At 51.2% G+C, this 57,671-nt stretch carries 47 protein-coding genes (1 of these 47 running past the window's edge); 23 read left to right on the top strand and 24 right to left on the bottom strand.

Annotated elements, in window-relative coordinates; translation table 11 throughout:
- Positions 1-173, top strand: the end of a protein-coding gene (locus NP603_RS14530; RefSeq protein WP_256611634.1) for an ABC transporter permease. It extends 592 nt beyond the left edge of the window; 173 of the gene's 765 nt are visible here — the last part of the coding sequence; its start codon lies off the left edge, out of view; it ends in the stop codon at positions 171-173.
- 1 nt (position 174) lies between these two features.
- Here NP603_RS14530 and NP603_RS14525 read toward each other — a convergent pair whose 3' ends face one another.
- The 4 genes from NP603_RS14525 to NP603_RS14510 all read right to left on the bottom strand — a co-directional run bounded on the left by NP603_RS14525 (position 175) and on the right by NP603_RS14510 (position 4,067).
- Positions 175-882, bottom strand: coding sequence for a helix-turn-helix domain-containing protein (locus NP603_RS14525; protein WP_256611633.1), 708 nt, complete (start codon positions 880-882; stop codon positions 175-177).
- Between the two features lie 89 nt (positions 883-971).
- Positions 972-1,979, bottom strand: a complete 1,008-nt coding sequence (locus NP603_RS14520; protein ID WP_256611632.1) for a class 1 fructose-bisphosphatase — start codon at positions 1,977-1,979, stop codon at positions 972-974.
- A 104-nt stretch (positions 1,980-2,083) separates the two neighbouring features.
- Positions 2,084-3,580 (bottom strand): flagellar hook-length control protein FliK, encoded by a 1,497-nt coding sequence (fliK, locus tag NP603_RS14515; protein ID WP_256611631.1) that lies wholly within the window; start codon positions 3,578-3,580, stop codon positions 2,084-2,086.
- 28 nt (positions 3,581-3,608) lie between these two features.
- Positions 3,609-4,067, bottom strand: a complete 459-nt coding sequence (locus NP603_RS14510) for an EVE domain-containing protein (protein WP_256611630.1) — start codon at positions 4,065-4,067, stop codon at positions 3,609-3,611.
- A gap of 263 nt (positions 4,068-4,330) precedes the next feature.
- Between NP603_RS14510 and NP603_RS14505 the strand changes: the two genes are divergently transcribed.
- Genes NP603_RS14505 through NP603_RS22040 form a run of 4 tightly spaced genes read left to right on the top strand, consistent with a single transcriptional unit; the run spans position 4,331 to position 8,732 of the window.
- On the top strand, positions 4,331-5,170 hold the full coding sequence (locus NP603_RS14505; protein WP_256611629.1) for a hypothetical protein: 840 nt from the start codon (positions 4,331-4,333) through the stop codon (positions 5,168-5,170).
- Positions 5,171-5,189: 19 nt separating this feature from the next.
- Positions 5,190-6,116 (top strand): AAA family ATPase, encoded by a 927-nt coding sequence (locus NP603_RS14500; RefSeq protein ID WP_256611628.1) that lies wholly within the window; start codon positions 5,190-5,192, stop codon positions 6,114-6,116.
- Positions 6,117-6,120: 4 nt separating this feature from the next.
- The gene (locus NP603_RS14495) at positions 6,121-7,377 is read left to right on the top strand and encodes a DUF58 domain-containing protein (protein ID WP_256611627.1); all 1,257 of its coding nucleotides are present in this window, start codon (positions 6,121-6,123) and stop codon (positions 7,375-7,377) included.
- Positions 7,374-8,732 (top strand): DUF4129 domain-containing protein, encoded by a 1,359-nt coding sequence (locus NP603_RS22040; RefSeq protein WP_256611626.1) that lies wholly within the window; start codon positions 7,374-7,376, stop codon positions 8,730-8,732. The genes NP603_RS14495 and NP603_RS22040 overlap by 4 nt, the downstream gene beginning before the upstream one ends.
- Positions 8,733-8,767: 35 nt before the next feature.
- On the opposite strand, the gene NP603_RS14485 is transcribed toward NP603_RS22040, so the two are convergent.
- Together NP603_RS14485 and NP603_RS14480 are read right to left on the bottom strand one after the other, a co-directional pair.
- Positions 8,768-9,841: a class I SAM-dependent methyltransferase gene (locus tag NP603_RS14485; protein WP_256611624.1), complete on the bottom strand. Its 1,074-nt coding sequence runs from the start codon at positions 9,839-9,841 to the stop codon at positions 8,768-8,770.
- A gap of 126 nt (positions 9,842-9,967) precedes the next feature.
- The gene (locus tag NP603_RS14480) at positions 9,968-10,279 is read right to left on the bottom strand and encodes a YdhR family protein (RefSeq protein WP_256611623.1); all 312 of its coding nucleotides are present in this window, start codon (positions 10,277-10,279) and stop codon (positions 9,968-9,970) included.
- A gap of 348 nt (positions 10,280-10,627) precedes the next feature.
- Here NP603_RS14480 and NP603_RS14475 point away from each other — a divergent pair, with 348 nt between their 5' ends.
- From NP603_RS14475 to NP603_RS14430, 10 genes are all read left to right on the top strand, one after another.
- Positions 10,628-10,780 carry a hypothetical protein gene (locus NP603_RS14475; protein ID WP_256611621.1) on the top strand — a complete coding sequence of 51 codons (153 nt, stop codon included), beginning with the start codon at positions 10,628-10,630 and terminating at the stop codon, positions 10,778-10,780.
- Between the two features lie 346 nt (positions 10,781-11,126).
- Positions 11,127-12,761 (top strand): class I SAM-dependent DNA methyltransferase, encoded by a 1,635-nt coding sequence (locus NP603_RS14470; RefSeq protein WP_256611619.1) that lies wholly within the window; start codon positions 11,127-11,129, stop codon positions 12,759-12,761.
- A gap of 56 nt (positions 12,762-12,817) precedes the next feature.
- Positions 12,818-13,048: a hypothetical protein gene (locus NP603_RS14465; protein WP_256611617.1), complete on the top strand. Its 231-nt coding sequence runs from the start codon at positions 12,818-12,820 to the stop codon at positions 13,046-13,048.
- Positions 13,049-13,159: 111 nt separating this feature from the next.
- Positions 13,160-13,696, top strand: a complete 537-nt coding sequence (locus NP603_RS14460; RefSeq protein WP_305891436.1) for an REP-associated tyrosine transposase — start codon at positions 13,160-13,162, stop codon at positions 13,694-13,696.
- Positions 13,689-14,081, top strand: coding sequence for an N-6 DNA methylase (locus tag NP603_RS14455; protein ID WP_256611615.1), 393 nt, complete (start codon positions 13,689-13,691; stop codon positions 14,079-14,081). The genes NP603_RS14460 and NP603_RS14455 overlap by 8 nt, the downstream gene beginning before the upstream one ends.
- Positions 14,071-15,336: a restriction endonuclease subunit S gene (locus NP603_RS14450; protein ID WP_256611613.1), complete on the top strand. Its 1,266-nt coding sequence runs from the start codon at positions 14,071-14,073 to the stop codon at positions 15,334-15,336. The genes NP603_RS14455 and NP603_RS14450 overlap by 11 nt, the downstream gene beginning before the upstream one ends.
- Positions 15,337-15,437: 101 nt before the next feature.
- Positions 15,438-16,586, top strand: a complete 1,149-nt coding sequence (locus NP603_RS14445) for a Fic family protein (protein ID WP_256611611.1) — start codon at positions 15,438-15,440, stop codon at positions 16,584-16,586.
- A gap of 43 nt (positions 16,587-16,629) precedes the next feature.
- A complete protein-coding gene (locus tag NP603_RS14440; protein ID WP_256611609.1) occupies positions 16,630-19,815 on the top strand; it encodes a type I restriction endonuclease subunit R in 3,186 nt (1,061 codons plus the stop codon).
- Between the two features lie 637 nt (positions 19,816-20,452).
- Positions 20,453-20,686 (top strand): helix-turn-helix transcriptional regulator, encoded by a 234-nt coding sequence (locus tag NP603_RS14435; protein WP_256611607.1) that lies wholly within the window; start codon positions 20,453-20,455, stop codon positions 20,684-20,686.
- Positions 20,683-21,945 (top strand): type II toxin-antitoxin system HipA family toxin, encoded by a 1,263-nt coding sequence (locus tag NP603_RS14430; protein ID WP_256611605.1) that lies wholly within the window; start codon positions 20,683-20,685, stop codon positions 21,943-21,945. The genes NP603_RS14435 and NP603_RS14430 overlap by 4 nt, the downstream gene beginning before the upstream one ends.
- A 31-nt stretch (positions 21,946-21,976) precedes the next feature.
- Here NP603_RS14430 and NP603_RS14425 read toward each other — a convergent pair whose 3' ends face one another.
- Genes NP603_RS14425 through NP603_RS14415 form a run of 3 tightly spaced genes read right to left on the bottom strand, consistent with a single transcriptional unit; the run spans position 21,977 to position 23,875 of the window.
- A complete protein-coding gene (locus tag NP603_RS14425) occupies positions 21,977-22,882 on the bottom strand; it encodes a CE1 family esterase (RefSeq protein ID WP_256611603.1) in 906 nt (301 codons plus the stop codon).
- Between the two features lie 34 nt (positions 22,883-22,916).
- Positions 22,917-23,504: a hypothetical protein gene (locus tag NP603_RS14420; protein WP_256611602.1), complete on the bottom strand. Its 588-nt coding sequence runs from the start codon at positions 23,502-23,504 to the stop codon at positions 22,917-22,919.
- Between the two features lie 44 nt (positions 23,505-23,548).
- The gene (locus NP603_RS14415) at positions 23,549-23,875 is read right to left on the bottom strand and encodes an EthD family reductase (protein ID WP_256611601.1); all 327 of its coding nucleotides are present in this window, start codon (positions 23,873-23,875) and stop codon (positions 23,549-23,551) included.
- 115 nt (positions 23,876-23,990) lie between these two features.
- On the opposite strand from NP603_RS14415, the gene NP603_RS14410 reads away from it, so the two are divergent.
- Both NP603_RS14410 and NP603_RS14405 read left to right on the top strand, forming a co-directional pair.
- Positions 23,991-24,866 carry a LysR family transcriptional regulator gene (locus NP603_RS14410; RefSeq protein ID WP_256611600.1) on the top strand — a complete coding sequence of 292 codons (876 nt, stop codon included), beginning with the start codon at positions 23,991-23,993 and terminating at the stop codon, positions 24,864-24,866.
- Between the two features lie 145 nt (positions 24,867-25,011).
- A complete protein-coding gene (locus NP603_RS14405) occupies positions 25,012-25,557 on the top strand; it encodes an REP-associated tyrosine transposase (protein WP_443192645.1) in 546 nt (181 codons plus the stop codon).
- Positions 25,558-25,670: 113 nt separating this feature from the next.
- Here NP603_RS14405 and NP603_RS14400 read toward each other — a convergent pair whose 3' ends face one another.
- The 4 genes from NP603_RS14400 to NP603_RS14385 form a co-directional block, all read right to left on the bottom strand.
- On the bottom strand, positions 25,671-29,273 hold the full coding sequence (locus tag NP603_RS14400) for a YobI family P-loop NTPase (RefSeq protein ID WP_256611598.1): 3,603 nt from the start codon (positions 29,271-29,273) through the stop codon (positions 25,671-25,673).
- A gap of 387 nt (positions 29,274-29,660) precedes the next feature.
- Complete coding sequence (locus tag NP603_RS14395) at positions 29,661-32,600, bottom strand: UvrD-helicase domain-containing protein (RefSeq protein ID WP_256611597.1); 2,940 nt, start codon at positions 32,598-32,600, stop codon at positions 29,661-29,663.
- Positions 32,601-32,926: 326 nt separating this feature from the next.
- Positions 32,927-35,293, bottom strand: a complete 2,367-nt coding sequence (locus tag NP603_RS14390; protein ID WP_256611595.1) for a TOTE conflict system archaeo-eukaryotic primase domain-containing protein — start codon at positions 35,291-35,293, stop codon at positions 32,927-32,929.
- A complete protein-coding gene (locus NP603_RS14385; protein WP_256611594.1) occupies positions 35,277-35,828 on the bottom strand; it encodes a hypothetical protein in 552 nt (183 codons plus the stop codon). Before NP603_RS14385 ends, NP603_RS14390 begins: the two co-directional genes overlap by 17 nt.
- A gap of 231 nt (positions 35,829-36,059) precedes the next feature.
- On the opposite strand from NP603_RS14385, the gene NP603_RS14380 reads away from it, so the two are divergent.
- Entirely contained in the window at positions 36,060-36,293 is a 234-nt protein-coding gene (locus tag NP603_RS14380) for a helix-turn-helix transcriptional regulator (protein WP_256611593.1), read from the top strand.
- Complete coding sequence (locus NP603_RS14375) at positions 36,290-37,552, top strand: type II toxin-antitoxin system HipA family toxin (RefSeq protein WP_256611592.1); 1,263 nt, start codon at positions 36,290-36,292, stop codon at positions 37,550-37,552. The genes NP603_RS14380 and NP603_RS14375 overlap by 4 nt, the downstream gene beginning before the upstream one ends.
- A gap of 50 nt (positions 37,553-37,602) precedes the next feature.
- On the opposite strand, the gene NP603_RS14370 is transcribed toward NP603_RS14375, so the two are convergent.
- The 4 genes from NP603_RS14370 to NP603_RS14355 are packed head-to-tail and all read right to left on the bottom strand — an operon-like array spanning position 37,603 to position 40,668.
- The gene (locus NP603_RS14370; protein WP_256611591.1) at positions 37,603-38,133 is read right to left on the bottom strand and encodes a hypothetical protein; all 531 of its coding nucleotides are present in this window, start codon (positions 38,131-38,133) and stop codon (positions 37,603-37,605) included.
- Complete coding sequence (locus tag NP603_RS14365) at positions 38,114-40,000, bottom strand: DUF927 domain-containing protein (RefSeq protein ID WP_256611590.1); 1,887 nt, start codon at positions 39,998-40,000, stop codon at positions 38,114-38,116. The genes NP603_RS14370 and NP603_RS14365 overlap by 20 nt, the downstream gene beginning before the upstream one ends.
- Positions 39,993-40,433 carry a hypothetical protein gene (locus NP603_RS14360; protein WP_256611589.1) on the bottom strand — a complete coding sequence of 147 codons (441 nt, stop codon included), beginning with the start codon at positions 40,431-40,433 and terminating at the stop codon, positions 39,993-39,995. The genes NP603_RS14365 and NP603_RS14360 overlap by 8 nt, the downstream gene beginning before the upstream one ends.
- Positions 40,426-40,668: a helix-turn-helix transcriptional regulator gene (locus NP603_RS14355; RefSeq protein WP_026604319.1), complete on the bottom strand. Its 243-nt coding sequence runs from the start codon at positions 40,666-40,668 to the stop codon at positions 40,426-40,428. The genes NP603_RS14360 and NP603_RS14355 overlap by 8 nt, the downstream gene beginning before the upstream one ends.
- 561 nt (positions 40,669-41,229) lie before the next feature.
- Between NP603_RS14355 and NP603_RS14350 the strand changes: the two genes are divergently transcribed.
- From NP603_RS14350 to NP603_RS14340, 3 genes are all read left to right on the top strand, one after another.
- Complete coding sequence (locus NP603_RS14350; RefSeq protein ID WP_256611588.1) at positions 41,230-42,282, top strand: IS630 family transposase; 1,053 nt, start codon at positions 41,230-41,232, stop codon at positions 42,280-42,282.
- Positions 42,283-42,365: 83 nt separating this feature from the next.
- Positions 42,366-42,698 (top strand): helix-turn-helix domain-containing protein, encoded by a 333-nt coding sequence (locus NP603_RS14345; protein WP_371928867.1) that lies wholly within the window; start codon positions 42,366-42,368, stop codon positions 42,696-42,698.
- A gap of 3 nt (positions 42,699-42,701) precedes the next feature.
- Positions 42,702-44,252 (top strand): DNA cytosine methyltransferase, encoded by a 1,551-nt coding sequence (locus tag NP603_RS14340; RefSeq protein ID WP_256611586.1) that lies wholly within the window; start codon positions 42,702-42,704, stop codon positions 44,250-44,252.
- A 2-nt stretch (positions 44,253-44,254) separates the two neighbouring features.
- On the opposite strand, the gene NP603_RS14335 is transcribed toward NP603_RS14340, so the two are convergent.
- The 7 genes from NP603_RS14335 to NP603_RS14305 are packed head-to-tail and all read right to left on the bottom strand — an operon-like array spanning position 44,255 to position 54,998.
- Positions 44,255-44,710 (bottom strand): very short patch repair endonuclease, encoded by a 456-nt coding sequence (locus NP603_RS14335; RefSeq protein ID WP_256611585.1) that lies wholly within the window; start codon positions 44,708-44,710, stop codon positions 44,255-44,257.
- A gap of 15 nt (positions 44,711-44,725) precedes the next feature.
- The gene (gene mzaE, locus NP603_RS14330) at positions 44,726-46,513 is read right to left on the bottom strand and encodes an MZA anti-phage system associated AIPR family protein MzaE (RefSeq protein WP_256611584.1); all 1,788 of its coding nucleotides are present in this window, start codon (positions 46,511-46,513) and stop codon (positions 44,726-44,728) included.
- Positions 46,513-47,535, bottom strand: a complete 1,023-nt coding sequence (locus tag NP603_RS14325; protein WP_256611583.1) for a PD-(D/E)XK motif protein — start codon at positions 47,533-47,535, stop codon at positions 46,513-46,515. The genes mzaE and NP603_RS14325 overlap by 1 nt, the downstream gene beginning before the upstream one ends.
- Positions 47,519-50,434, bottom strand: coding sequence for a Z1 domain-containing protein (locus NP603_RS14320; RefSeq protein ID WP_256611582.1), 2,916 nt, complete (start codon positions 50,432-50,434; stop codon positions 47,519-47,521). Before NP603_RS14320 ends, NP603_RS14325 begins: the two co-directional genes overlap by 17 nt.
- 5 nt (positions 50,435-50,439) lie before the next feature.
- Positions 50,440-51,897 carry an ATP-binding protein gene (locus NP603_RS14315; protein ID WP_256611655.1) on the bottom strand — a complete coding sequence of 486 codons (1,458 nt, stop codon included), beginning with the start codon at positions 51,895-51,897 and terminating at the stop codon, positions 50,440-50,442.
- Positions 51,898-51,928: 31 nt separating this feature from the next.
- Positions 51,929-54,058, bottom strand: a complete 2,130-nt coding sequence (locus tag NP603_RS14310) for a sigma-70 family RNA polymerase sigma factor (RefSeq protein ID WP_256611581.1) — start codon at positions 54,056-54,058, stop codon at positions 51,929-51,931.
- A gap of 43 nt (positions 54,059-54,101) precedes the next feature.
- Positions 54,102-54,998, bottom strand: coding sequence for a WYL domain-containing protein (locus NP603_RS14305; protein ID WP_256611580.1), 897 nt, complete (start codon positions 54,996-54,998; stop codon positions 54,102-54,104).
- A 624-nt stretch (positions 54,999-55,622) separates the two neighbouring features.
- Between NP603_RS14305 and NP603_RS14300 the strand changes: the two genes are divergently transcribed.
- On the top strand, positions 55,623-57,671 hold a 2,049-nt coding region (locus NP603_RS14300; protein ID WP_256611579.1), incomplete at its 3' end, for a P-loop NTPase family protein.

Genomic DNA, 57,671 nt, shown 5'->3' with positions numbered 1-57,671 from the left:
AGGTCGCCCAGGGCAATCCGATTTTGTATATGATCAACGCCTTCCGTTACGGCATGATCGGCGTCAGCGACGTGCAAATTCAGATTGCATTTGCCATGACGGCCGGTTTTATTCTGCTGTTGGCTAGTCTGAGCCTGTATTTATTGCACAAAGGCATCGGCATCAAAAACTGATTTATTCCAAAGGCAACAGCATGTTGCGCAGGCCGATCGGGTTTTTGATCGCGATAAAACGGTTCTGCACCACGATCAGTTCGTCGTCCTGAAACTTTTTCAGCAGGCGGCTGACGGTTTCCAATGCCAAACCGAGATGGTTGCCGATTTCCTGGCGGGTCAACGACAACTTGAATTCGGACGAGGAAAATCCGCGCCGTTTCAAACGTTCGGACAGGCTGATTAAGAAGTAGGCCAGGCGCTCGTCGGCCGGACGCTTGCTTAGCACCAACTGGTTTTTGTCCTCCAGCATTTTTTCGCCGGTATGGCGAAACAATTCCCTGGTCAGACTCGGCACGTTTTTGAACAAGTCGTCCATGTTGTCGGCCGGCAATATACAAAAACTCATGGTTTCCAGGGCTATCGCCGCACAGCTGTGTTTATCCTCGGACAGGCCGTCGAATCCCAGCAGTTCTCCAGGCAGCAGAATGTTTAGAATATGTTCGTTGCCGTGGCTGTCGTTGGCCACCAGTTTGGCGCTGCCGGATTTGATCGCCAGAATGCCGCGAAAATTGTCGCCTTCCCGGTAAATGAAATCGCCGCGTTGCAAGGTCTTGCGGGCTCTGACCACCTGGCTGATATTGTTGATCTCGCTCTGCGACAGACCGCGCGGCAAACAAATATTGTCCAGGCCGCAGTTGGCGCAATTGACTTGGTTTTTAATCGTCACGTTAAATTAAATTTCCGATAAATAAGATAGACGGGCCGGCCAAGGCCGGCTATCGACTCATCCCGAGTCCGTTTTTGTTCTAAAAAAAATCAATCCTGTTGATGGTAGGCAATGATGCGTTCGACTTCGTTCTTCGAGCCCAAAATCAGCGGCACCCGCTGATGGATGCTATTCGGTTTTAAATCCAAAATCCGTTCCCGACCGGTCGTGCATAAGCCGCCGGCTTGCTCGATGATAAATGCCATCGGATTTGCTTCGTACATCAGGCGCAGCTTGCCCGGTTTGCTCGGGTCGCGCAAGTCGTGCGGATACAGAAACACCCCGCCCCGATTCAATATCCGGTACACCTCGGCTACCAACGAGGCTACCCAGCGCATGTTGAAATTTTTACCGCGCGGGCCGTCTTCGCCGGCCACGCATTCGTCGATATAGCGTTTTACCGGCGGCTCCCAAAAGCGCTGGTTGGACATGTTGATGGCAAACTCGCTGCTTTCTTCCGGAATTTTCATGTTGCAATGGGTCAGGATGAACTCGCCGACGTCCTGGTCCAAAGTAAAGCCGTTGACGCCGTTGCCGGTGGTCAGCACCAGCATCGTCGACGGCCCGTACAACACGAAACCGGCGCAGACCTGTTCGGTGCCGCGGCGCAGAAAGTCCTCGGTTTCCGGTTCGATACCCTCGCGGCAACGCAAAATCGAGAAGATGGTGCCGACGGTCATGTTGATGTCGATATTGGACGAACCGTCCAGCGGATCGAACAACACCAGGTATTTGCCTTTCGGATATTGCTTCGGAATCTTGATCGGATCGTTGATCTCTTCGGAGGCCATACCGCCCAAAGAACCGCTCCAATCAAGGGCTTTGACCATGATGTCGTTGGTGATGATGTCCAGTTTTTTCTGGACCTCGCCCTGGACGTTTTCCGATTCGGCGCTGCCTAACACGCCGATCAAGGCTCCGCAGTTCACCCGATGCGAGATTTGTTTGCAGGCGGTGACGATGTTGTTCAGCAACAGGGTAAAGGTCCCCGAAGCGTCCGGCAGACCGCGCTGCTGTTCGATGATGAACTGGGTAAGGGTGACTTGCTGGTTAGACATGAATCTGTATCTCCAATGGATAAACGGCACGCGCCGCGGCCGTAGGGCCGAAGCGGAAATGGGTGTAAAGGTTGGATGTGAGCGGGCTATTCAAGGTTAGGCAGCTAAACTTTTTCGCTTAACAAGCTTTGCGGCGACGCTATCGGCGAGTGTTCTTGGGCAGGTTTGCCTTGTTGGGCATCCATAAAACCGGGCTTCAATCCTTTTTCTTCGAATTGCCGTCTCAGGTGGTCGAGACGCGCGTTAATTTTTTCGACCGTATCGGCCGATTCGCTCCAGAAACGAGTGTTGACGCTACCGTCGTAACAGGAGAGCTTGCAATGTATTGTAGCAAGTTCCGGCGGGGTAATGGTAATGCTCACTACCCAGTTGTTCTGTCCATTCGGGTTGCCGCTGCCGTCTCGATCGTGCTCCACGACCAGTTCCAGCAGGTCCGGCTTACCGTTTTGCAGGAAAGGCAGCTCCAACACCCAAACCTGGCGCGGCGCATCGTCTTTCGGCAACGAATGCAACTGGTCCAAGGTCAATTTCGCCAAACTACCCTCGGCTTGCTGCAACAGTTCTCTCAGCAGCGGTTCGCTGGCTGCGGCGGTGCGTTCTGCCGCGGCCGGTTTCAATTCCAGCGCCAGTTGCGCAATAAACTTGCCCAGTCTGAGCTTGAAGTCGTCCGCCAACGTAGGCGGCGTCTGCTGCCGGCCGGCTTGCGCCAATTGCGCTTCCAGGAACAGCCCTGAGCGGGTCACGGCAGTTTTTAGATCGCCTGGCTGGAACAGTGCCGATTTATCCGGAATCGCGCGCAAAATCTCCAACGCCAAATGTTTCAAGGTTTCGCCGACGGTTTTATCGGCGATCAATTCGCCAAAGGCATGGTCCAGCCGATTCAGCAACAGCAGCGGCGAACTTTGCTGCGGCAGGGCTTGTTTGAAAGCGGCGGCGACCAGCTCGGCTGCCGAATCCGCCGGCGCCAGGCTGACGCTGAACAACGGCGGCGCTCCGGCCTTCACAAGTTGCAATTCGATGCGGCTACCTGGCACCAACGCCGGTTTGGCCGGATCGGCTTCGATCAATTGCCGGCTATCCAGTGTGATCGGCGGAGCTGGCGAACGGCCAGCGGCGTTATCGGTTGCTGGTTGGACGGATGCCGGCAATGGCATAGCGAGTTGCAGCGTCATGCCTTGTTTGCCGACGCTGACCACCTGGGCCGGCACGGCCTGGCCGAGTTGCAGGTTTGGTAACGGATTGCCGGCTGCCGCCACTGGTGCCGGCGCGGCGGCGGTTGCCAGTTTCAGCAGCGGCGTTTCGCCGCTGGCCGTTGGCTTGGCGTTGGCCGGTAGCGGCGGAGCGATCAATTTGAATTCCGGTGTCGGCAATAATTTGACCACTTGCAGTTGCAAGCTTTGGCCGGCAGCGAGCGGCAAGGGCAGGGGCGTTTGCAGCGTCAAGGTCTTGCCGGCCATATTCACCGTCAGCAGATTCAATTGCGTTTGATTGACGACGATCTTGGCTTCCAGAACCTGATTCAGTTTCAGCTCCGGAAAGGCGGCACTGACTTTGTTCAGGGCGGCTTGCAGATTCGCATCCAGCGGCAGTTTGATTTCCACGTGCGTCACCTTGCCGCCGGCACGACGGCTATTCCAGCGCCAGGATAAACGCCCACTGCTCGACGCTGACCGGCATGATCGACAGCCGATTGCCGCGGCGCAACAAAGCCAGCTCGCTCAGCTCGGATTTGGTTTTCAGCTCGCGCAAGCTGATCGTGCGCGACAGTTTCCGCACGAATTTGACGTCGACCATAAACCAGGTCGGCTTATCCGGATTGCTTTTCGGATCGAAATGCTTGTCGTCCGGATCGAACGCCGTGAAATCCGGATAACTTTCCCTGACCACCTCGGCAATGCCGACGATGCCGGGCTCGTCGCAATTGGAGTGGTAAAACAATATTTGGTCGCCGATTTTCATCTCGTCGCGCATCATGTTGCGCGCCTGGTAATTGCGCACGCCGTCCCAATGTTCGGTTTGCTGCGGCCGCGCATATAAATCGTCGATACCGAAGGTTTCCGGTTCCGATTTCATCAGCCAATAACGCATAAATTCTCCTTGATATTCGAATCGGTCCGCTGTCGGCCAAAACCGGCCGGCGGCGGAAACCGGGGGCGGGCTTAGTTTATCAAGTTATAGCCCTAACCATAGCCAAACTGCCGCGATTGCCGACCGGCGGCCATGTCGCAAGTCAGGGCAACGCAATCCAAAACTTGGACTAAGTTTACGCTACCCAGCAACAACGCTAGAGCCGACCAGCCAGTCGCGGCGCTTGGCTGGCCCCTTTGCAATTGACCCCAACCAGGAGTTTCATGCTTACCAGCCTAAGAATTTGGCCGAATCTGTTATGCCTGTTGGCCGGCATCGTTTTCGGATTTCCGTTAATCCACGCGCCGTTGAACCATCCTGTCAGCCGCATGGCGTCCGCCAATCCGGCTTATCGCGAACTGAGTCAAAATGCATTCATGGTGATGTCGAATCGGATTGAATTGAGCCGGGGGCGTTTGGTCCGCTATACCGACGCTGCCGGGCAACTGCAAATCACTCGGGTACAGGGCATGCCGGGCGACCAAATCGGTTTTGCCGGGCAAACCCTGGCGGTGAACGCCCAGCCGGTGGCCGACTATCCGCAACTGCGGATGGCGCAAGGCTCGTTAATCGTGCCGCAGGACGCGGTGTTCTGTTTTCCGGATATCGCCGCGGACATTGGCGGCAACGAACGCAATCTGCAGCAATATCTGATTCCGGCCAATGTGTTGAACGGCAGCGTGCTCTACGTGTTGAATAACGATTCGACCGCTGCGGCAAATCCGGAGTTTTTCGGTTATGGCTACGGATTGTTATTGGCTTATCTGATCGTGTTTCTGGCCTTGGCCAGAAATAAGGACCGGCTGCATCCGGCGGTTTACTATCCGGTGCGCTGGGTCGTAGGCCTGAATCTGCTGGTCTGGGTTTTACTTGCCGGTTACGGGATTCACGGCGGTTTATCCGGAATCGTGCCGTCGATCTACTTCATTTTTCTGTCGGCGTTGGCGTATTTGGGCTTGTCGGCGGCCGCGGCGAGTAGCTCTGCTTTGGCCGTGGGGCTATTCGCCTTGCTGGCCATTTTTGCCGATAAGCCGATCTTGGGCCAAGCCGGTCCGAATTCCTGATTCAACTCAATCGCTCGCTATGGAAAACATTCACACCCTGATCGAAAACGTCGAACGCGTCATCGTCGGCAAACGGCCGGTCATCGAACTGGCTTGCGTCGCCATCCTTTGCAAAGGCCACATTCTGCTGGAAGACGTGCCCGGAACCGGCAAAACCATGTTGGCGCGGGCATTGGCGCGGTCGATCCAAGTCGACATGAAGCGCCTGCAATGCACGCCCGATTTATTGCCGTCGGACATCACCGGCGTGGCTGTATACAACCAGAAAAGCGCGGATTTCGAATTTCGTCCCGGCCCGGTATTCACCCAATTGCTATTGGCCGACGAAATCAATCGGGCGACGCCGCGGGCCCAGTCGGCATTGTTGGAATGCATGGAAGAGTTCCACGTCAGCGTCGACGGCCAAAGCTACGAATTGCCGAAATTATTCACGGTTATGGCTACGCAAAACCCGATCGACATGGCCGGCACCCATGCGCTGCCGGAGGCGCAGTTGGACCGTTTTTTCATACGGCTGCATATGGGCTACCCCAACATCGACCAGGAAATCAAAATCCTGGCGGCACAGGCTCAGAACCATCCGATCGAGACCCTGCAACCGGTTGCGACCGAAGCCCAAATCCTGGCGGCGCGCGCCGAGGTGAAAAATGTCTATATCAGCCCGGACGTCGCCGCCTACATCGTCGGTATCGGCGCTGCCAGTCGCAAACACACCGATTTGCGTTTGGGCGCCAGCCCACGCGCAACCTTGGCGCTGGCGCGCGCCGCGCAAGGTTTGGCCTATTTACGCGGCCAAGCCTTCGTCACTCCGGATTTGGTGAAACTAATCGCGCCGGCGGTACTTGAGCACCGGTTGTTGGTGCGGCCGCAGGCGGCGGTGCTGGGCCGCAGCGCCGGCGAAATTCTGGCCGAGATTCTCGGCCAATTGCCGCCGCCGGTGGTGTAGCCCGATGTCGGTTCAACGCCGGTTTTGGATACTGGCCGGTTTTGCGTTGGCGGCTTATGCCGGCGCCATCGCCCGCGAGCAAAGTCTGCCTTGGCTATTGGCGGCCTTGATCGGCGGCGGTTTACTCAGCGGTTTGCTCTGGCCTTACCTGTTGTTGAAGCGCGTGGCAATCCGCCGGATCGCGCCGCAACGGGCTTTGGAAGGCGATATGGTTAGATTCGAATTCGAAGTGCATAACCGCGGCCGGCTGCCGCGCTTTATGCTGGAATTGGCCGATCATCTGCCTTTTGTCGGCGCCGCCGAATCGCTGCCTGCCGCCGGCGCTCGCTTGTTGGGCGGGATTTCGTATATCCCCGGCGGCGCTAGCCGCCGCTTCGAGTTGACGTTGCAATGCGAAAAACGCGGCTTTTACCAGCTGGGGCCGGTCGGTCTGGCTTCGTCGTTTCCGTTAGGTTTGGCGGAAGTGCGTATCGCCGGAGAACAGACGACGCAAGGATTTACGATCTACCCGAAATTGTTTCCGATCCAGGCCTTGGCCTTGCTCGGTGCGCCCAGCCAGATTCACCGCGGCGCCTACTGTTTGCCGGAGGGCGCCGGAGCGGCCGAGTTCGCCGGCCTGCGCGAATACCGCAGCGGCGACAACCCGCGCCACGTGCACTGGCCGACCACCGCGCGGATGAACGAATTGATGGTAAAAGAATTCGAACCGTTGGCTTCGGCTTGCCTTTACATTGCACTGGATTTGGCCAAGGACGCCAATGTCGGCCGCGGCCGCCACAGCACCCTGGAGTATGCGATACGGATTGCCGCTTCCGTCGCCGGATATGCCTGCCGGCAAAACATCCATAGCCGCTTGCTGGCTTACGGGGCTCAAACCGTGCGCTTTGCTTCCGGCAAAGGCGACTTGCACTTTCAGCATATGTTGGACGCCTTGGCCGTGGCGGACAGCGACGGCCGCACCCCGTACGCCGAACTGTTGACCGACATTGCCTTGCATTGCCAGCGCGGCGAAACCGTGGTGTTGCTGCTCAGCGAACCGCCGCACCGGGACACGGCGACGCTGCAAGCGCTGGCCTTGCTGCGCGCCAGAGGCGCCAATTTGCTGGCGGTAACCTTCGACCGCGACAGTTTTTTTCCGAGCGGCGCCGGCATGGCCGCCGCACCGCGGCGAAGGGATTTGACCCTGGGTCTGCTGGAGATGGGCGTACCGAGCCTGACCGTGCGCAAAGGCGACGATTTGACCGAGGTATTCAATTCGTGAACGAAACCAAGCTTGCCGGATCGCTGTATGCCGGGTTGTTCGCCGCGCAACTGTTGGCGCTGGCCTGCAACGCGTATTTGGATATCGGCTACGGCAGCTTCGGCAGGGAAATGCTGTTTTGGTCGGTGGTGTTCGGCGGCACCCTGGCCGTCGGTTGGCGCCAAGGTCGAAAAGCCGGCGGCTGGGGCGGCATTGCCCAAAAATTCGTGTTGTTTTTCGGTTTGGTGTTGTTCGTGTTCGCGTTTTTGCCGTTGTGGGGCATGCCGCGCGCCGGCCTGTACCTGCTGGCGATGTTGCAAGCTGCTTACAATTGCGCGACTGCCGGCCGCCGCCAGTTGCACCTGGGGTTGTTGACCTCGTTGGCCTTGGTGCTGTTTGCCGCTTCCCACTACCGGGCGGACTGGACCATGCTGTTTTATATCCTGCCATATCTGATTGCCGCCGTGTTTACCTTGGTTGCCAGCCAGATTGGCCAGCGTAGCGACGACCTGCGTCTGACCGGCCTGGCGCGGACGTCGATTAGCCGGGGGCAGGGCGCCGCCAGCGCGGCCGCCACGCTGAGCATCTTGCTGCTCGGCGGCGGCTTGTACCTGCTGACGCCGCAAGTCAGTTGGCCTTATCTGGAATCGCGCTTCGGCCAGGAGGTTCCGCAGGCGCCGGGCGGTGAGCTGGAGCAGGCGCAGTCGGGCGGGCAGACCGGTTCCGCCGCAGCCAAAGGCCAGGGTGCGGCCGCCGAAAACGGTTCCGCTGGCAGCCAAGGTTTGCAATGGCCGGGCATGCACTGGCCCGGTCCGCAGGAAATGCGCGCCGCGGCGCAGCGGCCGCATATGCCGCGCTGGCAAAAATCGGCGATTGAGGAACTGGCCGGATTCAGCGAAACGCTACAGCCGGCGGTATTGGTTGTCTTCGATTGGTGGCGCTGGCTGCGGCAATGGCTGCGCGAACATTGGCTGGATTTGATGTTCGCGTTGCTGGGGTTGATTCTGCTGGCCGTAATACTCGCTTTCCGCAATCTGCTGCGCGAGACGCCTTGGGCGATCTGGTTTTTAAGCCGTTGGGATTATTGGTATCTGTGCCGCTGCGGACGCCATGCCGAGGGTGAGCGCGGCGCGCGCCAATACTACCGGGCAATGGAACGCTTGTTTGCGCTCGGCGATTTACCGAGATCCCGGTTCAACAATACCCGGGAATACCTGACGCAAATTCAACGCAGACATCGCCGCGACCTGCAAACCGGCGCCGCGGAACTGACCCGATTGTTCGAAGCGGCCCGCTACGGCGCAGATGGCTTGAGCGCCGGCGATCTGCAACGCATGCGCCGGCTGTATCGAGACCTCTATCGGCAAAGCGGTTGACCGGTTCAATTGTGCCGGCGCGACTTATCCGCAAATCAAAGCCTCGCTTCCAGCACCAGATTGGTCGGCGTCGCTGCGGCGCGGCGGATTTGGTTGAAGCCGGCGGCGTTCAACACCTCGCTGAGGCGTTTTTGTCCCGCCTGCGCTCCCAGACTCAAGCCGACTTCCTGCGATTTGGAAGCCGGCACGCAGACCATGGTCGAGAACGAATAATAGATTTGCCCCAGCGGATGCAGATTGTCTTCCAGCGCGTCGCCGGCGAACGGTTCGACCAGCATGAAGCAGCCGTCGGCGGCCAGCGTTCTGACGACGTGGGCTGCGGCGCCGACCGGGTCGCCCATGTCGTGCAGCGCGTCGAAGATGGTCACAAGGTCGTAGTTTTTGCCCGGATACTCCTTGGCGGTGACCACTTCGAAAATGGTGTTGCTGGCGACGCCGGCGGCGCGCGCCCGTTCCCGGGCATGTTCGATCGACGGCGCGTGAAAGTCGAAGCCGTGGAACGTCGAGTTGGGAAAGGCTTTGGCCATCAATATCGTCGACGAGCCGTGGCCGCAACCGACGTCGGCGACGCGGGCGCCGGCTTCCAGTTTGGCGCAGACGCCGTCCAGCGCCGGCAGCCAATGGTCGATCAAATTCATCGCGTACATCGGCCGGAAGAAACGCTCGGTGCCGCAGAACAAGCACGGGCTGTGCTCGCGCCAGGGCAGGCCGGCACCGGAGCGGAACACCTCGCTGAACTTGGGTTCGTCGATATACACCGCCATTACCGCCTGGAAAAAGCCTTGCATGCAAGCGGGATGGCCTTCGGCGGCGAAGATCACGGCCTGCTCCGGCGTCATCGAAAATTTGCCCGCCGCCGGGTCGTACTGGACGTAGCCCGCCGCGGCGTTGGCCGATAGCCATTCCCGCAGATAGCGTTCGTCCATACCGGTGTTGTCGGCCAACTCCCGGCTGGTGGCCGGACTGATTTCCAACAGCGCGCTGTACAAATCCAGCTTGTCGCCGATGTAGGCCAGCAACAGGCCTAACGAGCCGGCGACGTCGTTGATGAGTTTGCCCTGGAGCTGCTCCAGCTTGGCGGTGTCGACTTGGTTCAAATGCAAGGTCATGTCTTTCTCCCGATGAGTTGCCGTTTGAGGGTAGGGGCGGTGGTCGGTGCAATCTACCCAATTCGGCTGGCGGGAACAAAGTTAATTTTTGCTAATAAAACCGGCGCCGCACTGGCGTGTCCGGCGCTATTCCGCCGGATAGTAAGGCGAATTCATGCCGATATTGGCGGCGCGGGTGGTTTCGCCGTCGAACAATTTCACCGACAGATTGCCGTTGACCTTTTTCGCGAACGGCAGCAGCAGGCCGTCGATATAGTTCTGCGCGTTGGCGATCGAATCGAATTCGTAAAAACCGCCGACGGTATGGTTGTTGACGCCGATGAGCCAGGTCTTCGACTTCAAGCCCGGAAATTGTTTCATCTGGACATTGATGGGCTGCCAATCGATTTGATCGAACGGAATTGCTACTTGATATTCTGCGTATAAAAAGACTTTCATCAGTCAACCTCAGGTTTAGTTGGTGAATTGGCAGCCTGCCGCACATCGCCGCCGGCTGCGTTGGGACCGCGCCGAGCTGCAGCAATCCTCGGGCCAATCGCGCGGCAAGTTTTAGGTCGATAACAATCAGAGGCTTAGCAAGCGGCAGCCGGAGATTGGATTGAAATGGGTTTTCATATTGCGAAACGCCGTTTCACATCTTGCCGTCAACTGAGTAGGCGATTAGTCCCCGGATGCGGCAACAGTCCGGCCGAAAATTCGGCCGCGGCAGGCGGTTTGGCGCCCTGGCTGGACAACGCCGATTTTTAGCCATAAGCTGGACTTTTCCCAACCATTCAGGAGCCAATCATGGATATTTCGTGTTACCGCGGTACGCCGAAAATCATCGGCGCATTGATCGACGCGCTGTACCAAAACCCGACATTGCTATTCGCCGCCGTAGCCGGGGCGGCTGCGCTGGCCGGCCTGTGGTGGTACAAGACCGCCAATAAAACCGAATAGCCTGCCCGAGCCATGCGCTGCGAGCGAAGCACGGCCAAAACCGGGAATGGGTTGCCGCCTGGCGTTTCGGTAAGGCTGCCAACTTCGCCGGCTTCGCAACCCTGGCGGCCATCGAAGCATCGACCGCACAACCGCAGGTACCGTCTGTCAGGCCAAACTTAAATTGGAAAATCTGGCTGGTCAGGCAGGCGGGTTTTCAATACACCAAACCGCAAAAATGAAAGTTCGGACAAGCTATTCACTTGGCTCCGCAGCATCCGCGCTATGTTAAATCGGCTAGGATTTGATTGGCTTCGGTTGCAACAACGCCGATAATTCGCGGCTTTGAACGACTCATCACCTTACCATGCTCGACGACATTAAACGGACACTCTGGGCCGCCGCCGACAAGCTGCGCGCCAATATGGACGCCGCCGAATACAAACATCTGGTGCTCGGCCTGATCTTCGTCAAATACATCTCCGACAGCTTTAGCGCCCGTCGCGGCGACCTGGAAAAGCGCCTGCGCGATCCCGACGACGACTATTACTACGGCGAAGCGCTGCAAGAAGACATCGACGCCGAACTGGAAGACCGCGACTATTACAAGGAAGTCAACATCTTCTGGGTGCCGGAAGCCGCGCGCTGGGAAGCCTTGCGCGCCGCCGCCAAACAGCCGGACATCGGCAAACGCATTGACGACGCGCTGGCCTTGATCGAAAGCGAAAACCCCAAGCTGAAAGGCATACTGGATAAACGCTATGCTCGCGCCCAACTGCCGAACGGCAAGCTCGGCGAACTGGTGGACTTGGTGTCCACCATTGGCTTCGGCGAAGACGCCAGCCAGGCCCGCGACGTGTTGGGGCAGGTCTACGAATATTTCCTCGGCCAATTCGCCAGCGCCGAAGGCAAGAAAGGCGGCCAGTTCTATACCCCGGCCAGCATCGTCAAAACCCTGGTTGCCGTGCTGGCGCCGCACCACGGTAAAGTCTACGACCCTTGCTGCGGTTCCGGCGGCATGTTCGTGCAATCGGAAAAGTTCATCGAAGCCCACGGCGGCAAACTGGGCGACGTGTCGATCTACGGCCAGGAATCCAACCCCACCACCTGGCGTTTGGCGGCGATGAATCTGGCGATACGCGGCATCGACTTCAATCTGGGCAAGGAGCCGGCCGACAGCTTTACCCGCAACCAGCACCCGGATTTACGTGCTGACTTCATATTGGCTAATCCGCCGTTCAACATCAGCGACTGGTGGCACGGCAGCCTGGAAGGTGACCCGCGCTGGGTGTACGGCACGCCGCCGCCAGGCAACGCCAACTACGCCTGGTTGCAGCACATGCTCTATCACCTGAAACCCAACGGCCGCGCCGGCATCGTGCTGGCCAACGGCTCGATGAGTTCCAGCCAGAACAGCGAAGGTGACATCCGCCGCGCCATGGTCGACGCCGACGTAGTGGAAGTGATGATCGCCTTGCCCGGCCAATTGTTCTTCAACACCCAGATTCCGGCCTGTTTGTGGTTCTTAGCCAAGCAAAAGACCAGCCGCCAGGGCGAAGTGCTATTCATCGACGCCCGCAAGCTGGGCAGCATGATCAGCCGGGTGCAGGCGGAATTGACCGACGAAGTCATCGAGCGCATCGCCGCTACGGTGGCGGCATGGCGTGAGGAAGAAAACGTAGGTCGGGTTAGCGATAGCGTAACCCGACAAACCGTTTCCAATGCACCGGACGACAATGTTGGGTTACGGCTACCGCCTAACCCAACCTACCAAGACATTCCCGGCTACTGCCGCAGCGTCACCCTGGCCGAAATCGCCGAACACGGCCACGTCCTCACGCCCGGCCGCTATGTGGGCGCCGAAGCCGTCGAGGACGACGACGAAGCCTTTGCCGACAAGATGCAGAAACTTACCGAAAAGCTGGGCGAGCAGATGGCGAAAGGAGCTGAGCTCGATCAGTTGATTCGGCAGAAGCTGGGAGGGTTGGGGTATGAGTTTTGATTTATACCAACGCCCATTGCACAATGACTCAGCTTTCTCATAACGGAGACCTAATCATGCTGCAAACCTACGAAGCCGTGCTGGAACCCGATGGCCATCTGCATTTTTTAGAAACCCCACCCATGCTGGCTAAAGCCGCACGCCGAGTGTTGGTAACCTTTACCAGTGATATGCCGATTGAAGACACCGCCGTATGCGGTGCCACACTCAGTGAAATGGCGTTAGCCGATGATTGGCAGCGCAACGAGGAGGATGCCGCATGGGCGCATTTGCAAGCCGCCAAGTAATCCTACTGCCTTTTCCGTTTTCCGATCTATCCGCCAGCAAGTTTCGCCCGGCATTATTGCTGGCGTCGGTGGGCGTAGGTTGGGTTAGCCCAGCATAACCCGACATCGATTATGCAATACCGACGCTCATACATTCCTGGCGGCAGCTTTTTCTTTACCCTCGTTACCGAAAAACGCCGGCCGATTTTGGCCAGCGCCGAGGCAATAGAAACACTGCGCGCGGCGATGCGAAAAGTGCGCCAAGCGCGTCCGTTCGACATCAATGCGATGGTTGTACTGCCTGATCATCTTCATTGTGTATGGACATTGCCAGCCGGCGATGCCGATTTCTCGACCCGCTGGCGCTTGATAAAAACCGGTTTTACCAAGCATTGTGACCCGGATTTACGCGGCATTCTTAACGCATCTCGCCTATCACGCGGCGAACAGGCCATTTGGCAACATCGGCTCTGGGAGCATGTCATCCGCGATGAAATCGACTTCGAGCGTCATGTCGATTACATCCATTACAACCCGGTCAAACACGGTTTGGTGGCGTCGCCAATCGATTGGCAATATTCCAGTTTTAGAAAATACGTCGAAGCCGGCATTTACCCAACCAATTGGGGCAAAACCGCAATCGATTTCGCAGGCATAGGCCATGAATAACCTACAACAAAAATCAAAAACCGTAGGTCGGGTTAGCCCAGCGGGCGTAACCCGACAGACCAATGGTCATGATGTTGGCGTGAAGGACAATGTCGGGTTACGGCTATCGCCTAACCCGACCTACGGGGCTGGTGAAACCGGGGCCGGAGGCTACCAAGACGTCCCAGGCTACTGCCGCAGCGTCACCCTGGCCGAAATCGCCGAGCATGGTCACGTACTCACACCTGGCCGCTATGTCGGGGCCGAAGCAATTGAGGACGACGACGAAGCCTTTGCCGACAAGATGCAGAAGCTCACCGAAAAGCTGGGCGAGCAGATGGCGAAAGGCGCGGAACTCGATCAGTTGATCAGGCAGAAGTTGGGAGGGCTGGGGTATGAGTTTTAAAGCAGCGGAAGTAGGGTTCGTCCCTGAGTGTTGGCTGGTAGAGCCACTGCGTCACTTCTTGGAACTGATTACATACGGTTTTACCAACCCAATGCCAGACGCCGATGATGGGCCTTGGAAACTGACAGCAAAAGACGTGATAGACGGTCGAATAAACTATGCCACCGCTCGTAAAACAACTCTTGAAGCCTTTCAAAACTCTTTGACTGACAAAAGCAGACCGTTAATTGGCGACGTCCTACTGACCAAGGACGGCTCCATTGGCAGAGTTGCGGTTGTTGATCGAACTGGAGTATGCATCAATCAGTCGGTCGCTTTACTACGCCCTAACAAAAAGATCATTCCGGAGTTTCTGAAATACCTACTTTTATCTCCTCATTACCAAAGAGTGATGGAAGGTGATTCTGATGGCTCAACGATCAAACACATCTACATTACGCGTGTAGACAAGATGCAAGTGGCGATACCGCCACTACATGAACAAGAAAAGATACTGCAAGTCATTAGTGCGCTCGACAACCGCATCACTCTCCTGCGCGAAACCAACGCCACGCTGGAAGCCATCGCTCAGGCGCTGTTCAAATCATGGTTTGTCGATTTCGACCCCGTCCGCGCCAAGCAGCAAGGCCGGGAGCCTGAAAATATGGACGAAGCCACCGCCGCGCTGTTTCCCGATGATTTTGAGGAATCGGAATTGGGCTTGGTGCCGAGGGGGTGGCGAGTTGGGAATTTTGAAAGTTTTATCAAACGCCTATCGGTCGGAAAAAAATATGATCAAAAAACAGCTTCTTCGGAGGGTTTGGTTCCCATTCTTGACCAAGGAAAATCGGGAATAATTGGTTTCCATAACGATACACCCGGTGTAAAAGCAACTTTAGATGAGCCTGTTATTGTTTTCGCAAATCACACTTGCTACATGAGGTTAATTACCTTTGCGTTTTCGGCTATTCAAAACGTTTTGCCCTTTATAGGTTCCGGTGTTGATACTGTCTGGACATATTACGCCACGAAAGATCGAGTGAAGTTTTCTGAATACAAGGGACACTGGCCAGACTTTGCAATTGAAAAAGCAATCGTGCCAAATGAAGAGTTGACTTGCGCTTATCGAAATACAGTTGATCCATTGATTCGTCGAATTTGTGAAAATGAATTGCAAGCCCAAACCCTCGCTACCCTCCGTGACACCCTGCTACCCCGCCTGATCTCCGGCCAACTCCGACTGTCGGAAGCCGACGCCATGATAGAGCAGGCTTGAGATGTCGCCCCTGCGCTTATTCAAGTTTTCTTTGATATTCGCGCCGGATATTAAAGAATGCTTTAATATGACGATTCTCTCTTAAAGAATATTTTCATACCATGCGCAGCACCGGCGATTACATCACTTCCACGACATTGGGCGAGCCGGTGCGGGCGTTTGTTCCGCATCCGTTGCCGCCCTGCGATCCGGTTTTGGCCATCGAGAGCTATGTCACGCTGAACCATGTCGCCGAATTGGCGTTGGCAAGGTTGTCGGGGGTATCCGGGCTGGTGCCGTCCGTGGATTGGTTGCTTTACAGCGCGATTCGCAAAGAGGCGTTGCTGACATCGCAGATCGAGGGCACGCAAGCAACCCTGACCGACTTATTCGATGAGGAAGCCGGTTTTGCCGTCAGCAATACCGACGATGTGGAGGAAGTTACCAACTATCTACGCGCCTTCCGCTTGGTGCAGGATAACTTACGCGCCGCCGATGGTTTACCGATCAGCGTCCGCTTGTTGTGCAATGCCCACCATCTGCTGCTGGATGGAGCGAGAGGCACGGGAAAACAACCCGGCGAGTTGCGCCGGTCGCAGAACTGGATTGGCGGCACTCGCCCCGGAAATGCGGCGTTTGTGCCACCACCGGCGGAACGGGTCGCCGATTTGTTGGCCGATGTGGAGCGCTTTATTCACGCCACGCCGCCGGATGATTTACCGCCGTTGGTGAAGATTGCCCTGGTGCATGCCCAATTTGAAACCATCCACCCATTTCTGGATGGCAACGGCAGGATTGGCCGTCTGCTGATCGCGGCGTTGATGGAGCATTGGGGCTTATTGCCAGAGCCCTTAATGTATCTCAGCGGCTACTTGAAACAACACCAAAGCGAGTATTACCGGCGCTTGTCGGCCATCCGCACCGATGGCGACTGGGAAGGCTGGGTGTCTTTCTTTTTGGAAGCGGTGGCCGTGGCGGCGACCGACGCCGAGCGCAGCATTGTGGCGATTGCCAGCTTGGTCGCTGCGAATCGCCGGCGACTGCTGGGCGCGGCAAAAGTCGGCCCGGCCAGTTATCGCTTGTTCGAGATGCTGCCGATGATGCCGCGCTTCAGCATTGAACAGGTGCGCCGGAAATTGAACACCACCTTCCCAACCGCCACGGCGGCGGTCAAGGTGTTGGAGGAGTTGGGGATTGTGGTGGAATTTACCGGACAGAAAAAAAACCGCAGTTACAGTTATCAAGCGTATATCGAGTTGCTGACGCGCTGATGCAACCGGGCACCAAACACCACTAGCCTAGCGGAGACAGGCCATGACCGAAGACCAACTGGAACAGGAAGCACTCGGCTGGCTGGCCGAGGTTGGGTATTCAAATTTATACGGCCCCGATTTGGCCCCGGATGGTGATACTCCTGAGCGCGGCAATTATCAGCAAGTGGTGTTGGTCGAGCGCTTGCGCGCGGCAGTGGCGCGCTTGAACCCATCAATACCGCTGACGGCGCGCGAGGATGCCGTGCGGCAGGTGCTGGATTTGGGGATTCCGTCGTTGCTGGCGGCCAATCGGCGCTTTCATCAATTGCTGGTCAATGGCGTGCCGGTGGAATATCAGCAGCACGGCGAGACGCGCGGCGATTTCGTGCGGTTGATTGATTGGAATTTGCCTTCAGCCCAGCCCCCATCCGGCCCTGCAGGCCACCTTCTCCCAAGGGGAGAAGGAAATAACGAATGGCTGGCGGTGAACCAGTTTGCGATCAAGGGACCGAAACATAGCCGGCGGCCGGACCTGATCCTGTTCGTTAACGGCTTGCCGCTGGTGTTGATCGAACTAAAAAATCCGGCCGACGAGAACGCCGACATCTGGAAGGCATTCGATCAGCTTCAAACCTACCAAGAGCAAATCCCCGACGTCTTTCAATACAACGAAATCCTGGTGATTTCCGATGGCAGCGAGGCGCGACTGGGTTCGCTATCCAGCGATGCCGAGCGCTTCATGCAATGGCGTACCATCGACGGCGTGGCGCTGGACCCGCTGGGCCAGTTCAACGAGTTGGAAACCCTGGTGCGCGGCGTGTTGGCGCCGGACGTATTATTGGATTATCTGCGCTACTTCGTGCTGTTCGAGGACGACGGCCAGTTGATCAAGAAAATCGCTGGTTACCACCAATACCATGCGGTGCGCGCGGCGATCGACAAGGTGGTGCAAGCCTCGAGGCCGGACGGCAACCATAAAGGCGGCGTGGTCTGGCATACCCAAGGCAGCGGCAAGAGCATTACCATGACCTGCTTTGCGGCGCGGGTGATGCAGGCGGCGGCGATGGAAAATCCGACCATCGTGGTCATCACCGACCGCAACGACCTGGACGGACAATTGTTCGGCGTGTTTTCGCTGGCGCAGGATTTATTGCGCGAACAACCGGCGCAGGCCGAAACCCGCCAGGACTTGCGCGCCAAATTGGCCAATCGGCCGTCGGGCGGCATTATCTTTACCACCATCCAGAAATTCATGCCCGGCGCCGATGAAGACAGCTTTCCGCTGTTGTCCGAGCGGCATAACATCGTGGTGATCGCCGACGAGGCGCACCGCAGCCAGTACGGCTTCGAGGCGAAGCTGAAAACCGTCAAAGCCCAAACCGCCGCCAATGATGCCAAACTGGCTATGGCCGCCGAATCTAAGGGTATTTATCAAGTCGGTTACGCCCAACATCTGCGCGATGCCTTGCCCAATGCCACCTTTGTCGCCTTTACCGGCACGCCGGTTTCCCTGGAAGACCGCGACACCCGCGCCGTGTTCGGCGAATACATCCATGTTTACGACATGCAACAGGCCAAGGAAGACGGCGCGACGGTGGCGATTTACTTCGAATCGCGGCTGGCGAAACTGGCATTGAAGCCGGAGCAGTTGCCGCATATCGACGACGAAGTCGACGAACTCACCGAAGATGAGGAAGACGATCAGCAAGCCAAATTGAAAAGCCGTTGGGCGGCCTTGGAAAAAGTGGTCGGCGCCGAACCGCGCATTGCCGCCGTCGCCGCCGATTTGGTATCGCACTTCGAAGAGCGCAACCAGGCTCAGCATGGCAAAGCCATGATCGTGGCGATGAGCCGGGAAATCTGCGTGCATTTGTACAACGAGATCGTCAAACTCAGGCCGGACTGGCACAGCGACGATCCGGAGCAAGGCGCGATTAAGATCGTCATGACCGGATCGGCCAGCGACAAGGCGCTACTGCGTCCGCATATCTACAGCAAGCAAGTCAAAAAACGCCTGGAAAAGCGCTTCAAAGACCCGAACGACGGTTTGCGCTTGGTGATCGTGCGCGATATGTGGCTGACCGGCTTCGACGCGCCGTGCGTGCATACGCTGTACGTCGACAAGCCGATGAAGGGCCACAATCTGATGCAGGCCATCGCCCGCGTCAACCGGGTATTCAAGGACAAGCAGGGCGGACTGGTGGTCGATTACATCGGCATTGCCAACGAATTGAAGTTGGCACTGAAAGACTACACCGCCAGCAACGGCCGTGGCCGCCCCACCGTGGATGCCGCCGAAGCCTATGCGGTGTTGGAAGAAAAGCTCGACATCCTGCGCGGCTTGTTGCATGGCTACGATTACAGCGACTTTTTAAGCGCCGGCCATCAACGCCTGGCTGGTGCCGCCAATCACGTTCTCGGGCAAAAAGACGGCAAAAAACGCTTCGCCGATACCGCGCTGGCGATGAGTAAGGCCTTTACCCTGTGCTGCACGTTGGACGAAGCCAAGGCGGTGCGCGAGGAAGTGGCGTTCTTGCAGGCGGTTAAGGTCATCCTGACCAAGCGCGACATCAGCCGGCAAAAGCGTACCGATGAAGCGCGCGAGCATGCCATTCGCCAGATCATCAATTCGGCGGTGGTCTCGGAAGACGTGGTGGATATTTTCCAGGCGGTCGGGCTCGACAAACCCAATATTGGCATTCTCGACGACGCCTTTCTGGCCGATGTCAAAAACCTGCCGGAGCGCAATCTGGCTGTCGAATTGCTGGAACGCTTGCTGGAGGGGGAAATCAAATCGCGCTTTGCCGGCAACGTGGTACAGGAAAAGAAATTCTCGGAACTGTTGGCCAACGTCATCAAGCGTTACCAAAACCGCGCCATCGAAACCGCCCAGGTCATCGAAGAATTGATCGCGATGGCGAAAAAGTTTCGCGAAGCCGCCAATCGCGGTGAAAGCCTGGGTCTAAACGACGACGAAATCCGCTTCTACGACGCGTTGGCCGACAACGAATCGGCGGTACGCGAGTTGTCCGACGAAACCTTGAAGAAAATCGCCCACGAACTGACCGAAAACCTGCGCCAGAACATCACCGTCGACTGGTCGCAACGGGAAAGCATTCGCGCCAAACTGCGGCTGATGGTGAAACGCATCCTGCGCAAATATAAATATCCGCCGGATCAGCAGGAAAGTGCCATTGAGTTGGTATTGCAGCAGGCTCAGGCGCTGGGGGAGGCCTGGGCTATCTAAGCGCTCGCGTTTTGTCGAATTTGCCGCAGGGTTGTAAGGTCGAAATACGATTCTCCAAACCACGAAGATACACCGGTATGCAATCGCCAATCGGAACGATGGCAAACACACCGGGAGAAAAACGCTTATAAAACAACGACAAAGCTGATTGGCGTTGGATTGAACCCTACACCGCTCGGACCAGCCAAGGACACGACACCAGAAACAAAAAAGGGCTTTCAAAACTACAAGCCCTTGATTTTATTGGTGCTCAGACCGGGCTGGAAATAATGCTGACAAAATAAAATTAAACGTATTTTTTTAAAAATCATAAATACACGATTTTATTTCTTAGGCATCAATTTGCATTTGAATGGACTACCGATTGCAATACGCTACGGGTTTGATTGGTAAATGACCAATCGAATCCACTAATCATGATTTTCAGTGACGTTATGAAAGTACGTGGACACTAAAGCAACTTTCACCCTCGGTGTGTTCTGCTCGCACTATGGATATTTACTCTGCAGACGCACAGTTCCCGAACGGGTAAATTGTCATGCTTCAAAGAGTTGATCCGCAATATTTTCCCGTTCGGTAAACTTGTCTTGCCCTTTGCGGCATTCTGGCCAATAATTTCCCGAACGGGAAAAACATCATGATCCACATCCAGTCGACCCAACAACTTGGCCAAGCGCTACGCACCGCTCGCAAACAACTCGGATTAACCCAATCCGAACTGGCGTTGGCGGCAGGTGTTGGCGTTCGCTTTATCGTCGACCTCGAAGCCGGCAAGCCGACCGTGCGTCTGGAAACGGTGATGCGCGTTATTGAGGCACTGGGCGGGCAGGTCATGCTCGATGGCCTGCCGGACATCTCCGAAGCACCATGAGTTACTTGCTTGCCGTCTATTTATTCGATCGTCGGGTGGGGGATTTGGCCCTGGTTGAAGGCAGACTGCAATTTAGCTACAGCGCCGACTGGCTGCAACAAATCGACGCCGTCCCTCTGTCCTGTTCGTTACCGTTGCAAGTAGAGGTTTTCAACGACCAACAGACGCGGCCTTTCTTTGCCGGATTGTTACCGGAAGGCAAATTACGCCAACTGCTCGCACGCCAGTTTCAGGTCTCGAAGCAGAACGACTTTGCCTTGCTCGATCATATCGGCGGCGAATGCGCCGGCGCCGTCTCGCTTTTGCCGCCAGAGCAAATACCCGCTGCATCTGAACCAGCGAGCGACATCGACTGGTTATCCGACTCTGACGTACTGGCCTTGCTGGGCGAATTGCCGCAGCGGCCGATGCTGGCGGGTCAGGATGGTTTGCGCTTATCGTTGGCGGGCACTCAGGATAAATTGCCGGTGGTGTTTGATGGTCAACGAATCGGTCTGCCCCGCAATGGCGCGCCCAGTAGCCATATTCTCAAACCGGCCATCGCTGCCTTTGAAGACAGTGTGATCAATGAGGGTTTTTGCCTGGCATTGGCGGCTGCGATGCAATTCCAGACCGCACAGTCGAGGATTTGTGCCGTTCGCGATCGTTCATTTCTGCTGGTTGATCGTTATGACCGAACTCAAGCTGCCAATGGCCAACGCGTGCGGCTGCATCAGGAAGATGTCTGCCAGGCACTGGGCGTGGCGCCGGAACTGAAATACCAGAACGAGGGTGGACCGGGTTTGGAACAGTGCTTTGACTTGGTCCGCCGCGTGACCCGACCGAGTGCGCCGCAGGTACTGCGTCTGCTGGATGCGGTGATTTTCAATGCCTTGATCGGCAACCACGACGCCCATGCCAAGAACTTTTCTATCTTGTATGTAGAGAAGGGCGCCGTTCTGGCACCGCTCTACGACGTCCTGTCAACTGCCGTTTATCCCGGTCTTACGCCCAAGATGGCCATGCAGTTGGGTGGCAAATACAAATTCAGCGAAGTGCAGGCCCGGCACTGGGATCGCTTTGCCCAAGCGGCGGGCTTATCGGTAGCGCAAACCCGAAAACGCATTCTAGGTTTGTGTCAACGGCTACCCGTGGTCGCTCGCAGGTTGCAGACATCAATGGACCATAAATTCGCCGGAAGTCCGGTGGTTGAACACATCGTGCAGCTGATCGAGCAACGCGCGGCGCTGACGGTCAGACGGCTTGCAGGGGATGATTGAAGTAAAAAGTTGTGGGCTAGGCTTGCAGTGTTCATTGTCTCGCAGCCGCAGGATACATATTGGTATGGTGATGCAAGAAAAAATTGATGATGGCATCGCTACGCTGTTCCGGCCATTGCGCATGCGGTTTATCGCCTTCGCAATACACGGTTTTCACGCCATTGGCGCAACCGGAATAAGCCACGCAACCGTTGCCTATCGTATCGGGAATCGGCTCGCATTTGTTACAGGCCGCCCACCAGCCGGCTGTTTGCTGTCCGTAACCCGGAAACAGCCGGTCCTTGCTGCTGTGTATGATCATCACCGGCAAGGGTTCCGGGCATTTGCGGTCGCGTAAGTCCTCATAGGTTACGCCGGCGGCACTGGGGGCGATTGCTGTAGGAATGTGCCGGGTGCCGGTCATAAAAGCTAAGGCCATTGCCGAGGTGCCGCCATCGGAATGACCGGTTACATATACCTGTTTTTCATCGATACACCATTTTTTTGCCATCGCATGGGGGATCGTACCCAGTTCCACGGTGGTGCTCGGCGAAAGCTCGGGATGATCGGCATAAGCAACGATAAAGCCGGAGCGGGTTGCGGGTAAGGTGAATCCTGTCATCTTCTCCGTTTTGGCGCGATTCGCACCCGCCGGTGAAAATACCAGTAATAAAGGATGGGCAATCGATGCATCATAATTCTTAGGGGTGCGGACGTTGTAATTTATGCCGTTTTCGGTTTCTTCTCCGTACGTTTCTCCGGTATCGCCACTCAATAGGTCAGGCTGGCAAGCGCCGCGCGGCATATCCGGTCGGTAAACGGTTTGCCCTAGTTCCACCGGAACGCCGCTATGATCCAGCCAAAGCATGCCGACCAGCGCTATTACCGGCAATCCGAACAAGACTTTTTGCCAACGATTGCTTTCAAGAAGATAGGACTTTAACTGTGCAATATTCATTTTGATGGCTCCCTTGATGGGTTCGGCGCTTGGTTTAGGCTTCCGGATTTTGCTCGGGCGTATGCTTTAACGCGGCCCGGAACAAGCCGTAAGCCAGCAAAGACAGGCTGGCTATCGTTATCAGCAGCGGCGTATAGTTTTTACCCGGCACCGACTCCAGCCCGACTGAGAACGGAATATGGGTATCCAGACGCTTATCCTTATCAACGATGGAAATATGCGCCAAGTAATTGCCGGCGCCATAACGACTAAAATCCACCGAGAGGTTCGCCGTGCCGGTTTTGACTTTTTGTGGTTCCCGATAAAACACCCGCCTACCATCCGGCTCTTTGGTGATCTCGAATTCGACGCTGACATGGCGCAGGCTTTTGCCCTCGTAATCGAACACTAGCTTGGTGGGGCCGACGCCTGGAATGATGTTGCAGTATTCCCGGTTGCCGGACAATGTCGGGGTATACGCCGTAAGATGCACGCGTTCAAAGCCCACTCGCGTATTGCAGTTATCGACCTCTTCGGCCGCGCCGCGATGAGCATGGGCATTGCCCAACAGCAAGCACGCCAGCGCCAAGCTCAAGGCTATCTTTGCGCCCTGGCTTTTATAACGGTTATGTCCGGTGTTCATCGGTTTCCTCCTGCAAAGCGTTTAATTTAAGCTGGTCAACGCAATTAGAAATCGAAGGTTTCCACTTCGGAAATCAAAAACGTCGGTGTGCCGCCGCTGGAAATCTCCACCGCATGCGCCGCCGTTTCCTGGCCGCCGGGCGAGCTTAGGCAGGCTTGCACGTCGCTGATCGATGGAAAATACACTTCGGCGATACGATGAAACTGCGCGGCGCTTTGGTCGGCATTGGATTTGATCAGAGAGGCGACGAAGCGGGTCTTCCCGGCCAACTTTTCCACGGCCATCGGCACGTGTTCCTCGGCATAGCGGCGTTCGAAGGTTTCCAGATCGGTCGGTACGGGGTACATCACAATTAATTTTGCCGATTTCATAGGTTTCTCGAATGTTTTTGTAAAAAGGAGATGCTATGAGACGCCTATTTTTCCAATTAGTAAAATACCGGTTTTCTATGAAACAATAGGTTTTTCCTATTCAAATGGGGCGAATATGGAAATGCAACAAATACGTTATTTCCTGGCGGTATGCGATAAGGGGTCATTTACGCGGGCCGCGCAATCGGCTTATGTCGCGCAGCCGTCGTTGACGCAAGCAATTAAAAAACTGGAAGAAGAACTGGGCGGGGAGCTATTCAGCCGCGAACGCAGCGGCTGTCGTTTGACATCGCTGGGGCGTTTGGTGGAGCCGACCCTGAGGCAGATCTTTCGCGAGGCGCAAACCATCAAGGCCGAGGCTGTCCGCTTCAGCCGCTTGAACACCGTGCCGCTACGCATAGGCGTGATGGCTACTATTGCCGCGCAGCATATGAGTCCGTTCTTCGCCGACTTCCAGCAAGAACGGCCGCACGTGGAATTGGAATTGGTGGTGGATAGCGAGTGTAATCTGGCGCAGCAATTGGATGAGGGGAGGCTGGATTTGATGGTCAGTGCGCCGACCTCGCCGCTGCCGGCGCATTTACAGTCCTTAAAGCTTTACGAAGAGCGTTATGTAGTGGTTTTTAACGACAAGCATCGCTTCAATCAATTATCGGTCATCGATTTGGCGACCATCCAATCCGAGCCTTATCTGGATCGCCTAAACTGCGAATTACGCGAAACCTTGCGCGGCGTTTGCCTGGGCCGGCAGATCAATCTCTATGCGGCTTATAGAAGCAACAGCGAGGAATGGATATTGAGTATGGTGCGGGCCGGGATAGGCGTGGCGTTGATGCCGGAATACAGTGTGCCGAAGCGGGGCGATAAGCTCAAAACCCGGTATTTATCCGATCCGGAAATTCGGCGCACGATTTTTGCGGTTTACCAGGACTCGGCGACTACAAATCCGGAAGTAAATCTGTTGCTGGAAAAGTTTAAAGTTGGGTTTTGATGGGGGCGATTAGCTTATCCGCGTCTTGGCTAAACAATTGTGTTAATTTGCGCGCAATCCGCTGCCGCTTAGCCGGGCGAACCCGGATTAATCATCGTTCCCACGCTCTGCGTAGGAACGCTGCCTCTGACGCTCCGGCGTCCTGCTGAACAAGGCAAACACGGGCAGAAGCCGCTACGTCATCACCGAAGCCGACAAACCCCATTTCATGACCTGCACCGTCGTCGAATGGCTGGCCGTGTTTACCCGCCCGGAAACCGTGCAAATCGTCCTCGACAGTTGGCAATACCAACGCCAACACACAGGGTTAAAACTCTACGGTTACGTAATTCTGGAAAATCACCTGCATTTCATCGCCCAGGCGCCGGAATTGGACCAATGCGTCGCTAGCTTCAAATCCTACACCGCACGCCGGATCATCGACCTCCTGCAGCAGCAAAAAGCCGAACGCCTGCTGCAACGCCTGCATTTTGCCAAAGCCGCGCATAAACAGGACCGCGACTACCAGTTCTGGCAGGAAGGCGTACACGCCGAAATGATTTTGAACGAAGCGATGATGCGGCAGAAGCTGGACTACATCCACGCTAACCCGGTTAAACGCGGTTATGTGAACTTAGCGCAGCATTGGCGTTATTCCAGTGCCGCCAACTATGAAGGCTTGGCGGGGTTGATGGCGATAGATGTTTGGTGATGGACGCTGGAGCGTCCGGGGCTGCGTTCCCACGCGGAGCGTGGGAACGATGGAAAAAAATTTATAAAAAACCAGGCACACAAAGACCATCTATCTAATATTTCAAAGCTATTTTATTCAGAATGATCACTTGACTTAAAAGTATTTATAGCTATATGGTCAGATTTCTCTTTAAATGAAGAAATAAACCCTTTTCTATCTAAAATATTAGCAAAATCCAAATTTTCAGTATTTAGCTCAAGCTTAGGCCGCTTTCCATATGCAGGTATTTCACAAAACGGCTCTGGAAGATATTGAATAACTTTGAAAGCTTGTTCTTCATTCCAATTAGTTATACATTTGACAAGAATTTTAATTGCATCTGAAGTTGATTGAGAATTAATGATGGCTGAAGATAGAACGGCATCATCAAATCTTGAATAATCCACTTCATTTGATACAAGCACATTGGATATTAATTGTGACAAAGCTCGATTATTCTCCACGCTTTTTGGTGCAATGTCGTAAGAAATATTAAGCTTACTTTCTTCGCTGATTTCACTTAATAGCAGTAACTGCCGAGTCTCATCATTTAATGGATATTTTCCCTTTTCTTTCAGATAAATATCAATGTTTCTACTAATCAATAGAGCTAAAATCTGAATATTATCACCGATGGAACCAAATGACTTATCAGTAAGTTTCACTCTTTTGGCATTGACTAAGTGCTTGTATTTGGTTTCTGAAATGCTGTCAGGAAAGTTTGAGTAAACCCATGGAATGCAAGTTATCAGCTTACAATAATCAGAGTCATTGATGTCATTGTTGTTAATTAAAAACCGAGATAGTAATTTACTATCTTCCTCGCTTAAAACTTCTTTTGATATATCAATGCTTGAAAGGTTTTTAACAATACGTTCTCGTCCCAACAATTCATTAAGGACATTTATATCACATCCATCACATTTCAGATAGGTTGAAATATTATTCCACGAAATAGTGACTTTTTCTTCTAAGAAGGCGTGAGACCATATAGATTCAGGTAAGCCATCGAAGGTGTCAAACACAAGTTTTTGTTTCGAAATAATGCTTTTCTTGAGCTCATCATAGATTGAATTATTATTGATAAGTGTTTTTATTGAGGCTTCGCTCTCATCGCAGTTGCTCGGAAGTGTAAGAAAAATATTATTAATGTAGGTCAATATATTTTTTTCGATATATTCCTTCAATCTATCGCTGCCGGCTTTTTTAATAGATGTGTAATTTTCTGTTTCAGGGTTTATAGTAGATTTAATACTTGGATCGGCGAACTTTTTGAGAACAAAGTTTACGTTATCAATCGTAATCTCATACAGGCTTTCATTATGACAGAACTCAATAACAGAACTATTATTTACCAGTGAACTTAAATTATGGAAACGTACACTTAACTTTTTGAGAACATCATATTTATCAGGTAACTGAAGATCAGAGGCAAGAACAAGATAGCCATGTTCAGACAGATAATCACCAAGAATATTATCGCTGTTCATATTATTGCTTATGTATTTTGAATCAACGAACCTAATAATATATGAAATTATTTCAGCTGAATGTTTTGAAGAAATGGCTGCCGACGCTAGATCAGGCCATTTTTTACTTAAGTGACGAATAAGATCATCAACATATCTACCCTTATTAAAATATGCTATAAAAAACTCTTCACACAACTCAAAATTCATTGACATGTAATCAAGTGCAGAGTCAAGGTATTTAGAGCATAAATCATGAAACTCAATAAAATAATCAATTAGATCAATATTTAATACGTATCCACGACTAAAGTCTTCCTCTCTCATATTAGCGCAAACCTCTTTAGGGGTGTCAATCTTCTGGTCCGGCGCTGGATAATTAAAATTACGAATAGTTAGCAAATAATCTCGATCATTTTTGCTTAATCTACCTTCATGAAAATTAGAAATATATAAATAATAGTTTTCATCTATATATCCATTTTTAACTAAATATGTGAGTAGACGACCACCTGTTACGCCGTACTCAAGATTGGATTCATTAATTTCGATATTGCCACTCTGCAATAGTTGCGAAAGCTGTTTTAAAGAAAGATCAGAAATCTCTTTTTCTAGCGATCTGATTTCTTGTTCAATCTGGATTTTCTTTAATTCTAAGTTATTTTCTATATTTTCCTTTCTACTTAAAAACTTCTCTCCTGGGTTGATAGCTGCCTCAAATTGTTCGAATGATTTATTCGTGGGGAATCTGCCTTGATTGTATATATGGTTGTTTTGCCCCCATAACTGTATATTTTGTTCAGTAATAAGAGGCTTGAATTGTTCAAAAGTTGTAAGCTGAGAAAACTGTATATTCTGGTTATTTACCACAATTCCCATTACAGATTGGTTGGCATGCACTACTATATAACCAACATAAGAGGCTATAAGATCACGAATGCTTCTTAACTTTTCTGAATTTAATTTGTCTAAACCACTCTCCAAGTTTGCAATCTTATCTTTTAGTTTGTCTTCAATATTTGTTAAATACTCATCTCTCTTATTACAAACATCAAAAAGAACTCCTTTTCCATGATGCAAACTTTCAAAATCATTTGGATATACATTTTTGTAAATCATCATGGCGAGAAGTTTTTTTACATCTAAATTAACACTTTTTAGGAGCTCGTAGTAGATTTCAAATTCATTAAATATATTATGAATAAGTCTCAGGTCATCTACATAAAGGGAAACTTCGCGCAGAAACTGTGTATCAATATTTTTTGCGAAATCATGTTTTTTTAAACGCTCCTGCATCTTATCCAGTGAATTCGAACTGTTGATAATTGGAACCACAGGAATAATGAAATCAAAAAACTTTGCCCGATTTTTATGAGCGAACATGTCATCCTTTAATGCATATAAAAACTTTATTTCGCGTGCATTTTGATTGTCATTTATAAGCTTATTTATTTCTCGAAGTTTTACAAAAATATCAGGATTTCCAAATCTGTCTAAATCCTCAATTACGACAACATCATATTTTGTCTGCTCGAAAAAATATATAATTTCATCAACATGGCGATTCAAAATAGAATTATCAGAACTTTCTGCAGTTTCAAATTCTGCATTTTTTAGAGAAACTTTCTTTATTGAAATACCAAAAGTTGCTTTATAAATATCAGAAATTATCAATGCAGGTATGGATAATGTGTATGCAAAAGCGAAACACCAAACATACCAACTTAAAGTATTGTACTCAAATTCGTGAAGTTGGTTTCTATGTAGGTAAAAATATAAAATAACTATGATCCAAAATACAAAAGCCAGAGATTTTATTATTGGATGACGAGGGGTGGTTATCCTTTTAAATCTAGAATATGGTAATTTGTTAGCATCTGCCCCATAAAGCATTTGCTGAAGTATGCTTCTTTCAATTAATGAAATATCGACATTGCCATTGTCATCTTCCTTGAAAGATGCTAGTGATACATTCATGAATCTGTATTTTTTATTATTTTTCTCGTATGTTCTGATAATGCTACTTTTACCTGATCCATATGGCCCTGTAAGAGCAATATTTTTCACTCGAGAGTTTTCGAGTGCAAATGTTATTGCTTTTGAATATGTTCCATCCTTATCAGCTTTATCACTAGGCGCTAAATCGGTAAAACTACTGCGTTCACTGTCATCAACTCCGCCTTTGAAAGCGTTGATCAATTTATAGCCGAATGCTTTTAAATCCATTTTTTTATCCATAACACAATTTTTTATAGCCTTTCGACAGCGGTAATTATCAAAAGCATCTCCGCCAACATATCAATCCTCCACAATACTGCAGAATATCCATAGGTTGCGCTGGATTTTTTTCAAACGTATGTCATCGATTGCTTGATCTACGTAAGTAAATGCAATGAAAGGAAATTCCCGGTCGCTATGCTTTCTGTTACCGCTTCGTTCACGGCCTCACCAATAGGCATTTGGCGTAAACGCATGTTGGCGCCAAAAGGAAAAGGAACGGACCTCATTGATAGAGCAAGGGCTGTAGGTGGGATTAGCGAGGCGTAATCAGAGCTCATAATTGTATTTCTCTAGTTATTTTCGACCGAATTTAGACTATAACCTAAACGGCTCTTAGGCGCCGTTGACTGTTGATTTGACCTTGGCCGCCTGTAGATCGATAAATTGCTCGGTGTGTGAACAGGAAAACGCTGCGTTTTTACGGTAATGCGAGCAGCCCCAGAATTGGCCGTGCGGGCCTTTACGCAACACCAGGGTGCCTTGGCAACGCGGGCAGATCGGTTCGACAAAGTCGCAACGGCGATTTTCACACACGCGAAAGCGGCCTTGGATTTTCAAGCCGCCGCCGCACCATTGACAAGCCCGCTCGGTGTGATTGCACAGTGGGTATTGATTGCAGCCAAAGAAACTGCCGTACTGGCTATCTCTGGGTACCATCCAGCCGGTTTTGCAGGCGGGACAGGGAATGTCGGCGATCCGCTCTTGAAAGCCGGGCCCGCTAAATTCGTCGACGCTGACGGCATAGTCGCCGTCGACCAATTCCCTGACGAATGGCGACGGGTTAAGACCGTTGGTGACTAAATACACATGATGCCGCGCACGCGTCAGCGCCACGTAAAACAGGCGGCGTTCTTCGGCATGCGCAAAGGCCTCGGCTTGAGGCAGCAATAATTCCAGCAAGGGGTGGGTAGCTTTTTCCGACGGAAAGCCGTGTGCGCCCTTTTCCAGGCCAAACACGATCACGTAATCGGCTTCTTTGCCTTTGGCGGCGTGTACCGTCATGAATTGCAGCGACAGCTGGGTATAGCGGCGCTTTAAGACGGCGACATCGGGCCGTTTGAAATTGAAGCGGGCTAATAGCAACACACTGGCGGATGGCTTGGCCTTGCCGGCGATGGCATCGAGTGCCGCATGGATGCCGGTCAAATCCTGATCGGTTTTGATGAGGGATACGGCTGGCCGGTCGACCAGCCGCAGGCTACGAATCTGTTTGTCGATCTGGCTGGGATTTTGGGTGACGAAACGTGACGCTACGTCACCGATCTTGTTATTGAAGCGAAAGGTTTGATCCAGCACGCTGGTTGCCGTGTCGCCAAAGTGGGCTGGAAAGTCTTTGGTCAATGCGACATCGCTGCCGGTAAAGCGGTAGATGGATTGCCAGTCGTCGCCAACGCCGAATAAGCTGGCTTCGGCTTGCTGCGCCATCAACGCTTTTAACAAGCGTGCCCGGCTGGCGGAAATATCCTGAAACTCGTCCACCAGCAAATAGAGGTACGGCGATGAAAAACGCCCGGATTCGACGTATTCAATGGCCCGGCCAATCATGTCGTCAAAATCGAGGGTGGCGTTGTCGCGCAGCCGTTGCTGGTAGGCTTGGTAGATCGGTTCGAATAAATACGCGGCGGCGCGCATGCGTTCCTGGTCTTCATGCTTGTCGGCTTTTTCGACCAATTGCTTGATACTGAGGTAAGCGGCTTTGAACAGGCTGAGGATTTGCGCCATCAGTTTGCTGAATTCCGATACCCGGCCTAACTCATTCAGTTGGGTCAGTAACTCGTTTTGCGGCAAGGGATTGAACTGAACACCGGCCGCTTGTAACTTTTCGCTGAGTACCTCGGTCAGTCGCCCTTGTTGTTTCAGGTAGCTGTAGGTTTCGATCAGCGGGGTTTGATATTTTGCGTGTAGCCCCCGTTTCCATTCCATGCCGGCCAGGTAGCGTTCTTGATCGATAAACGGCGGCGTTTGGTTGTGTTCGTTTACAGCAAAGTGTTCGATATAGATGCCGTAAGTCGGCAGAAAGAAGTCCGGTTGGTAGACGCGGTAGTCCGGGCCGGAGGTATTGACCTGGTAATTGGCCTCGTATTGATAGGCTATGCCTTGTCGATACAAGAAATTGGCGATCTCGCATTCCTCGTAGCTTTTGACCAGCTCGCCTTGCAGCGTACGAATATCGTTTTCCAGGATGTAGGCGTTGTAAGCGTCTAAACTCTTGAAATTGAATTGGCTTTTATAGGGATGGGCAAAGCGTAGGAAATAGGTCAGCAAACGCGAGCGATAGCGTTCATCTTGCAGCAGGCTTTGAATTTGGCTATCGACAAACGCAGCCCGCTGGGTTTCATCTTCCGCCATTTTGTCGATGGCCGGCCTGACACCATCAACCTGGCTGATGATGTCTAAACCCAGGCTATGAAAGGTTTTCACGGTCAGATTTTGAATCCCTAATTTCGAGCGGATACGTTCGTCCATCTCTTCCGCCGCTTTGCGGGCATAGGCCAGCATCAAAATCTGTTCGGGGTTTGCCAGACCGGCTTTGATCAAATAACCGGCGCGGCCGATCATGGTACTGGTCTTACCGGTCCCCGCGCCGGCCAGCACCAGGTTGTGCTGCTCGTCGATGATGCAAGCCTTGCGTTGCGCGTCGGTCAGCGGATTGGTTTCGACCTGATCGAAAAAATCCCGGAACAGCTGGGCTTGTTGATCGACAAAGGCTTGATTGAGCCTAACGACCTGCCGGTGCGTGTCGTCCAGCAGAGGACGAATAGCGAGATATTCTTGAAGAAGCTCGGCCGGCAAATACTGCCGATAATCTTGCCGTTGCAGTCCTGCCGCCAACCACAAATGTTTGCCGAACCACAGTTCGGCTGTGGCACGGCGAATATAACGGTTGCGGGAAAATATCAGTCTGGCTTCTTGGGCGGCTTGGATTAGGGCAGGGGCAAGCTGCTGATAGAAACGCTGGATATGTTGATTGATCTGGCGTTTCATCGCCAACTGCAACAACGCCGATTGTGCTTTGTCGACGCCACCAAAACGCAAGACTTGGCCATTTATTTGCGTAAACAACAAAGTATCCCAAAACCAACCCGATTCGAAGCCGACAGTTGGCTGAATACTCAATATGGGGAGCTTGTGTTTCCTTTGGCGTTTGTCAGTTAGTACCAACGTTTCCGGCTCCAGGGCAAAGGCGCGAAACTGGCGATCCTTAGCAAACCGTTGTGCCCAAAGGCTTAGTTGGTAGCATGGCAGGGGGGTGGGTGTGAGATTGGCTTTCATGCACTGCAAGAAAAATACACGATTTGGTGTCCATCCGGTTAGCTTTAGTTGCATGGCGCCGGACAATAAAAAACCCGCGAAGCCAGGAAACTTGCGGGTTTTTGGATTGGTTTGCACCCTATTGGATGCGTAAATGGTGCTCAGACCGGACTAGAATTAACTCTAACTAGATGAAATTGAATGAATTATTTATTGGCGAAACCAGAAATATACGATCCCGTACACGATTTTGTTTCTTAGGCATCAATTTGCATTTGAATAGACTACCGATTGCAATCCGCTACGGATTCGATTGGTAAATGACCAATCGAATTCGTATGCTTTTATCAGTTTGGAACTGCCATTCGGTAGCCCATTGCCCGATATCCCCGTTGACGCTTCTCCCACATTCGCAGTAAAGCCGGGTGACCGGTGTCGACAAAGTCGATGATTCGAACATCGGTTTTGGTGGCGTGTTCACGGTGTAAACGGCCAGCATATTGCTGCAGCGTACCTTTCCATGAAATCGGCATTGCCAGAACCAAGGTATCCAGTGGTGGGTGATCAAAACCTTCACCGACCAATTTACCCGTAGCCAATAATACCCGGGGTGCATTAGGCGGCAGCCCTTCAAGCTCTGTGATCAAAGTTGCTCGTTGCTTTTTCGATATTCGACCGTGAAGCACAAAAGGTGGCGGTAGCTTGTTATCCAGTGCTACCAAAATAGCATCCAGATGTTCTGTGCGCTCAGTCAGTACCAGCACTTTTCGCCCCTGATCAAAAGCCGCGATGATCTCTTTGGCAATCGCCGCCGTTCGATCCAAATCATTGGCAATGTGACGAAATACATCTTGAATAGCGGATTCCTGAGGCAGATCGATAGTCTTGTAAATCATCTGTGGAATAACTTCCAGATCACTTGGCGCATTATCTGGTTTGGCAGCGGTATAGCGGATTGGTCCACACTGCATGAAAATGATGGGCTGTTGCCCGTCGCGGCGCACAGGGGTGGCAGTAAGCCCCAACACATATTTCGCCTTAACCCGTTTCAAGATGGCATCAAATGAAACGGCGCCGATGTGATGACATTCGTCGACGATCACGTGTCCATAATTCTCTACCAATGGATTGACTTCGCCTTGCCGCGACAAGGACTGCATCACCGCAATATCGATTTTTCCTGTTGGTTTGGCTTTGCCGCCACCAATGGTTCCAACCACGTCTTTGCCAACGCCAAGGAAGGATTGCAAACGCTCCTGCCATTGTTTGAGAAGTTCGGTGCGATGAACCAGAATCAGGGTGTTGATACCCCGTCGAGCAATCATCGCGGCTGCGGTGACTGTTTTACCAAATGCTGTTGGAGCACAGAGCACACCGGCGTGGTGTTGCAACATTTCACTGACAGCCATTTCTTGATCTGGCCGCAGAGTGCCTGCGAAAGTAATATCGATTGCTTGCCCATCAAAGCGTTCATCTTTTAACTCATAGTGAATACCGTTTTCCTTCAATAAGTTTAAGGCGGCATCCAGGCAACCGCGCGGTAATGCGATATGGTTTGGATAGTTTTCGGCACAGCCAATTACACGCGGCTTATCCCAAACAGGGAAGCGCATGGCTTGTGCTTTATAAAATTCAGGATTTTGAAAGGCTGCGAGGCGGATCAGTCGATTTGCCAGAGGTTGTGGCAGTTCGGATTTCTCGAAATAGATCAGGTTTGCCATAGTAATAGACAGCGATTCTGGCAATGGCCCGGCAAGTTTGGCATTTTTGCTTTCAGTCCGCTTCCAAGGTTCTTTGTGATCTTCCTCGTCAATAAAAGTGACATCCAATGGATGTGCATTGCCGGTGGCCCGCAAAATAGTTGGCTCAATGTCCACGACTGCCATCGGCTGTATATTGGCTAAAAAGGTCCACTGATCGGGATAGGGTTGTAAGTGTTTGTCGACAAACACGCTAAATCCATTTTCTCGTGGTTTTTTCTGCAACGGCAATGCGATCAAATTGCCAAAACCACCTTTGGGCATAGTGTCCTGATTGGGAAACAGGCGATCGTAGGAAGTCAGTTTCAGTTGTCGAGTCCGAGAACAGGTATGGCTGATGATGGCAGTGCCGAGTCGTCTAGCATCACGCGCAGAAACACTGCTAGCGAAGAAAATCCAGACATGAGAACCATTGCCAGAACGCGATATCTCCAGTGCAGCCGGTATCCCAAGTTCAGAGCAAGATTGGACAAAAGCCTGGGCATCTTCCTTCCAGTCGGCCTCGTCGAAATCCACCGCCAGAAAATAGCAACTGTCGTCTGCCAGCAAGGGATAAATGCCAATGGTGTGCTCGCCGGAAAGATGGCTATATATGACCGCATCTGACAAAGTGCTCAGTTGCCGAACACCACAATCTGAGCATTTGATACGAGGCTTGTGACAAATACCAGGTCGCCATTCATTCGCACATGCTGGCGCATAGCCAGATTTACCGGTAGTTTTACTTTCCCACCTAACGGGATATACGTCGGTTCTGCCGCGAAACAAGCGGCGGAATAACGCCACCTTCGCGTTAGTAGATAGTGCAGATAATTCTGGCTCGATTGGAACAGGTTTTGGTGGTGGCTCAGACGGTATTTTCCACTTGATGTTATGAGCTTCGAGTAATGCAATCAGCCTTGCGTTTTCAGCTTGGAGATCGGCTAAAAGCTCATTGCTAGTCATCGATGCCATATTCGGCTAACAATATTTCCATGTCGTCGCCAACACCCCAGCCGACGTTCGGGCCTTGCAGTGCAACTTGCTCGAGTCTGTCTATAAACGGTGGGCGTTTGGCTTCCGGCAATGCCATGACATATTTCAACGCTTGTTCGAACATTCGCACTAAGGCATCGAAATACCCTTCATCGTCCATGCCGCAGTAACCCAGGAAAACAAATACTTCTTCGCAATAGAAAATTGACAGTTCAGCCAGTCCTTCAGGTTGACCGACCGCCTTTTTGTAATCGGTAATCGCTTTCTTCGCTTTGGCCACTGAAATAGGCTGATTGCGCATTACATCAGGACAAATCCAACGGGAAATGGTGGTCTTATAGGGTTTAAGAATATCCTCGCCCAACCCGAATCGTGCATGCAGAAACGTTTGATTATCTTTATTGGCTGCGTATAGATCTTGTATCAGGCCGATCAGGCCAACACGATCGACGTCAGCCAATTTGGATTTAACGTCGCTCCAGGTTGCTTTGGTTTTTTTCTGTTTGCTAGTCATTTGCTGTCGGTTATTGTTTGGTTCGTTCTTGCAGTTACCCTAAGTTATATCATCAGCATTCAGCGCTAACCATCACAGTCAGATAGACTTGACACAGAAAGGGGCTATTTTTCCCGAACGGGAACTTCGATGCTTGTCTATCGTAAATCCTAAATTAATTTTCCCGTACGGGAAATTAAACTTGCATATCGATTGTTTTCGCCTAATAATTTCCCGAACGGGAAAAATCTCATGATCAACATCCAATCCACCCAACAACTTGGCCAAGCGCTACGCTCTGCCCGCAAACAGCTCGGATTAACTCAATCCGAATTGGCGTTGGCGGCAGGTGTTGGCGTTCGCTTTATCGTCGACCTCGAAGCAGGCAAGCCGACCGTGCGTCTGGAAACGGTGATGCGCGTGATCGAGGCGCTGGGTGGTCAGGTCATGCTCGATGGCTTGCCGGACATAACCGAAGCACCATGAGTTATTTGCTCGCCGTCTATTTATTTGATCGCCGAGTGGGGGATTTGGCCCTGGTTGAAGGCAGACTGCAATTTAGCTACAGATCTGACTGGCTGCAACAAGCCGACGCCGCCCCTTTGTCCTGCTCGTTACCGTTGCAAGTAGCTCCCTTCAACGATGTGCAAGCGCGTCCGTTCTTTGCCGGCCTGTTACCGGAAGGCAAATTACGCCAATTGATTGCACGCCAGTTTCAGGTCTCGAAGCAGAACGACTTTGCCTTGCTCGATCATATCGGCGGCGAATGCGCCGGTGCCGTTTCGCTATTGCCGCCAGACCAAATACCCGCTGTATCTGAACAAGCGAATGACATCGACTGGTTATCCGACTCTGAAGTATTTGCCTTGCTGGACGAATTGCCACAGCGGCCGATGCTGGCTGGCCAGGATGGCTTGCGCTTGTCGTTGGCGGGTGCTCAGGATAAATTGCCGGTGGTTTTTGATGGTCAACGAATCGGTCTGCCCCGCAATGACACTCCCAGTAGCCATATTCTTAAACCGGCCATCGCTGCCGTTGAAGACAGCGTGATCAACGAAGGTTTCTGTCTGGCATTGGCAGGCGCGATGCAACTTAATACAGCACAGTCGTGGATTTGTGCCGTTCACGATCGTTCATTTCTGCTGGTTGAGCGTTATGACAGAACTCAGGCTGCAAATGGCCAACGCTTGCGGCTGCATCAGGAAGATTTCTGCCAGGCACTTGGCGTGGTACCGGAACTGAAATATCAGAACGAGGGTGGGCCTGGTTTGGAACAGTGCTTTGACTTGGTCCGCCGCGTGACCCGACCGAGTGCGCCGCAGGTACTGCGTTTGCTGGATGCGGTCATTTTCAATGCCTTGATCGGCAACCACGACGCCCATGCCAAGAACTTTGCTATCTTGTATGCCAACAAGGGTGCCGTCCTGGCGCCGCTCTACGACGTATTGTCAACCGCCGTTTATCCCAGCCTGACGCCCAAGATGGCGATGCAGTTGGGCGGCAAATACAAATTCAACGAAGTGCAGGCCCGGCACTGGGACCGCTTCGCCCAGGCGGCGGGCTTATCGGTGGCACAAACCCGAAAACGCATTCTAGGTTTGTGCCAACGGCTACCCGTGGTGGCTCGCAGGTTGCAGACATCGGCCGACCATGAATTCGCCGAAAATCCGGTGGTTGAGCAAATCGTACAGCTGATCGAGCAACGCACGGCGCTGACGATAAGGCGGTTGACTGATAAGGCCTAAAGTCAATCGGCTGGCCTCGATGCTGGCACTGTATTGTCTCGTTGAGACTGTTATTGCATCGCAGAAAATTCCATACACCGCCGCCATTTATCCACCACAATCCGCCAGCCGAATTGTCGGCATCGTTGTTCTGGCACTTGCAGCAATCGACAACTGGCACAGCGCACGAATCCCCGCGTATCGCCGTGGTGAATTCGCAATGTGTCTTCGGCCAGTTGCAAGGCGTAATGCAGGATGTCGGGGCTTGCCGCACATTCGCTGAGAAACTCGTCGATGACCGTTGAATCGGTTTCGCCGATCGCTTTCAGATAGGCCAGAAGTTTGCTTTGATCTTGGGCGATGAGCTTGTTGACGTTGTTTTGTTGGTATTGGCTGTTATGAGGTATTACCGATATTACGGGTGTTACCACCAGTCCTGGCGCGGGTTGCAGGGGTATTACCGATTCAGGGTCAGGTAACACCGGTGTTACCGCTGCAACCTTTTCACTTTGTGTTGCGTGGCGTTGATCGCCTGGTTGAAACTGCGCGTCGGTCACATCCGCCAGATAATGCCGGATCACATCAGCCAACATGGTCGTCATCGAATTGAATCACGTAAAACCAGGCCGAGCCGCCGTGGACTTTGACCTGGGTGACATGCTTTTTCGGGTTGGGGCCGGATTTCAGGATGCCTTGACCGATCAGCATTTTGACTGCCAGAGCCAGATCGGCATGGCCAATGGCTTTTTTGAAACCGGCCTTACTGAACAACCATTGCCGGCCTCGTTCGGCTGGGCGCCAATAGCCGGAACGCTCGCCGTGCAGTCGATTGGGATCGTCGGTTTTGGTAAAGCGGCTGTCGCCATACAGTTCGACGTACTGCCGTAACTCATTGGCCAATTGCTGAGGTTCCAGTTCACCGGTTCCACGCTGTTGGCGCCAATGTTTGAAGCAGATCAGCGCCGCTTCCATCGCTATGCGTTCCGGCCAACCCGTGACGCCGTATTCGGTTGCCAGTTCCCCCGCTAGACCAATCAAGGCAAAGCTGCGCGCCGCGCGGGCTTCCTGCGCCGATAAGGGACCGAAGCGCTGTTCGAAAATGCGTAAACACTGGTCCAGGTAAGTGGCAAAATCGCGTTTATCGCGGGTCAAGTGCTCCAGAAAAGCGATACCGGCGGTGCCATACTGCTCAGACGTATGCTGATGCAGCGCGCTGGCAAAATCCCGGCCACTGTCATAGTCATGTAGGTCGTCAAAAGCACCGTGTTGACCAAACACCGCCAACTGCAGAAATCGCACCAATTCGCCCGCTTTGACCGGAATACCGGCCTTACTCAGATGGGCTTCAATCGAATCTTCACCGTTGGACAGAATCGCTACCCGCCAATGCTGATGTGCCATGGCTTTACCATTGACCATGGCCCGTTGTTTGCCGACGCCATTGGCCAGCAGATACAGCGACTTGCTGACATCCTGGGCATCGGCTTTACTCATCTCATCCAGACATAGCAAACCGTCGTTGACTTGAACGGCAGCTGATTCCAGGCCATTCAAGGTCGCCGTCCAGGAGCGCTGGAACCGTTTCGGTTCGCCCCAGACACTGGCAGCGACTTGCATGCCGCTGGTCTTGCCTTGACTGGAGGGACCATAAATATGAATGGCCAGGCTGACCAGATGACATTTAGCCAGTAAGGGACCACAAAAGGCCAGTGAGACCAGGAGCAGCAAAAAAGGATTACCGGGACATAAACCGGCCACTTGTCGTTGCCAGGCGGACAAGGTACCGGCTTGCCGATAGAGACTACTGTGTATATTTCCCTCGGACTGCAGAATCACGGCATCACTTGAATCACCAATACTACGATCCGGCAGCACATAAACATTATCAAACCAACCGGGTGTGGATGTGATCCAGACCGTTCGGTCAGGCTGTTGCTGACACAGATAGTCCGCCAGCCGACTGCGTTGCGGATAGTGAATATCCAGGCCTTGGTCGAACAAGGCTTTCTGCAGCTCATCGCCGCGGCCGGCGATTAAACGAAACGGCATATTCCACTGTTTGAGTTGTCCTAGACGATCGCGAAATTCCAGCAACAAGCCAAACTCGCCACCCTGCCGATTGCGGGCAATCGCTACCGCCTGCAACACGCCACAGATTCTGACATCGCGCAGCGCCGGCGGCTCCTTGGCAGACGATTTGCCGAGAAAGTGGTAATACACACCGGCTGGCCAGCGATGATCAAGACCGCAGGTGTGTTCATACACTTGGTAACAAGGTCGACTGGAAGCGTCGGGGAAAAGGGCTGCCGCATCCTTCTCGGATTTGGCAGCAACCATTGATTGACGGGCTTGCTGGATCTCGGCCAAATCCGAAGGCGACAACTGAGATGGCAAAAATGGGCCGATGGCGGATGCCAATATGCCTTCGGCCTCGTCATCCAATACCGATTTGGCGTCAGCGTCAGTCATCCCTGTCCACGTCCAGTCGATAAACCACAATCTCCTCTCGCACCTGCACCCAACGCTCACCCACCGGTAAACGGGCGTCGTATTCAACGGCCAATTGACTGAAATCCACCCAACTGGGCAAGACGGTAACACTTTCGGCACCATAGCCCAGCAGCACCTTGACCAGTGCCATCACCTCATCGTGACCGGTAGCCCGATCCTGCTGCCAGTCGACGATCAGCACCAGATCCAGCACTGGCCAACGATACTGGACCGGTGCTGAGTCAGAAGGACAAACCAGTGCCCATACGGTGGGATTACAGTGCCATTGCCGCGCGCGTTGCCAGGCATCACGACCGAAGCAAATCATAATCGGCCAGGGTGGCGACGTGGATTGCAGTCGGGCGATCAGCTCCTTGCCAAATGGCGGCAACGGCAGTCGTTGATCAGGCATTCGCGTTGCCGGTACATTGAGCGCCTAAACGTGCAATGAGCTCGGCAATATCCTCCACCCGCCAGGCCGTCATATTGGGACCCATTTTAATCGGCTTGGGAAAGATGCCTTTTTTGATGCCATCCCACCAGGACGATTTACTCATGGGCAGCAATCCAGAAATGGGCGGCTTGGCCTTTGGATCACCAATAATTTGTTTCAAACGTAGAAAACCAGTTTCAGGCAATTTACTCATGTCTATTAACCTCAGAATGATTGGAAATAATGGAGTGATAGTAATTAATACAAGAGACCTATCGCCCCCTACTCAGACCGTTGCCGGCCCAATCTGCAATCCATTGGATTGCGTAATATCGCGTCGGACAGAATATCCAAATCGAGTGGCCACTCACTTGCAGCTGACGACGAATTTGCCGTCAGCTGCAAGATCGGAGAATTATTTTTGTCTGATGCGATCTGCGGACGTATTTTTCAGCAAAAATTTTGAAATCGACTTGCAATAAATTGCTATTTCGCAATTTATTGCAGGATTAATAAAAAAATCACTTAATGCCGGCCAATGCCCTTTAACCGCGTTTCAACTCGATAGCAGCCGTCCGGAAACGTCCTGGGGAATATTGTGAAGGGTAAATTTGGAAGGTCGTCTTCGAAATCGCGATAATTATTGTGATTTCGCGATTAGAGAGAAAAATCTTTTTCTTTGTTATATGTGGAATTTCCGCCAAGAAAACCCTGCTTCCGATTTCATCTATTAACCCGGCCCTTAAATACCCTGTAATTGTGATAAAATACGCGTATGGAAAAGCAGAAGATTGATGCGCGAAAATTAACGGTTGAAGGGCGGGCGCTGTTGCGTCAAATGGTCGTTCGATTGCGAAAACAGTCAGGGCTGAGCCACCAAGAATTAGCCCGCGTTGCCGGGGTTCACCAGCGTACGGTGGAAGAATGGTTGGCGCGGGCACGCAAGGAAGGCGAAGGCGCGTTGCAGGAAAAAACGCGCGGTCGTCGGATTGGCGTTGGACGCAAGCTGACGATGGCAGATGAATGTTGGTTGCGCGATCAAATTGTCGGCGACTGTCCGCAACAATTGAAATTACCTTTTGCGTTGTGGACGCGTCCGGCGATCAAGGCCTTGATTCGGGAGCGCTTTGGCGTGGACATGCAAGATCGTCTGGTCGGCAAGTATCTCAAGCGCTGGGGCTTTACCCCGCAACGCCCGATCAAGCGCGCCTTGGAGCAAGACCCGGTCAAAGTCGCCGAATGGTTGGAAAAAACCTACCCACAGATCGTCACCCGGGCCAAAGCGGAAGGTGCCACGATTTTATGGGGTGATGAAACGGCCGTGAAAGAAGATACCCATTGGATTCGGGGCTATGCGCCCAAAGGCCAGACCCCAGTGCTGAAGACACCCACCCGCTGGCACAAACTCTCGATGATTTCCGCTATTTCGGCGCGAGGCGAGGTGGCCTTTCAAATCGTTGAAGGATCGATCAACACCGCGCGTTTTTTAGAATTTCTCGCGCGTTTGATCGAAGGTGCGACGCGGAAAATTTTTCTGGTGGTCGACAATCTGCGCGTCCATCATGCCAGACAAGTCAGCGACTGGCTAAGCGACAAACGGGATCGGATTGAGCTGGTATTTCTACCGCCGTATGCTCCAGAATCCAATCCTGACGAATACCTCAACCGAGATTTCAAGACAGCGTTGCGAAGCGGTCCCGTTAGCAAAAGCACCGACGAACTACTGGAAAAAGCTCATGCCTTCATGAATCGCATCGCGGCATTGCCTAACCATGTCGCGGCTTACTTCAAACACCCTTCCGCAGCATACGCTGCCCGGGGTATTTAAGGGCCGGGTTAATAACCAACAAAAGATGATAATGATGCATTTTTTATAGTAAATTATGCATTATATGCATAATTTACAGTAGCATGATGATCTCATCAGTATCCGAGTTGGTCCGTTTGGCACGAAATGGACAAAGTCAGGAGCAGTTCGCCAAGGAATTAGGAGTCATGCAATCTTCAATTAGTCGATATGAACGCGGCAGTGTCAATCCTCCTGCTAGAGTGATTGATCACTGCATGCATCTCGTCAATCTAAGAGGAATTCAGGCAGTCCCTTCTGCGGAGCAATTGGCAACAAAAATCTTGAATCATCTAATGGATTTAGAGGCTGCAGATGCGCGATTGGTCCTGGATAAGGTTATTGACACACTCATTGCCAATCAATCGAACATGAAGCCGACGAAAGGCAAAAGGTAAAACATGAAGTTAAAAGACATCCAGGTGATTGATCTATTTGCTGGCCCTGGCGGCTTGGGGGAAGGCTTTTCTAGTGCAGCCGATGAGGCATTCAAAATTCTGGTTTCTGCCGAGAAAGATCAGTTTGCATATCAGACTTTAAGGCTCAGAGCTTATTACAGACTGCTGTTGAGGAAGGCACAGGATAAACTGAGTCTTTATCTGGATTTCTGCAATGGTTATCGGGATAGTCCTTCGGATGAAACCACGGAAGATTTGTGGCTAGAGGCTAGCGAAGAGGCAAAACTAATTGAGCTGGGGACTGAATCCGGAAATGCCGAGCTGGACAGGGCCATTCAGCAAAGGCTGAATCAAGAGCTTCCATGGGTTTTGATCGGTGGCCCTCCATGCCAGGCTTATTCACTGGTAGGCAGATCGAGAAACAAAGGGAAAATTGATTACAAACCAGAGAAAGACGATCGGCATTTTTTATACAAGGAATATTTAAGAATAATTCAGAAATATCGGCCTGCTATATTTGTAATGGAAAATGTAAAAGGAATTCTATCATCCAAAATCAATGGTGAATTGATATTTCATTCAATTCTTAAGGACTTGTCCGATCCTGATTCAGCCATCAACGATGGAAACTCCGTCGGAAGATACAGAATTTTATCGTTAGTAAAAGATGTGGAATTTAAGCGGGGTGACAGCCCAACATCGATCAATCCGCATGATTTTATCATTCAGGCTGAGGAATATGGGGTGCCGCAGGCGAGACATCGAGTAATCCTGCTCGGAGTCAGGGAGGATATTCCGATAAACAGAAGACAATTACTAAACAAGATTGAAAAACAAGTCAATGTCGGAGATGTAATAGCCGATCTCCCTCCAATACGGAGCATATTAAGCCGTGAGAAGGATTCGCCTGAAAACTGGGCTGCTAATGTTTCCGGGCATGCAACTTATCTGACCTCAAACTCCAGTGATCCAAAGCTGCGATATGAACTTCATATGGCTGTGCATGGGGTCTCGAAACATATTCTTACTGGCGGAACAAGAATGCACTCTGAAAATTATCCCAAAGTGGTGAAGTCAGAGTTGCTGTCGGAATGGTATACAAGGAATCGTCCACAAGTTTGGCTGAACCATGAATCAAGAGCACATATGACCAGCGACCTGAGGCGCTATCTATACGCTGCAGCATTTGCCAAAGCTCATAACCGTTCACCGAAAGGGGCTGAGGATTTCAAAATACCCGGTCTGGAACCCAAGCACAAGAATTGGGAGACCGGACATTTTGCTGACCGATTCAGGGTGCAAGTCTATGATAAACCATCAAACACAGTGACTAGTCACATGGCAAAAGATGGGCACTACTTCATTCACTACGATCCGTCACAATGTAGAAGTCTTACAGTCCGCGAAGCAGCGCGAATTCAAACATTTCCTGATAATTATTTTTTCCAGGGAAACAGGACCCAACAATATCATCAGGTTGGTAATGCTGTTCCGCCTTATTTAGCTAAACAAATCGCCGAGATTGTTTATAACCTTTTGTATGACTCAAATTGAATTCAATGATGGATATGTGCTGGTAATTCTCCAGTCTGATCCTCACCCTGTATCCAGTTATTGATAATTCGGCCAATATCTAACGAGATGGTTTTATCACGCGTAATACATTCCCAAACGATCAAAACCCGCCATCCCAAGGCAATAAGGGAATGAATTGCCTTTTGGTCACGATCAACATTCGATTCAAGCTTTTTGCTCCAAAAATCTGCATTGGATGCAGGCAGTCTGGCATAACGACACTCAGAGTGTCGATGCCAGAAACAGCCGTGAACGAAAATAACCACTCTCTTGCTTTTTAAAACAATATCTGGAGATCCCGGCAAATCCTTACGATGCAATCGATAGCGAAATCCTTCAGCAAAAAGGGCGCGGCGAACCATCATTTCAGGTTTTGTATTTTTCCCTTTGATGCCTGCCATCATCCTGCTACGTTTTTCAGGATCAACAACATCCATGGCACAATTTAAAACTCATCGTAATTCAAAAATACCGTCCATAACTGGCGAATAAGAACCCATGCGGACTGCATCCCAGCATTCGGGCTTTTTGGCCCACTCGGAAATCATTTTGCCACCCGAGGTCCTGTGCAACGTCTCGTTGACCTCGTCAGCCCAGGTTTGCAACTGTGATCTTAAGGTTATAGAAATGTCCTGTTTTAACCATATTTTATCCAGGTCGATTCTTTCGCCAAGACGGTCGGCCAACAATGAAACAAGATAAGTAGCCACATTGCCCTGAAAAGCTGGAAACATAGGCCGGACAAGGCTCTGAGTTTTCTTGAAAAGTATGGCTTTCGCAACCATTGTCTTGTATGCCATGACATCAGGCAAAGGGACAGAAGACTGATCATCTTCCCTAAGGCTATCCATAAAGCGTTCGAAATTCTTCTGCGCGCCAAGGCTGACCAAGTCAGGTCTTTTATTCCATGCGTTAAGAAACTTGGCCAGATCGGTTTTTGTAATCTTGCGGGATGGCGGGATGGATTCTTTAAGTTTTTTTAGTTTTGCGGGTGTGGTTCCTTCTCGAGACAGCATGGTATTGTAACTACCGGCGGCCCTTTCATAAAACCATCTACCGACGCCATCCGGGCAATAAGTTGTCATTGCAAGCTTCTCCATCTCCACATGGAAAGGCTTGTTGGCTGACAGATCGGATTGCTTGACTGAATTCTGGCTATTGGCATATCTGGAGATGTCGGATATGAGAGCTTCTTCAGCGATGGTATCTTTTGATTTAAGAATAATCAGTTTGGCAGGTACCCGTACCTGCCGCAGATCGATATCGGGTGACTTTTTCTTGGTAAAGTAAATTGATGCCGTGGTCTGTCCTCCGTTGACAATCTGCATTCCTTTTAGCCACAGAATGCCCGGCCCTCCATCAGCGGCCCTTCCAATATGGGCATCGTCAGCAACAATTACAATTCCGTTGTTATAAGCCATAAAGCGCTCTGGATCATCCCTTAAGGTATCTCTAATACCTTTGTTAACCTTACCCGTTACACTAAGAAATGATCGTACATTTGCCTCCAGAAGCCGGGGACCATATTTTTCGTAAACAAAGCGCAGCGCCTCCCCAGGAATAACCGTGAGGGCGTAATCGTAGTCCGTCATCTGGCCAGGAACATACACGCAAGGTAATGGGCCGCCAGAAACCTCTTCGAAATTTACAACCAGTTCGTCCCTGGGTTTTCCCTCTGACCAATGACGATGGAGACGCTCGATGTCCATGACTTCAAGCTTTATTGTTTTTCCGTTTATCTCACGAGCCTTAAAGTTCTTTGCCTTGGCTTGCCTGTCTGTCAACACATAAACCCGAATCTGATCGAGATTGGCGTAGCATTCCTGTATGGTCAAGGCAAGCGCATAAGCGTCGTTCGATTCATCCATGGTTGCTGCCAGTTTACCTTCGGCACATTTTGCAAGAAATCGAAGACACTGCTCTGCGGCTGTTTTGGTTTCCGAGTCAGGAATTGACTGGATCGTGTCTACACCATCATAAATACTCACAAAAAGATCGAGCTGATCGGCTTCATCCGAAACCGCGAAACCACTAAGACGCAAGTTTGCATTACCGACTTTGGCCGAGTAGTGGCAAACTTCAGGCTCAAAGGTCATACCGATTTCTGACATATGCTGCATTACGACCTCGGCAAAAACAGACTCTGGATATGGGTAGGCCTCTCCCGATGCGCCAAGGCGATCACCGATCTCTGTCTGCACTTCTGCTTGCGTCTGCCGCAAAAAATCCTCTAATTCCATTACAAAATTACCCCAAGTAAAGTTAAGGCGTTTTCAAGCCCGGAGTTTGTGGTTGTTATCATGTCAAGATCAAGATCGTAGCGCGCACCTCTGATTTCATTGGCCACGTTCGCCCGTGTCAGACGGGGGAAGCTGTCCGAGATATGAAATATTTTTCTTTCTGTCTGCAAAAATCGGTGCGAATAGTAATCAGCATGGTCATCGATGTAGCCTGCATGCAGGAGGCGACTATCGAAGTCGTTTTTGGCAAAGGGAAATTCGGACAATTGGTTACGAACAATTCCAATCTGTTCAGGTAAGGTAATACCCGATTGTGACAAGACAAATCTGAAGCCGGCAAGGAATAGTGGCTGTATCAAAGAATCATCCAGTTGATCCAGGGAGCCGATATTTGCAGGAAAACTGTTCGAAGAAACGGTACTCTTGACCTCGATTGCCCCAGTTCCGATTGCAAAATCCTGGACTCCGCCCATGGGACCACACCATGCATCGACTGCCAATGAGGCAGGCATTCCTGTCGCGATTAGCGATTTAAGTAATTCAAGCTCACCGAAAAGTCCTAACTCTGCTTCCCGGCCAAGAATACCGTTATCGTTGCGAGACATGAAATCTTGCCAGGCTCTGATTCTGCCTATGAATGTCTGGTAGGCTTTCTGATCGCTAGCCCCTCTGATTCCCTCCAAAGTCACAACCACATCATTGGTCATCCTGGTGAACAGATCCAGACTGCCAGTGCTTTGCCTGCAAAGTGCGATCCAAATTAGACCACTTGCTTCAGCGCCCAAAGTCGTCTTCGTAACGAGGAATCCATGGCCTTGTGGGAGTTTTTCTGCTGGGGAAACATTGATTGTGGAAAAACCAGCAAGCAACGCTTCTTCATTTCCCGGAAAGTGCCTGCCTGCAATCAGCTGACACGGGGCATCGTGCGTAACAGGAATTGTGAGCCAGCCTTCGGAGCCCGGATTGCCGGTAAGAGCGCGCCAGGCAGCAAGCAACTCCTCGGTTTTATTCTGCAGGGCCATATTCCCGCTCCCATTGATGCCACTCAACACTATTGACTTTATAAAGAACCTGTTTGCCCGCATTACTTCCTGGGAAACTTACAGCAAAGGCAACTACTGGAGGTGTGCCTTCTGGCAGATTGGCTCCTTCTTGACCGGGTTCGAGTACGTATAAAAGCAGCAGCCCTCTATCTCGGGATGGCTCAATGCCATTTGCACCATATCCCCGTATTTCTCGAATTGCTGGACCATTTGGTACTTCCGGTGGCTCTTGCAACTTGCCTTCTCGAAGTCTGGCAGGATCAGGTTTCCAGGCTTTTTGAGTTTTTTCGAGTGCGGCTTCCCAGGTTTTTGCATCGGTGTCAATAAACTCGTCTCTTGGAGACAGGAGTCGTCCAATAGAATAGCGGTCATCAAAACGGCCGTTATTTTTTCGAATCAGCATATTGACTGCAATGTCCTTGGTTAAACTGAAGTCTCCTCCATCACCACCCCCAATCAATGCAACAGTCCATTTGTTGAGTTCACCGGCATCATTCATTGACCGAATGAATTCGGCGATAAGATTGCTTTTCACTTTGTAGGATTCCGGGTGGGTTAAATAGGCCTCCAGAAAATCAATAACCTGGCTTGCCACTCCATCGCGCCAGAGAAATCCATTCCACCGCTGTTTCCCTTTTGCTGTCGACCTCTCAGGGTTTACTTCAGTGGGTTTCCCAAGAGAGTTAATCAGCCCTAATGTTGCCGCAATGTTTGATTCAAGAATACCGGTGCGCTTGTGAAAAACGACTGTTTCAAGCAGTTTTCCGCTGAAAGAGAGCAACAAATCTCTTGCCGCTCGCATCTTTAGCCGGGAAGTAACCATAAGCACGGGATGAGACTGCACTTTGAGGCCATATTCGCGAGGTGTGGCTCCACTGGCAACCATCAGATCAAACTCTTCTCTTAGCTCCTCAGCTGCGTCGGCTATGTGTCCGAACCACTCTGAAAGTTCCTCAGTTGTGTATAGACGGCATAAATCCAGGTAGCCGGGTCGATATCCAAACCAGCGCCCCATCTGCATCAGCGTGTCGTACATCTTGGATGCGCGCAAAAAATAGCTGACACAAAGCCCTTCCAGCGTAAGGCCTCGAGCAAGTTTATCGCCGCCAATTGCAATCACCTTGAGGCCTGTCCCCTTATGTTCGTCATAGTCAAGTGCATCCTTCGCCGTACCATTAATCATCCGGATTTCGATATCGGAAATGGTGTCGAATAATGCGGCCTGAATGTCATCCCATGTCACATTTCCTTTCGATGTCTGGTCTGGCTGGATGGAACGGATTGCCTGGGATGTGGGCTTGAAGTCTTCTTCCCATAAGGCCTTCAGACGTTGAAGAATCATCTCGTGCTCGATGTTCCTGTGGAGCCTCTGGCGCATGTGACGAATATGTTCTTCTACCTGTCTGCAAACTTCTTTCTGTACAGAGTTGAAGCGAGTGACGTGCACAAGCATTGAACAGTGTTCATTCGCCTGGCCATCAAGTCGGCGAACTGCACAGGCAAGAACAAAGGAGTCTATTGCTTTTATGATCGATGGAGGCAGATTCTCGGTACCGTTGTGGATCGGTCTATGGCCGTTTTTATGTTGTTGCGGCATCCAGCCATTTCGTCCGTCTTCAGTAGCGTAGTCATCCACCAAACGGACAAGAGGCAATCCACTTCGGAGACCTTCCTGATTCATTAATCCAAATACTTTGGATGGTCCTATATAGTTCGAAGGGGCCGCCAAGTTGATAATGAAGGAAGATGGGAAAAGATCAGGACCTTCATCACGTGTTTCTCCCCGTTCGTGTATGAAAATATTGGCAAATGGGGTGGCTGTGTACCCAACGTAAGCCGACCTGGAGAAAGAATGCAGGATTCTTCGAATCAGTCTGTTGATGGTTGTTGGTAAATGCTCGTCATCCGGATTTCCCTCTGCGTCGAATACCTGTTCCTGGGTATCAACAGAAGCATGGTCAGCTTCGTCATCTATTATCAACAGTGGTAGTTTCGTTACGATTTTCTTTACTTTTGGAAGGTCATCGTGGGACTCTGCCAGCACATGGCTGGCCGCAAGATTGGTGTCGGCGGCATGGTTTTGAATCCATTTCAGGAGCTCACGAAGAACGGTCTTGTTCTTTTTTACAACAAAAAGCCAGGGACGTTCTTCTGGTGAGACGGCCAGATTTCTGGCAACTCTTCTACTGAAGTCACCTTTATCAGAACGATTGGTTGCACAGTTGGGGTGGATTTCCTTGTCACTATCGATTTCGCCAACACCGAGCAGACTTTTGATATCCCGATCAGTCAACGTTTCATAACCTAAAAAACCTTCTTCCAGTCTTATTTGGGTTTGAGAGCGCAGATTGTTATGAAGACCAGCGAGTACAATAATTATCTTGTATCCAGCATCTGCTGCTTTACAGATGAGTCCAGTGTAGTTCCCTGTTTTACCTGACTGAACATGTCCGACCACAAGTCCGCGACGATCCCAGCGTCCGGCACGAGCTGGATCTTCCAGCAAAGCTAGAACGGAGTCGCTGGACTTATCCAGAGCTTCAATGGCCTTCCAGGAAAGTTTTTTCTCAAGCCATTCCCGATAGCGTTGCCAATAACGCCAGTTTTGTTTTCTTGATGAATTCAACCAGTCTTCGTGTCCGACATCACTTACAAGACTGGTATCCTGACCGATCCATTGACTGTTTCGGCGAATCAATTCGTCGATCACGCTTTCCCGATCCAGATTTTCCCCCCACTTTGATTTCATCGAAATAACCATATCGATCTTTTCTGAAATCAGTGCCGGGGTAATAACTGTCCCGTCTTCTTCGTCAAGAAGTAGTTCCTGAACAAATTTCACAACCCTTTGCCAGTTTTCCTCTATTGCTGCTGACATGTTTATTACTCCTTGACACTAGGTTCATCCGGAAGAGTCGAAATCAATTCCGGGTAATTGTTGAACGGTTCGGTGGATAGCAAGCGTGCTCGAGCCTGAGCAGGAGATAACCCCTTGCGAAGCACCATATTTCTGTATACGACTGCTAGAACAGCTTCAACCACGGCAGGTGGTTCGCCTGCAAAACCGGTGCGGGGAGTCTCGCGAGCCTCGGTTGTATCCAGCCAGATTCTTTGTACGGGGATTGTTTCTTCGATGATGCGCAACATTGCCCGAATTTGTGGCTCGATGGCCCCGGCATCCTCCAGCACCGACTTTATGATTGGATGCTCTGTGTCGATGCGATAGCGAATGCCACCTTTGAAATGTTCTGTCCGCCATGCCTGAGCTAACGGTTCGTTGTTGCCTGTTCGCAGTGGTTGTCCTCGATGGGCGAATACCCGTCGTGCTCGCTCGCGAGTATCTTCGGCAAGTCTGGTAAGTCGTTCCCGGATCGATACAGGGGGGCGCGCACTTGACTTTCGTACATCGATTTTCCATTCAGCATCAGCCGTGTTGGGAATATCCAGCCTGATCCTAGCCAAGCGATGGGCTTCCTCCTTTGTCCAGGACCGTCCACGTCCCAGGCCCAGCCAGCTACCAGAGACAAGCAATCTTTCGTTTCTGTAGACATAAAATCCTTGCTGAGCAGTCCAGCCATCTGGTCCGGCAGCAGAGTCGTGATCACGGGTTTCCATACGATCTTTGTGAGGGAGCACATGACACCTGACTTCTACAGCCCCATACTCCGTGAGGATGCGCTCGGTAGGCGATGACCATGTGGCCGGATGTCGAGTGAGAAAAGGATCCCAAGGCTCAACACGTTTTCCGTTTATGGATATTTGAAGTCGGGATCCAGATATAAATCGATGAAAAACCATAGCGAGGTGACGCTCAACCCGGTCAATGAGATCAAGGAAATCTTGCTCACAAAAACCTGGAGTAATGATTCTGTCAGGTATTTCCCACAGCACAATAGTGCCGGCATCCTGAGTGGCATATAGTGGGGCAAGAAACCCCATTGAATTTTCATCCGGCCCTTCAAGCAGATGCCAGCCATCGTCCTCACATGCGGCAAGCACATCAAGATCCCATCTCAGGCAGTTTAAATTTCCGGCCTTGCGGCTGGCGACTGTCAGCCTTCGGCATTGTGAAAAAGAGGCTGTTTTGAGTCCCAGGCCAAATCGCCCCAAATCATGCAATTGACGCTCGGCAACAGGGTTTCTTTCTCCCAAACGCATCGCAAGATCAAGTTCGGAATCATCCATGCCACTTCCATCATCGAGAACAGAGATGACTGACTGCTTGCCGTTCCACTTGAACAGAATGTCCACTTTGCGTGCATTGGCGGCAATGCTGTTATCAATGATGTCTGCCAAAGCCGTAGCCGTAGAGTAGCCTAGGCCCCGCAGAGCCTCAAGCATTGCTCCTGCCTTTGGAGGCGCATTTCGAGAGTTATTCGGATATTTCATCTTTCTTTAACTCTTCCTGGCATTTTTGTTTGGGAATTTCAATGAAGTCTCTGAGACTTTCAGCTCGTGAGGGATATCTCAATTTACGTAGTGCCTTGGCTTCAATCTGTCGAATGCGCTCACGTGTAACCATAAAGACCTGTCCGATTTCTTCCAGAGTTTGTTCGTCACTCTCGTTCAGGCCGAATCGTAAACGAAGCACCTCGGATTCTTTGGAGTCCAATGTATCCAGCATGCGATCCAATTCGTCGTGTAGTGCAATCTGCATTGCAGATTCTTCAGGACTTGGCGCAGCTGAAAAAAAGAACTTTGCGTTCGCAACATCTTCAATATCCAGAGAATCAATCGGGATTATTTCAGAAGTTGCTCTCAAAGCTTTTGTTACCTTTTCAATCGGGAGCGACAATTGCTTTGCAATTTTTGCTGCATCGGCATTCAGCCCCGTAGTCTGCTCAATTCTGTCTCTGGCCCGTTCGACTTGATTGACTGATTCGACCATATGTACGGGAACTCGAATCAAGCGAGCCTGATCGGCAATCGCACGAGTAATTGACTGTCGTATCCACCAAGTGGCATAGGTTGAAAACTTGAAACCACGTCGATAATCAAACTTTTCGACAGCCCTGATCAGGCCAAGATTGCCTTCCTGAATCAGATCCAGGAAGGCCAATCCTCTATGGACATATTTTCTGGCGATCGAGTAAACAAGTTTGAGGTTGGACTCAATCATGCGGGATTTCGCCCTTGTCACTTTAGCAAGTGCAAATTCAAGAGCAGAATGGGCGACTGGATCCGTTTTGGATTGACCCAGTCTGTTGCAAAGATCTTCCAGAAATGCCACTGACAATCTGACTTCCCGCAAGGAGTCGAGCATGATGTGACTGTTTTCCTTTGATAAATGAGGAAGTAAGTCGCGAATAGTTTCGATGTGAACAGTTAAGTCAGAGATGGGCTTCTCATCAGTATCTTCGTTATCTTCCTGAAAATGGTAGCTTTCATCGGCTAGGTCATCATCTTCAGACTGAATTATGGTCTCCCGGTTAACCATGGTTTCCAGCGGTAATTCATTCATCAGAATCTTGTCAGCCACACAAAGAATTTCCGTTATGGCTGAAACAGAGCACGAAACTGCAATGAGGGCCTCCTCCAGTCCTTTTTCAATAATGTTGCCGATTTCAGCTTCACCCTCTCTCGAAAGCAGGCTCACTGTCTTTGCCATATCTTTTTCGTAGAGCCGTTGGGGTTCGATATTTTGGGAAGTCAGTTCGCTCAGGAAGGACAGAGCCTCGTTGGCAATGTCTTCCATGTCCTCGTCCAGGGGAATGGAGATATCAGGTTGTAACCATTCGACATCGTCTACAATCACCCCCATCTCTTCCAGAATAAAGACAAGGCGGCTCTCCAATTTCGGATCGGAGTCCCCTTCATGATCCAGAGCAATATCCTCAACCCAGCGATGTGAGGCATGACGTTCTTGTATAGCGACGACAAACAGGCGAAGTACTTCGCTACGAATTTCATCATTCCATATTCGCCTGTTATTTCGACTGCTGTCTGGCAGGTCAATGTCTACATCAGACCAGTCTTCGTCATTGTCGATTGGGATGTGTGTCGAAATAGCTTGATGAGTTACTGAAACCCTTGCCAAGCATTCATCATCCTGAGGCGGAACAGGTGAATCTTCTTCTGACTCCCAGCCCGAAAGATCAAATGTTTCATCAGCAGCATTCAGGGGATCACTGCTTTCGTTTTCACTTGACTCCGGATCCAAGTCTGATGCTCCGGTGGCTAAATCATGATCAAGTTCCAAAAGTCTTTCTTTTAATAGTTCGGCAAGGTTGTCCATCCTCTTGTCCAAAGCTATGGACAACGCATCATTGCCCTCATTGTCTAGTATTCGAGGATCTGCGCCAGCTTCAAGAAGAATCCTGCAGGTTTCAATATGTCCTTTGGATGCTGCAAGAATAAGGGGTGAGCGTCCCTTTTCATCAATGGCGTTAAGATCGATTCCACGACGAATATGCAGGCGAACAGCAGCTTGAACCCCGGAGAGCACTGCCATTTTGAGAAGTGGATTTAAGAGTTTATTCGGGTTCAGAAATAAATCATTCACGTCATACCGTCCATAGAAACGTAGTCGAAGTGAGGCTTAAGCCTCACCTTTTCTCCCTGGGCGAAGTGTATCCAGGAGCAATTGTGGCACTCTCGACACCATACAGAGCCAAGTAATCTTTCAACCAGAGTCTATGCTCAGGACCATTCAGACTATGATTCGGTGAGCAGTCGACACACCACTTGCGAAGTACGTATCCGGCAATGGTGCCGCGCAGCTTCAAGTGCAACCTGCCATCGATCATGCCGTAGTCCATTTCGGTAATCTCGGGACGAGGCTGATCCGGGTGGGGGACAAGTTCCAGTTCAACTATTCTGGACCACTGAATATCCTGATTTTCGCGCTCATTGGGGTCAACCTTCTCACCTTGCATCACTATTGGCTGCCGGATTCGGGTAATTACAAAATCGCGGAAATTTTGCGTATTCCGGTCAAATGCTCGCACATGCCAGCGAAGGCCATTATCGATCAAGGCAAACGGAATGATTTCACGTTCGGTTTTTCCACTGGAGATGGAGTGGTAGACAATTTTAAGGGGGCATTCGTTATGAATGGCTCTGGTAACGCTGGCAAGAGTGTCCAGATCACAATGGGCTAATCGTGAAGGTATTTCACAAGCAATCCATGGGCTAAATCGCGCTGGTTCGCCGTCCCCATAACCTTGTGAAAGCCAGGTAAGCACACGCTCTGGCGGAAAGTCGAATATCGGTTTGAAACCATCCCTGAAGGTATATATCTTGCCTTTAGTGTTGTAATCGAGATTGTCAGGAGCAAGCTCCTTATAAAATCCAATATCTCTTGTTGCTGCAGCGGCCTGAAGCCCAAATCTGGAAATAAGGTCCTGACGACGAATCTCGCCGACAAACCGCAAACGCAACTCAATAAACGCAAGGCGATCGCGCTGATGTTTGGTTAGTTCTTGAAGTAGCCCGATTGCCATTATGTTTTCAATCCCATTTTCAATCGCTACTAGTATAGTAGACAATCTAATCAAATTGCTACATGATTAGAATCATTTTGATAATGACACAATGCTGTCGCTTTTGCCGAGAAGCTGCCGGAATAAGGCTTTGTAGTCCTCCAGTTCCAGAATCTGGCTTTGGCCGACTGGGGACTTTGGAGAAGCGCGATTGGCAAAAATTAGGGTTGGGCTCAGTGATGAACGGCAACTTTCAGGCATTGGAATTCAACGACAGCTTTTCGGCGATGAATCTGAATAACGGACTGTTGCCAGCTGACCCCAAGCCGTCACTCACACCAAAAATCCAAATGTCAGCCCATTAAGTTTAAGCAGTCGGTCAATTTTAAGAACCAATCGATCTGTGCCATCATTCCAGCTTTCTAAATGGCAGATTATGGTATTCAATGGTAGTAGGATGATTTCAGAAATCTGATGCAATATTTCTCCTTAACATAAAAGCTCAGATATCTGATTAATGACAGTTTCTGAAATAATTAGCTATTTTAAAAGATCAGATATCTCAGAATGGGAAACGATGCGGTAAGAGATTCAAGAGCAGGCGATGTGTTCCATTATCGTTGGGCAGCCCGAAGATGCTTACGGATGGTCAACCCTAATTCAAAAATCACCAGCATAGTGATTGAAGGCTCGAAAGAGCCTGACCTTGCTGGGGAATATGTTATGGATGTGACGGAATACTCCGAGGCAGCGGATGACCTTCACGAAGAAATCACCTATTACCAATTGAAACACTCCAGCAAAAGGGTTGACCAACCTTTTGAGCTCAGCGAGTTGAAAAATACTATTACAGGGTTTGCTGACCGTTACCGCGACCATCTAAAACGCCAAACCGTTAGCGGAGGTACAATCACTTTCGCTGTTATTACTAACCGTCCGCTGAGCGATACTTTCAAGGATGGAATTCAGGCAATAGCTACTGGCGAGAAACCAGAGACAAAATTCCTCAACACTCTTAAAAGATATACCCAACTGGCCGATGAAGCCTTGCAACGCTTTTGTGCGGCGTTTCAATGGGCTGACGACGAAAGCAATTTTGCTGAGCAAAAAAGTGAGCTGCATTTTGAAATGGCGTCGTTTTTTGCCGGGGTTGTTGAGCATGAAGAAATCAACAACGTGGTTGAGTTGGTGCAAAAGCAGGTATTGCCAGGTGCTAGTGGAAAAATTTCCCCAGAAAATGTATTGATGTGTTTGGGGGTGACCAGTAAAGAACACTTATTTCCTGCGCCGCCAAAATTTGAACCACTCAACAATCCTATACAACGGGAACAACATGCCGAATTACTGGCGCAAATTGTTGATGCGTCTGAGCCGGTCATAATCCATGCGGGTGGTGGTGTCGGTAAATCCGTGGTTTGCCGCCTATTGGCTGATGACTTACCTACTGGTTCTGTTGGCATTATTTATGACTGTTTTGGCGGCGGCGAATATCTGAACGTGATTAAAAAACGCCATCGCTATCGTGACGCGCTAATTCAAATAGCCAACGAACTGGCGTTGCTTGATTTATGCGAACACTTGATTTTAAGAAGCAAAGACTCAGAAGACGATTTGCTGAGGGCGTTTTTGTCTAGGTTGGATGCTGCCGGGAAAAAATTGCGGCAAGTCAATCCAAACAGTATTTTGGCCATTTTTATTGACGCCGCCGACAATGCAGAAATGGCGGCGGCAGATTTTGGCGAGCAGGGTTTTGTGCCACAACTTTTACGGCAACAATTGCCCATTGCTTGCCGCATTATCTCCTTATGCCGGACTGAGCGCGTTAATCTTCTTGCTCCCAAGCAAAATGTACAACAGCTCCCCTTATTACCGTTTAGCCAAACCGAAACACTCAATCACTTACGCAAGCATTTCCCAAACGCCTGCGCAGATGATGGCTTGGAATTCCATCGTTTGACTGGCGGCAATCCGCGTGTCCAAGCCAACGCTATCAATTTTAGCTCATCATCGCTTAGCAAGGTTCTTACTGGTCTGGGCCTTGGCCGCACAGTTGAAGAACAAATTGCCGCCCAACTTAAAGACGCAATTGCCAGGCTTAAAGAACACCAGCCTTCCATTTTCCAGCAACAGATCGACGCCATTTGCCTTGGCCTAGCCAACTTGTACCCTTTCATACCGATTGAAGTGTTGGCAGCTGCCGCTGAAGTGGATAGCGCAGCTGTCAAAAGCTTTGTTGCAGATTTGGGCCGACCTTTATGGTTGTCCGATAACTCAGTGCAGTTCCGTGATGAACCTACAGAAACGTGGTTTCGACAAGAGTTTTCCGCATCTCCAGAGCAAATTGGCTCATGCATCAACCGCTTGAAACCTCTGGCAACGCAATTTAACTATGTTGCCGAAGTGCTGCCCATTTTATTGTTACGATCGGAAAATTATGCCGAACTCATTCGGCTGGCACTAAGCGACGAATTGCTACCCGAAAGTCCGATTGATAAACGCAATGTCCGCGTCTATCGGTTGCAATTTGCCTTTAAAGCCGCGTTGAGACAACAACTCTACGCAGATGCCACCAAATTGGCGTTATGCGCAGGGGAAGAAATGGCGGGCGACCAACGCCAGCTGGAGTTGCTTGGCAAAAACACCGATTTGATTGCCCCATTGCAATCACCGCAAAGGGTTCAAGAACTGGCATTG

It is taken from the genome of Methylomonas aurea (assembly GCF_024505045.1).
Taxonomy (GTDB): Bacteria; Pseudomonadota; Gammaproteobacteria; order Methylococcales; family Methylomonadaceae; genus Methylomonas; species Methylomonas aurea.
Note: the sequence above shows the minus strand (reverse complement) of the source record. Positions and strands in the feature narration are given on the sequence as shown.

Coding starts and splice junctions, on each gene's coding strand:
- NP603_RS14520 (WP_256611632.1), bottom strand. CDS start 1,979: ATGTCTAACCAGCAAGTCACCCTTACCCAGTTCATCATCGAACAGCAG.
- NP603_RS14510 (WP_256611630.1), bottom strand. CDS start 4,067: ATGCGTTATTGGCTGATGAAATCGGAACCGGAAACCTTCGGTATCGAC.
- NP603_RS14505 (WP_256611629.1), top strand. CDS start 4,331: ATGCTTACCAGCCTAAGAATTTGGCCGAATCTGTTATGCCTGTTGGCC.
- NP603_RS14500 (WP_256611628.1), top strand. CDS start 5,190: ATGGAAAACATTCACACCCTGATCGAAAACGTCGAACGCGTCATCGTC.
- NP603_RS14495 (WP_256611627.1), top strand. CDS start 6,121: ATGTCGGTTCAACGCCGGTTTTGGATACTGGCCGGTTTTGCGTTGGCG.
- NP603_RS14485 (WP_256611624.1), bottom strand. CDS start 9,841: ATGACCTTGCATTTGAACCAAGTCGACACCGCCAAGCTGGAGCAGCTC.
- NP603_RS14480 (WP_256611623.1), bottom strand. CDS start 10,279: ATGAAAGTCTTTTTATACGCAGAATATCAAGTAGCAATTCCGTTCGAT.
- NP603_RS14475 (WP_256611621.1), top strand. CDS start 10,628: ATGGATATTTCGTGTTACCGCGGTACGCCGAAAATCATCGGCGCATTG.
- NP603_RS14470 (WP_256611619.1), top strand. CDS start 11,127: ATGCTCGACGACATTAAACGGACACTCTGGGCCGCCGCCGACAAGCTG.
- NP603_RS14465 (WP_256611617.1), top strand. CDS start 12,818: ATGCTGCAAACCTACGAAGCCGTGCTGGAACCCGATGGCCATCTGCAT.
- NP603_RS14460 (WP_305891436.1), top strand. CDS start 13,160: ATGCAATACCGACGCTCATACATTCCTGGCGGCAGCTTTTTCTTTACC.
- NP603_RS14455 (WP_256611615.1), top strand. CDS start 13,689: ATGAATAACCTACAACAAAAATCAAAAACCGTAGGTCGGGTTAGCCCA.
- NP603_RS14450 (WP_256611613.1), top strand. CDS start 14,071: ATGAGTTTTAAAGCAGCGGAAGTAGGGTTCGTCCCTGAGTGTTGGCTG.
- NP603_RS14445 (WP_256611611.1), top strand. CDS start 15,438: ATGCGCAGCACCGGCGATTACATCACTTCCACGACATTGGGCGAGCCG.
- NP603_RS14440 (WP_256611609.1), top strand. CDS start 16,630: ATGACCGAAGACCAACTGGAACAGGAAGCACTCGGCTGGCTGGCCGAG.
- NP603_RS14435 (WP_256611607.1), top strand. CDS start 20,453: ATGATCCACATCCAGTCGACCCAACAACTTGGCCAAGCGCTACGCACC.
- NP603_RS14430 (WP_256611605.1), top strand. CDS start 20,683: ATGAGTTACTTGCTTGCCGTCTATTTATTCGATCGTCGGGTGGGGGAT.
- NP603_RS14425 (WP_256611603.1), bottom strand. CDS start 22,882: ATGAATATTGCACAGTTAAAGTCCTATCTTCTTGAAAGCAATCGTTGG.
- NP603_RS14420 (WP_256611602.1), bottom strand. CDS start 23,504: ATGAACACCGGACATAACCGTTATAAAAGCCAGGGCGCAAAGATAGCC.
- NP603_RS14415 (WP_256611601.1), bottom strand. CDS start 23,875: ATGAAATCGGCAAAATTAATTGTGATGTACCCCGTACCGACCGATCTG.
- NP603_RS14410 (WP_256611600.1), top strand. CDS start 23,991: ATGGAAATGCAACAAATACGTTATTTCCTGGCGGTATGCGATAAGGGG.
- NP603_RS14400 (WP_256611598.1), bottom strand. CDS start 29,273: ATGGATTTAAAAGCATTCGGCTATAAATTGATCAACGCTTTCAAAGGC.
- NP603_RS14395 (WP_256611597.1), bottom strand. CDS start 32,600: ATGAAAGCCAATCTCACACCCACCCCCCTGCCATGCTACCAACTAAGC.
- NP603_RS14390 (WP_256611595.1), bottom strand. CDS start 35,293: ATGGCATCGATGACTAGCAATGAGCTTTTAGCCGATCTCCAAGCTGAA.
- NP603_RS14385 (WP_256611594.1), bottom strand. CDS start 35,828: ATGACTAGCAAACAGAAAAAAACCAAAGCAACCTGGAGCGACGTTAAA.
- NP603_RS14380 (WP_256611593.1), top strand. CDS start 36,060: ATGATCAACATCCAATCCACCCAACAACTTGGCCAAGCGCTACGCTCT.
- NP603_RS14375 (WP_256611592.1), top strand. CDS start 36,290: ATGAGTTATTTGCTCGCCGTCTATTTATTTGATCGCCGAGTGGGGGAT.
- NP603_RS14370 (WP_256611591.1), bottom strand. CDS start 38,133: ATGACGACCATGTTGGCTGATGTGATCCGGCATTATCTGGCGGATGTG.
- NP603_RS14365 (WP_256611590.1), bottom strand. CDS start 40,000: ATGACTGACGCTGACGCCAAATCGGTATTGGATGACGAGGCCGAAGGC.
- NP603_RS14360 (WP_256611589.1), bottom strand. CDS start 40,433: ATGCCTGATCAACGACTGCCGTTGCCGCCATTTGGCAAGGAGCTGATC.
- NP603_RS14355 (WP_026604319.1), bottom strand. CDS start 40,668: ATGAGTAAATTGCCTGAAACTGGTTTTCTACGTTTGAAACAAATTATT.
- NP603_RS14350 (WP_256611588.1), top strand. CDS start 41,230: ATGGAAAAGCAGAAGATTGATGCGCGAAAATTAACGGTTGAAGGGCGG.
- NP603_RS14345 (WP_371928867.1), top strand. CDS start 42,366: ATGATGATCTCATCAGTATCCGAGTTGGTCCGTTTGGCACGAAATGGA.
- NP603_RS14340 (WP_256611586.1), top strand. CDS start 42,702: ATGAAGTTAAAAGACATCCAGGTGATTGATCTATTTGCTGGCCCTGGC.
- NP603_RS14335 (WP_256611585.1), bottom strand. CDS start 44,710: ATGGATGTTGTTGATCCTGAAAAACGTAGCAGGATGATGGCAGGCATC.
- mzaE (WP_256611584.1), bottom strand. CDS start 46,513: ATGGAATTAGAGGATTTTTTGCGGCAGACGCAAGCAGAAGTGCAGACA.
- NP603_RS14325 (WP_256611583.1), bottom strand. CDS start 47,535: ATGGCCCTGCAGAATAAAACCGAGGAGTTGCTTGCTGCCTGGCGCGCT.
- NP603_RS14320 (WP_256611582.1), bottom strand. CDS start 50,434: ATGTCAGCAGCAATAGAGGAAAACTGGCAAAGGGTTGTGAAATTTGTT.
- NP603_RS14315 (WP_256611655.1), bottom strand. CDS start 51,897: ATGCTTGAGGCTCTGCGGGGCCTAGGCTACTCTACGGCTACGGCTTTG.
- NP603_RS14305 (WP_256611580.1), bottom strand. CDS start 54,998: ATGGCAATCGGGCTACTTCAAGAACTAACCAAACATCAGCGCGATCGC.